43 protein-coding genes (2 of these 43 only partly in view) are annotated in these 57,671 nt (G+C 41.7%); 24 read left to right on the top strand and 19 right to left on the bottom strand.

Going from position 1 to position 57,671, the window contains the following annotated elements; translation table 11 throughout:
- From ABDW32_RS11035 to ABDW32_RS11025, 3 genes are all read left to right on the top strand, one after another.
- On the top strand, positions 1-207 hold the final stretch of the coding sequence (locus ABDW32_RS11035) for a TonB-dependent siderophore receptor (RefSeq protein WP_343562333.1). 2,205 nt of this gene lie to the left of the window's left edge; the window shows 207 of its 2,412 coding nt (coding positions 2,206-2,412); its start codon lies off the left edge, out of view; it ends in the stop codon at positions 205-207.
- A 372-nt stretch (positions 208-579) separates the two neighbouring features.
- A complete protein-coding gene (locus tag ABDW32_RS11030; protein ID WP_343562331.1) occupies positions 580-858 on the top strand; it encodes a hypothetical protein in 279 nt (92 codons plus the stop codon).
- Positions 859-864: 6 nt separating this feature from the next.
- Positions 865-2,511, top strand: a complete 1,647-nt coding sequence (locus ABDW32_RS11025) for a PepSY-associated TM helix domain-containing protein (protein ID WP_343562329.1) — start codon at positions 865-867, stop codon at positions 2,509-2,511.
- 325 nt (positions 2,512-2,836) lie between these two features.
- On the opposite strand, the gene ABDW32_RS11020 is transcribed toward ABDW32_RS11025, so the two are convergent.
- Positions 2,837-3,055 carry a hypothetical protein gene (locus ABDW32_RS11020; RefSeq protein WP_343562327.1) on the bottom strand — a complete coding sequence of 73 codons (219 nt, stop codon included), beginning with the start codon at positions 3,053-3,055 and terminating at the stop codon, positions 2,837-2,839.
- A 143-nt stretch (positions 3,056-3,198) separates the two neighbouring features.
- Between ABDW32_RS11020 and ABDW32_RS11015 the strand changes: the two genes are divergently transcribed.
- Positions 3,199-3,981 carry a hypothetical protein gene (locus ABDW32_RS11015; RefSeq protein ID WP_343562325.1) on the top strand — a complete coding sequence of 261 codons (783 nt, stop codon included), beginning with the start codon at positions 3,199-3,201 and terminating at the stop codon, positions 3,979-3,981.
- 4 nt (positions 3,982-3,985) lie between these two features.
- Here ABDW32_RS11015 and ABDW32_RS11010 read toward each other — a convergent pair whose 3' ends face one another.
- Complete coding sequence (locus tag ABDW32_RS11010) at positions 3,986-5,401, bottom strand: PLP-dependent aminotransferase family protein (protein ID WP_343562323.1); 1,416 nt, start codon at positions 5,399-5,401, stop codon at positions 3,986-3,988.
- A gap of 2 nt (positions 5,402-5,403) precedes the next feature.
- A complete protein-coding gene (locus ABDW32_RS11005; protein ID WP_343562321.1) occupies positions 5,404-5,772 on the bottom strand; it encodes a hypothetical protein in 369 nt (122 codons plus the stop codon).
- A 206-nt stretch (positions 5,773-5,978) separates the two neighbouring features.
- Between ABDW32_RS11005 and ABDW32_RS11000 the strand changes: the two genes are divergently transcribed.
- On the top strand, positions 5,979-6,620 hold the full coding sequence (locus ABDW32_RS11000; RefSeq protein WP_343562319.1) for an NAD-dependent epimerase/dehydratase family protein: 642 nt from the start codon (positions 5,979-5,981) through the stop codon (positions 6,618-6,620).
- 25 nt (positions 6,621-6,645) lie between these two features.
- Here the strand turns inward: ABDW32_RS11000 and ABDW32_RS10995 are convergent, their stop codons facing one another.
- The 3 genes from ABDW32_RS10995 to ABDW32_RS10985 all read right to left on the bottom strand — a co-directional run bounded on the left by ABDW32_RS10995 (position 6,646) and on the right by ABDW32_RS10985 (position 10,341).
- On the bottom strand, positions 6,646-7,194 hold the full coding sequence (locus tag ABDW32_RS10995) for a YcxB family protein (protein WP_343562317.1): 549 nt from the start codon (positions 7,192-7,194) through the stop codon (positions 6,646-6,648).
- 48 nt (positions 7,195-7,242) lie between these two features.
- On the bottom strand, positions 7,243-8,931 hold the full coding sequence (locus ABDW32_RS10990) for a HEPN domain-containing protein (protein WP_343562315.1): 1,689 nt from the start codon (positions 8,929-8,931) through the stop codon (positions 7,243-7,245).
- 96 nt (positions 8,932-9,027) lie between these two features.
- Complete coding sequence (locus ABDW32_RS10985; RefSeq protein WP_343562313.1) at positions 9,028-10,341, bottom strand: hypothetical protein; 1,314 nt, start codon at positions 10,339-10,341, stop codon at positions 9,028-9,030.
- A gap of 108 nt (positions 10,342-10,449) precedes the next feature.
- Here ABDW32_RS10985 and ABDW32_RS10980 point away from each other — a divergent pair, with 108 nt between their 5' ends.
- The 3 genes from ABDW32_RS10980 (at position 10,450) to ABDW32_RS10970 (ending at position 13,088) form a co-directional block, all read left to right on the top strand.
- Entirely contained in the window at positions 10,450-10,863 is a 414-nt protein-coding gene (locus ABDW32_RS10980) for a hypothetical protein (protein WP_343562311.1), read from the top strand.
- A 195-nt stretch (positions 10,864-11,058) separates the two neighbouring features.
- Positions 11,059-11,430: a hypothetical protein gene (locus tag ABDW32_RS10975; protein ID WP_343562309.1), complete on the top strand. Its 372-nt coding sequence runs from the start codon at positions 11,059-11,061 to the stop codon at positions 11,428-11,430.
- Positions 11,431-11,867: 437 nt separating this feature from the next.
- Entirely contained in the window at positions 11,868-13,088 is a 1,221-nt protein-coding gene (locus ABDW32_RS10970) for a hypothetical protein (protein ID WP_343562307.1), read from the top strand.
- A gap of 113 nt (positions 13,089-13,201) precedes the next feature.
- Here the strand turns inward: ABDW32_RS10970 and lipB are convergent, their stop codons facing one another.
- The 11 genes from lipB to ABDW32_RS10915 form a co-directional block, all read right to left on the bottom strand.
- A complete protein-coding gene (gene lipB / locus ABDW32_RS10965; RefSeq protein WP_077437191.1) occupies positions 13,202-13,897 on the bottom strand; it encodes a lipoyl(octanoyl) transferase LipB in 696 nt (231 codons plus the stop codon).
- A 58-nt stretch (positions 13,898-13,955) separates the two neighbouring features.
- On the bottom strand, positions 13,956-15,146 hold the full coding sequence (hflX, locus tag ABDW32_RS10960) for a GTPase HflX (protein WP_121120873.1): 1,191 nt from the start codon (positions 15,144-15,146) through the stop codon (positions 13,956-13,958).
- Between the two features lie 529 nt (positions 15,147-15,675).
- On the bottom strand, positions 15,676-17,781 hold the full coding sequence (gene recG / locus ABDW32_RS10955; protein ID WP_343562301.1) for an ATP-dependent DNA helicase RecG: 2,106 nt from the start codon (positions 17,779-17,781) through the stop codon (positions 15,676-15,678).
- 36 nt (positions 17,782-17,817) lie between these two features.
- Entirely contained in the window at positions 17,818-18,531 is a 714-nt protein-coding gene (locus ABDW32_RS10950; RefSeq protein WP_343562299.1) for a hypothetical protein, read from the bottom strand.
- A gap of 83 nt (positions 18,532-18,614) precedes the next feature.
- Entirely contained in the window at positions 18,615-19,031 is a 417-nt protein-coding gene (locus ABDW32_RS10945) for a hypothetical protein (RefSeq protein WP_343562297.1), read from the bottom strand.
- Positions 19,032-19,239: 208 nt separating this feature from the next.
- Positions 19,240-20,910: a RagB/SusD family nutrient uptake outer membrane protein gene (locus ABDW32_RS10940; protein WP_343562295.1), complete on the bottom strand. Its 1,671-nt coding sequence runs from the start codon at positions 20,908-20,910 to the stop codon at positions 19,240-19,242.
- 10 nt (positions 20,911-20,920) lie between these two features.
- Positions 20,921-23,980, bottom strand: coding sequence for a SusC/RagA family TonB-linked outer membrane protein (locus ABDW32_RS10935; RefSeq protein WP_077437185.1), 3,060 nt, complete (start codon positions 23,978-23,980; stop codon positions 20,921-20,923).
- A 448-nt stretch (positions 23,981-24,428) separates the two neighbouring features.
- Positions 24,429-25,145: a hypothetical protein gene (locus ABDW32_RS10930; protein WP_343562292.1), complete on the bottom strand. Its 717-nt coding sequence runs from the start codon at positions 25,143-25,145 to the stop codon at positions 24,429-24,431.
- 71 nt (positions 25,146-25,216) lie between these two features.
- Positions 25,217-26,128, bottom strand: a complete 912-nt coding sequence (locus ABDW32_RS10925) for an EamA family transporter (RefSeq protein ID WP_343562290.1) — start codon at positions 26,126-26,128, stop codon at positions 25,217-25,219.
- Positions 26,129-26,131: 3 nt separating this feature from the next.
- Positions 26,132-26,518 (bottom strand): RidA family protein, encoded by a 387-nt coding sequence (locus ABDW32_RS10920; protein WP_343562287.1) that lies wholly within the window; start codon positions 26,516-26,518, stop codon positions 26,132-26,134.
- A 9-nt stretch (positions 26,519-26,527) separates the two neighbouring features.
- Positions 26,528-26,659: a DUF6728 family protein gene (locus ABDW32_RS10915; RefSeq protein WP_317041807.1), complete on the bottom strand. Its 132-nt coding sequence runs from the start codon at positions 26,657-26,659 to the stop codon at positions 26,528-26,530.
- Between the two features lie 282 nt (positions 26,660-26,941).
- Here ABDW32_RS10915 and nagA point away from each other — a divergent pair, with 282 nt between their 5' ends.
- The 3 genes from nagA (at position 26,942) to ABDW32_RS10900 (ending at position 30,611) form a co-directional block, all read left to right on the top strand.
- Entirely contained in the window at positions 26,942-28,048 is a 1,107-nt protein-coding gene (gene nagA / locus ABDW32_RS10910; RefSeq protein ID WP_343562283.1) for an N-acetylglucosamine-6-phosphate deacetylase, read from the top strand.
- A 173-nt stretch (positions 28,049-28,221) separates the two neighbouring features.
- Positions 28,222-29,853, top strand: coding sequence for a family 10 glycosylhydrolase (locus ABDW32_RS10905; protein WP_343562281.1), 1,632 nt, complete (start codon positions 28,222-28,224; stop codon positions 29,851-29,853).
- Between the two features lie 203 nt (positions 29,854-30,056).
- On the top strand, positions 30,057-30,611 hold the full coding sequence (locus tag ABDW32_RS10900) for an acyl-CoA thioesterase (protein ID WP_343562277.1): 555 nt from the start codon (positions 30,057-30,059) through the stop codon (positions 30,609-30,611).
- 31 nt (positions 30,612-30,642) lie between these two features.
- On the opposite strand, the gene ABDW32_RS10895 is transcribed toward ABDW32_RS10900, so the two are convergent.
- Entirely contained in the window at positions 30,643-31,938 is a 1,296-nt protein-coding gene (locus tag ABDW32_RS10895) for a RagB/SusD family nutrient uptake outer membrane protein (RefSeq protein ID WP_343562275.1), read from the bottom strand.
- 95 nt (positions 31,939-32,033) lie between these two features.
- Positions 32,034-35,042 carry a SusC/RagA family TonB-linked outer membrane protein gene (locus ABDW32_RS10890; protein WP_343562273.1) on the bottom strand — a complete coding sequence of 1,003 codons (3,009 nt, stop codon included), beginning with the start codon at positions 35,040-35,042 and terminating at the stop codon, positions 32,034-32,036.
- 314 nt (positions 35,043-35,356) lie between these two features.
- Between ABDW32_RS10890 and ABDW32_RS10885 the strand changes: the two genes are divergently transcribed.
- The 13 genes from ABDW32_RS10885 to ABDW32_RS10825 form a co-directional block, all read left to right on the top strand.
- Positions 35,357-38,437, top strand: a complete 3,081-nt coding sequence (locus ABDW32_RS10885; protein ID WP_343562271.1) for a SusC/RagA family TonB-linked outer membrane protein — start codon at positions 35,357-35,359, stop codon at positions 38,435-38,437.
- Between the two features lie 4 nt (positions 38,438-38,441).
- A complete protein-coding gene (locus tag ABDW32_RS10880) occupies positions 38,442-40,079 on the top strand; it encodes a SusD/RagB family nutrient-binding outer membrane lipoprotein (RefSeq protein ID WP_343562269.1) in 1,638 nt (545 codons plus the stop codon).
- Between the two features lie 98 nt (positions 40,080-40,177).
- Positions 40,178-40,825 (top strand): peptidoglycan recognition family protein, encoded by a 648-nt coding sequence (locus ABDW32_RS10875; RefSeq protein ID WP_343562267.1) that lies wholly within the window; start codon positions 40,178-40,180, stop codon positions 40,823-40,825.
- Between the two features lie 442 nt (positions 40,826-41,267).
- A complete protein-coding gene (locus ABDW32_RS10870; RefSeq protein ID WP_343562265.1) occupies positions 41,268-42,509 on the top strand; it encodes a DUF1343 domain-containing protein in 1,242 nt (413 codons plus the stop codon).
- A 72-nt stretch (positions 42,510-42,581) separates the two neighbouring features.
- The gene (locus tag ABDW32_RS10865) at positions 42,582-46,037 is read left to right on the top strand and encodes a TonB-dependent receptor (protein ID WP_343562262.1); all 3,456 of its coding nucleotides are present in this window, start codon (positions 42,582-42,584) and stop codon (positions 46,035-46,037) included.
- Positions 46,038-46,049: 12 nt separating this feature from the next.
- Positions 46,050-47,894 (top strand): RagB/SusD family nutrient uptake outer membrane protein, encoded by a 1,845-nt coding sequence (locus ABDW32_RS10860; RefSeq protein WP_343562260.1) that lies wholly within the window; start codon positions 46,050-46,052, stop codon positions 47,892-47,894.
- 153 nt (positions 47,895-48,047) lie between these two features.
- Positions 48,048-49,904: a PQQ-binding-like beta-propeller repeat protein gene (locus ABDW32_RS10855; protein WP_343562258.1), complete on the top strand. Its 1,857-nt coding sequence runs from the start codon at positions 48,048-48,050 to the stop codon at positions 49,902-49,904.
- A 43-nt stretch (positions 49,905-49,947) separates the two neighbouring features.
- Positions 49,948-51,774 (top strand): glycoside hydrolase family 9 protein, encoded by a 1,827-nt coding sequence (locus ABDW32_RS10850; protein WP_343562256.1) that lies wholly within the window; start codon positions 49,948-49,950, stop codon positions 51,772-51,774.
- A 41-nt stretch (positions 51,775-51,815) separates the two neighbouring features.
- A complete protein-coding gene (locus ABDW32_RS10845) occupies positions 51,816-52,469 on the top strand; it encodes a polysaccharide deacetylase family protein (protein ID WP_343562254.1) in 654 nt (217 codons plus the stop codon).
- A 24-nt stretch (positions 52,470-52,493) separates the two neighbouring features.
- Positions 52,494-53,306 (top strand): N-acetylmuramic acid 6-phosphate etherase, encoded by an 813-nt coding sequence (gene murQ, locus ABDW32_RS10840; RefSeq protein WP_343562252.1) that lies wholly within the window; start codon positions 52,494-52,496, stop codon positions 53,304-53,306.
- A gap of 34 nt (positions 53,307-53,340) precedes the next feature.
- A complete protein-coding gene (locus tag ABDW32_RS10835; protein ID WP_343562250.1) occupies positions 53,341-54,831 on the top strand; it encodes a sodium:solute symporter in 1,491 nt (496 codons plus the stop codon).
- Between the two features lie 68 nt (positions 54,832-54,899).
- Positions 54,900-55,715, top strand: coding sequence for a purine-nucleoside phosphorylase (locus tag ABDW32_RS10830; RefSeq protein WP_343562249.1), 816 nt, complete (start codon positions 54,900-54,902; stop codon positions 55,713-55,715).
- 24 nt (positions 55,716-55,739) lie between these two features.
- Positions 55,740-57,671, top strand: the 5' portion of a protein-coding gene (locus ABDW32_RS10825) for a putative porin (protein WP_343562247.1). It continues 138 nt past the right edge of the window; only the first 1,932 of its 2,070 coding nucleotides appear in the window; the start codon lies at positions 55,740-55,742; the stop codon falls past the right edge of the window.

Genomic DNA, 57,671 nt, shown 5'->3' with positions numbered 1-57,671 from the left:
TACATACGTACGGATGGGGGGATTAGCTATCAACGAAACCGATATAATATTTCTTTGATGGTCAACAACCTGCTGGACAACCGTAAGCTTATGACTGCGGGGTCAACAACTGCGAAAAATGCTAAAATTGAGAACAGTGTTATGTACTATACTTATATCGTCGAGGCAAGACGCAACTTCCGTCTAGGTTTAACCTACAAGTTTTAATTTGAGCGACTTTATTAAATCATTTATACGATGTATAGCACACTTTTAATAATCATACTTATAGGCGCTTACCTTTTTTACAACAGCAGTAAAAAAGTGAAGTTCCAGCATAGGCCTGAATGGTTAAAAAAACTTTGCGCGCAGACACAGTCTGTGCGCATCTTGAGTATTGTGTTGCTGCTGCTGCCCTTTGGGATTATCCTTTATCTACAGGGGCTTGGCGCTGGATTCTTTGCTTTTTTTGCCTACGTCATGTGCATGATGAGCCTTGTCGTTTTATTGAATCCTTATCGGTATTTAACCGCGTACCGAGTTTTCGGATTATACGCCGTCAGTCTCTGTGTCGAATTTTTGATATGCTAAAGATTTCTTATGCCAGCAAATAAAAAATACCTGAGTTCGCCCTTTCAACGATTCCTGAAGATTACCGCCGGATTTATTGGTGGCTACGTGGTTATGCTTTCTTTTCATGTGTTGCTGACCAGCTTTTTTGAAAAAAAAGATGTTGTTATGACTGCCGGGATCAGCGGCTATCTACTTTGGGCCGTGCTGATGCTTCTGGCCTTTCTTTCTAAAAACGGATGGAAAATATGGGGGATTTATTTACTCCTTGCAGCAGTGTTTTCGTTGCCTTATTTGTTAAAGATGTAACCGATCATGAACAACAGAAATTACAATATCTATTTTAACACCCATACCATAAGCGGCATTATCATCTGTGCGCTGCTGTATGTGATATTTTTCGCAGGCTCTTTTGCATTCTTTAGAAATGAAATTGCAGCCTGGCAAAATAATGCTTCGTACACAACTTACAAGGAAAACCATCAGCATTTTGACAAGCTTTTGGACTCCCTAAAGGGAGGAACTAACCTACATGGACGTGATATTAACTTTTATATGCACCGGGAGGCGACTTCTGCTTATGTGGGATATTCGGCTTCAAACGACACGATACTTAATAAAGAAAATTTATCAAAGCTAACGCCTGAACAGAAAGCGGAGAAAAAGAAAGGCCGGAGACGGCGAGGTGGCGATGATGACTCGAAAAATTTTACCTATAATTTTGTCAATCAAAAAGTGGGCGACTATGCGCAGAACTATGATATGGGCGAGTTTTTATTCCGCTTACATTTTCTGGCCCAGCTCAATCAAGTACCCATTAGCGTAGGAATAGCCCCATTCGGGTATCTTGTCGCAGGAATTACCGCCTTTATCTTTTTATTTGCATTGATAACAGGTCTATTATTACACTGGGACAAAATTGTATCCAACTTTTTTGTTTTTAGACCATTCAGTAAATGGAAAACTGTCTGGACGGATATGCATACTGCCCTGGGGGTGATCGGCTTTCCCTTTCAGTTTATTTTCGCTGTTACGGGAACATTTCTGATCGTCAATTCGGTTCTGGCGCTCCCCTTCAGCAAATTGCTGTACGCGGGGGATCAGCAAAAAATGTATCAGGATATTGGTGTATCCGCCAATGAGGATTATGCGTATAGCTATAAACCCCTGAATGGCGATGTGAAAATCGCTCCCTTTCTGGATATGGCAAAGACCAAATGGCCGGAAAGCGAGTTTCAACGTGTTATTGTAAAAAACTATGCGGATTCGAATATGCATGTTATCATATTACTCGAACCGCATTATAACAGCAGCTTTGCAGGGTCTGGAGTACTGACGGTGAAGGTGGCCGATAATAAAATTATTGAGGAGAAATCACCATTGACCGGAGCGACCTACGGAGACTATGTACGAAGCATTATATATCGTCTGCATTATGGTGACTTTGGTGGATATCCACTCAAAATGGTCTATTTTATCTTAGGCGTCATGGGTTGTTTGGTTATAATTTCGGGAATTTTGATCTGGTTGGTAGCACGGGATAAAAACAATGTCATTCCAAGGAAACGCAAATTCAATTTTTGGGCTGCGAATGTCTTTACTGCGATCTGTTTGACAATGCTGCCGGTGACAGCGATTACATTTATTGCCATTAAGATCAGTCCCAAGGTTGATCAGGACTTTATTTACCGGGTCTATTTTTATGCTTGGTTGGTTCTTTCGCTTTACTATATCATTCGACGGAGTATCAGAAGGACAAACCGCGAAACCTTATTGGTCGGCAGTATTCTTGCATTTATTATTCCTATAGCCAATGGTCTGGTTACCCATAATTGGTTTTGGAAAACATTTGTGGATGGACAACGCGATCTATTTGTTGTCGATTTCTTGTGGTTAATGATCGGTATCATCGGGCTATTGGCCTTTTATAAGACAAAAAAGTTTTTTCAGAACATTCAGTAATTAGAAGGCGTCCTAAAAGGACGCCTTCATTATTTTGGCGATTTTGTTACCCCTTCGCTATTTTGTACCCTAAGATTTCGCCGCTAAAGGCCAAAAGCTCCCAGAACTAATTCGATTACAAATCATATCCTGCTTGTCGTTGGACAGGTATCCATTCCGTCGTGTAAAATATATGCTTAAGGCTGCTTTATTCAAGCAGCCTTAAGCATATATGAGCTACCGTTAAAGCATTTGTAAAGTACTTTTCGCCTTGTACGATTTTCGGGAGGATGCGGTACTGGAGGGGTAAAGGGTTTCCGTTGATCTGTTGCCCCTTGTTCGAGCGCTATGGGTACCTTTTTCGGGGATCCTTCGGGTGTCCATTGCTGCTGATTCGGGAATGCGTTGGGTCAACTTCGGGGCTTGTCTGCCTGTTCTTCGGCGCTTGTTTGCCTTGTTGCTGATGGATAGCCGAAAAAGAACCGATCGCCAGTCGAACGAATCCCGAGTCAATCCCCAAGTTGGCTCGAAGCATATGCGGAGCGTCCTCGAATGTTGTTGGCACTTGAACGGACTTGAGGGGACTTTAAGGGAGTTGAAGGGACTTTATGCTCCCTAGTTATTTCGATATGCTGTGTTGTTAAACGATGTATTGTTTAATTCATCCGATTGTTGTATTTTTAAAGTATACCAATTTAACTTAACAGGATGAGAAAATCTTCCGGGAAGAGTAAAAAAGAGCGCAAGCATGGGGAGGCTTATGATCTGAGTGAAAATAGCAAGTTAACAGGGCTTGATTTTACGTACAACTGTAAGTTAGCGGGCCGTTTGTATAAGATTCTAAAACCTATTCAGCCTCAGGCATGCGAACGCAGTACCTACATCAGGTTACAGGACGCACTTTATGCAGCGGTACGTAAGGACCGTGAGCATGATCTGGGTAGTTTGAGGCTTGGATATGGATCAGTGCTACCATTGAAAGGTTTCCGCTATTCCAAACGTGGCAGCTGGAATAATTTTTTTATGAATTATCCAAGCGTACATTTTGATGAAGCGAGACAGCAAGTTAAGATCAGGCTACAATGGATAGGTGTCCGTAAATTTAATTCAATTCATGAAAGATTAGAGAAATTAGACTTAAAAATACACTGTATTGTGATTCAACTGGATGATCGGAATACCTTATTCCATCAGGCAAGTAAGACATTGGAGCTAAAAAAAGAAGATCACAATGTGGACCGTGGGGTTACTTTCACATTGGAGGACTGCAGAGATGCTGTCATTCTATGTATGGCCTCCGTTAGGTGCTGGTTGACGACCCTGGATGGGCGCGAAGAATTCATGTCCAATAGCAGTACCTTGATGACCGGTGAAATTTTCGATGCGCTCCTGATCCGTGGGGGTAAGCTTACTATATTCCCGGAAGAGAAATCCGATAAACTGCCGCCGCCTATTTTACCGGGGCAGGATGACGAGGTCGACTGGGATTAACCGATTAGGTGACGGCTTTAAAAAAGCGGCCCAATCGCATTAGATCGTTTGCTGTCTTTTCGTTCCAATCGACGGCATAATTCAGCCGGATACAGTTTTTAAACTGATCATGTTGTGTAAACATTCGGCCGGGCGCAAAGCTCAATTTCTGTTTCAGTGCGTAATCATATAGTACAGTAGAATCAATTTTTGGATCCATTTCCAGCCAGAGCATAAATCCTCCTTCGGGCTGTGACATTTTTGTGTTCTCCGGGAAATGAGTCTCGATACTTTTTCTAAAATTGATATAATTGCTATACAACTTCTTTCTAAAGGTATTCAGGTGATGGTCATAACGACCGATTTTTAGAAATTTGGCCACGGCCTCCTGATAGATTGCCGGTTGCGAAATGGTCTGGATCAATCGTTGTTTGAGGATCTTGTCTTTGTATCGCCCGGGTTCGACCCATCCGATCCGGAAACTGGGTGCCAATACCTTGGTGACAGATCCGCACCACATGACCAGGCCTTCCTCGTCATAATATTTACAGGGTTTTGGACGCGAAGACCCGAAATAAATATTTCCATAGAGGTCATCTTCAATCAAGGGGATATGATGGAAGGCGAGCAGTTTGACAAGTTCTTTTTTATGTTCATCCGGCATCAGTGCACCCAAGGGGTTGCTGAAATTGGAAACAAAACAGCACACATCGATTTGATGGATCACTTTTTTCAGCGCGTCCAGTTCAATGCCCGTAATGGGATGGGTCGGTATCTCAATGGTTTTTAATCCCAATAACTTGAATGCCTGGATGAAGCCAAAATATAGGGGACTTTCCACGGCAATGGTGTCTCCGGGTTTGGTCACCGCGCGCAGGCAGCTATAAATGGCATTCATGGCTCCGGAGGTGATAATCAGATCTTCATCACTGATCTTTCCTTCCAATACTAGCGACCATTTGGCGATCTCTTTACGCAAATTCGGACTCCCTTGTACCTGACCATATTGATCGCCGTAATCGTGCAGCTCGTGCACCGTCTCCAGAATACATTTATTGAGTTTCTGAATCGGAAGCAACGAAGAACTGGGCAATCCGAGGGAGAACCGCGTGATCTCCTTATCCTCCAAGGAGTGGAAAACTTTATCGATCAATGTTGCGGGATCCTGTTTCTTTTCGTCAGTCTTAAAAGTGGAAATAGAGGGGATAGACATTCGGCGCTGCCCTGCCAGACTGACGAAAAAGCCCGATTTAGGTCGGGACTCGATCAGGGATCTACTTTCAAGTTCCATGTAGGCATTTTTTGCCGTATTTAAGCTTACATTATACAACTTCTGTGCGCTTCGGACAGATGGTAAGCGATCTCCGTAGGTCAAAGAGCCATTTTTGATCTGGTTCTCTACGATGTTCGCAATTTTCTTATATAATTGTTGCTGTTCCATGTTTATACTAATTTACTGTTTCCGCTTGGATTTACCCAATCGTGAAAATAACGGATCCCCCTTTTTAGCGATTCTTCGTCGCCAAACATATTTAAAAGCTGCTGTTCGAAATAAGCCTGCGCTTTGCGCTTAAATACCGTTGATAAGTCTTCGGAAACTTCGGCTCGATAAGAAACTTCGACAGTAAGGTTGTTGTTTTCGGAGACCGTGGCAGAAGAGACGGCTGCTATTTCTTTGTTTTGTGCTAACACCAAAAAAGGCATGTGCAACAGACTTTTGTTTTTCACTGTATGCTGTACCTTTTTTAGTAAGGATAGATCAGAGAGATCGACCTGTCTGATGGTATACGGTTGATGTGTTGTAGTCGACATGGCAATAAATCTTTTTGCTAATTTAAGAAGGGTACAGGCCAGATTTGAGGTACAGAATCATATAGAAATGAGGGTACAGATGAAAAAGTAAAAAAATATGACGGGGAGTGGATGGTTTTTAAGTTCCATTTAAGATATTTATAATATGGTCTGGGTAAATAATAATAGTTGTAGCCCTTTGGGCTTGTTACTTAAGCTGAATCACGATGAAAGTTATAATAACAGGGGCCACAGGGATGGTCGGAGAAGGTGTTTTATTGGAATGCCTTCAAAATGATAAGGTCGAGGCGGTATTGAGCATATCACGTCGTACTGCTGACGTACAGCATCCAAAGTTAAAAGAGCTTTTGGTTAAGGATTTCACCGATCTTTCCGAAGTTGAGGCGGAGATCAGCGGCTATGATGCCTGCTTTTATTGCGCAGGTGTCAGTTCGGTTGGCATGAAAGAAGATAAATACCGATATATCACCTATGATACGACCTTGGCGTTTGCAAAATCGCTGTTGAAGATCAATCCTGAAATCAGCTTTATCTACGTGTCGGGCGGGAGTACAGACAGTACGGAGCAAGGGCGGGTGATGTGGGCGAGAGTAAAGGGTAAGACAGAGAATGATCTGGCAAAATTGCCGTTTAAGAAGGAATACAATTTCCGGCCGGGCGCAATGACCACCGTTGCGGGGCAGAAGCATGCCAATCCATTTTCATTTGTTGCCAAGATTATAAAATTTTTCGCCCCTTCGGCAGTGTTGTCGCTACATGAAGTGGGGCGGGCAATGATTCATGCCGTGGAGCGGGATAATGTGAAAAACATATTGGAAATCAAAGATATCAGAGCTTTGGCTCAATAGCGAGGTCGCTGCAGCATCTTCGAACCTATTTCCATTTCCAGTCCAGCTCCTCCTGATAGGCAATATGAAGGCGTTGGCTGAGCGTTGTCAGGAAAGCTTTAAATTCGGCGGTATCTTCGATCTGCTGTTTTGGGAAAAACAGTTGATACGCCATTTTCAGTTTGATAAAAAAAGCGAAAGCCGTTTCGGTCAAATATTCAAACTGATCGTATTGATATTTGGACTCCATTTGTTTGCTTTTGATCTGGAGATAATTATCTTCAAAGCTGATTGTGTGTAGAATACCGATTCGATTCTGGAATTCGGGGCTTTTGACATATTTGGTGAAATAGCGCTTGTAGTATATCCCGAGATATTTCGGAAAGAAAAGAAAGGCGATTACGCTGACTATGATAATCAAAATTGCCAGTGGACGCTCATAGTAGAAAAATGGAATGGATAGTATCAGCATGAGCAGCATAAACATGAATCTTGATTTTTTGCGTGCTTTGACGATTTGGGGTGATTTGGACATGCTGAACAATAATGCATCCAGTTGATCTTGCTCGGAAAGGGTTAGTAGAAGTTCTTTCATAATTTAAATGTATTAAATTGGTGAGATAACTGGAAACGGTTTTATTTCTTACTCTATTTTCTCGACCTGAATAGCGCTTGAGATTTTTCCAAAGTAATCTTCCATTTCTTCGTTACATCTTTCGACAAACAGCTTTGTAAGTTGTTGTAATCTAATAATAGCGAATGGATCTCCTTTATAATTGGCATTATACCTAAATTCCTGTTGGGCTTTGATAATTTCTTTAAACAGTTTAACATGGTCGCTGTTGTTCAGGCAAAAGGTTGCATGTGCTTCGGGAACAATTAATCGGCAGAGGTTCATTAAAAAGGGCAGCCCAACATTTTGAGGTTTGTATTGTAGAACAGTACTGATAACACCGAGACAGATTTGTTCTAAAACTTGTGATAGCGAATGATATACGGCTTCAACTCCAAAAGACCAATCCTCTTCAAAAGCATAGTAAAGGCAGCGGGCGTTATTGTAGCGGTTTCGCCATTGTTTACGTGCATAATCCAGGTCAAGTTGAGGGGCGACGATAGAGTCAGGGTTGATATTTTCGATTATTGTATTTTGGAACCAGATATCACCGACTTTCATAAGGGATAGAAAGAAGGGATGGCCTTTGGAAAGTTTTTTGATAAAGTGCGCTGTTTCTTCGGTGATTAAGGTCAGTGACACATTTTTCGGTAGCAGATCCATGGTCTTTTGTTGTAGGTTGACGAGATCAGTATTTAGGCTATCATACGCGATAAAGAGGTAGTAAGCATGCGTTATCTGGTCTTCTTTATTGTTTTGTAGCGGACTATTGTACTTATGTTGATCAGAATGATAACCGAAGCAGGCAACTAAAGAGGGGGAACAATATAACTCCAGGGTATTTAATATTAGATCGCGGTAGGTACTGTTACATTTATTTGAGTTGTAAATAACAATGTTATTTTTGAATTTTTCAGTCTCCTTGTGCTGAATTTCTTTCTTGCTAAGTTTTTCTCTGATTTCTTCGAATAAAAGGTTGGAATAATCGTAGATCCAGTTTAAAGCGTTTATGGCAATTTGGTAAGCTGTTTCTAATAGACTTTTGTCGATCGTATAATCTTGATTGTAACGATAACCAACATAGGCCTCATCAATCTTTTCAAGTGCTTTTTTTTCCTCTTCGCTGTCTATCCATTTGGCCAATTTAGCGTCAAAAGTTTTGAGATGGGCTATGGTACCTCTAAGTGAATGTGATTTCCTTTCATCGTTTAAGAGAAGTTTTTCTGCGGTTCTTAGAGAGAGTTCGATGGCCTGATGGAGCATAAAGGCTGCGTGTGCATGGTTGTTACTATCCAGATAGAAAAAGTGTCCATCTATAAACGATCTGATTTTACTTTTCTCTTGATCGATGTATGATCTGGTTCTTTCGATAACCTCAGCTGGAGCATATTTGGGTAATACAAGAGGTATTTCTTGAGCAGGATTTTGATAAATGCGATTTTCTGATTGATAAATAAGATAGGTACGGCCCAATCCTTGGTCGAGTTTCTTTTGAATCTCATGGGTGAAGTGTATTTTGACGTATAGGTCTGGGTGATTCTTGATGATCTTGTTAATCGCGCCGAGAGGATCTATACATCGAATTGCTGTATTTGACAAGCGATTAATCTGAAGTATTTGATATTTCTTGCCATCGTTGGTATAAGTCCATTGGTAGATTTCATCAACGGCAATAGCGCGAAGGATAGCTTCAATGATTGGAGTAAGTTCGGTGTCCATAATCGATTGGTTTGGTGTTGTGGTTATTTTTGAAGTCAAATAGGTTTGTTGTCTCGCCACGATGTCGGACAAAATAATTGGTTGAATAGGATATCCCTATATTGCTGTTTCTATAGGGGGTGTTTGATTTTGATTTAGAAGATCTATTTCGTTCGAGAAGGCCACTAAATAAGCGAGCTCTATTATTTTGATGAGGGTTTGATAGATTTGTGTGCTGTAATCTGAATAGTCTCCGGTATATCGATTTTTATCGAGTCCGTAATTGATCCAATCATATAAGATCTCATCCCATTGTTGTTGACTATAGGTGTTAACAGTCGCTAATAACGATGATAATGGGTGTTCCAATTCTTCATCTGATATATAATAGAGTATTATCTCCTTGTTTTCATGTCTAATCAAAATTGATTGACATTCTGGCAATATGGAGATGGAGGGTACTATATCTATTGAGCTAATAGGAGACTCCTTAAGTTTATTTGACAGCATTTCCAATAAAGAGTATATGCAAGAATAGGTATAAAGGAGATTTGCTCCAGAGAATTTATGGTTTTCATTGTTAGCGGACCAGAATTCATTTTCGGTAATGACTGTCTGGTACCAATATCGAATATCTTCTTTCCAGCCATTTAAGTCATCTCTATCGAAAAAGTTTTTCAGTGCTGAGACGGAGTAGGGTTGGGGAGCGAGCCATTCAGGCAATATGATCCGTTCCTTTGGGTTCAAGATTTCGTTTTCCAATGTGTCATCGAAGGGTTCCTCTTTTGTCTTTATGTTGTCGGTCTGTTCCAAAGATATTTGGTCTTGGTTTTTCTCACTTTCAATCTCTTCTTGATTGTTTGTACTATTGTCCGGAAGCGATTTGTTCTCATATATTTTATGCAGCGATATAGCCGTTCTTTGTAATAATTCTCTGGTCGCAAGGATTTCCTTACCTACATTTCCCAGAAATTCACCATTTCTATCGCTAATATTTATCCAAATTTCATCTAGGGTTTCGTACCATTGTCCTAACGATTGATATGAGAAAAATCGGCTGATCTCATCTTCTGGCGATTCAATGTCATTTACACTGAGACATTCCCCTGATATGTAATTCCAATAGTCGGAATCACATTTAAAAAAGTCCAATGGATTTTTTAGCTTTTTCAAACTGCATTTCTTAAAAATAACATAAGCTATTTCAACAAACGTAATCAGTTTTCTTGTATTGTAACCTAGATTTGAATAAGGGCTATTCATTTTTGCATTTGAAGCAGCATTGACGAGCAGATTTATATCCTTGACAAAATAGTGAACGTATGTTTCTTGTTCAAAGAATTCCTTGAGATATTTCAGCGGATCTTCAATATACTCCTTGCTTAAATAGCGAAAATGTTTCGCTTTTAGTTTCTTTTGCGTATTTTTCATGCTAGGAAATGTTTTTGGTTAAATAGTAAGTTTATAATTATCTTCAGTAAAGCTAATTTAGGAACTATATTTCATCAAAACAAATTTAATGTATTAAAATTTTCGGAAATGAGTTCTATTTTGAAGAGAATTAAGATTGTTTCAGAAAAAGAGGGGATAAGTGTGTCCGCTTTGGAAGCATCAATTGGGGCTAGTAAGGGTGTTTTTACACGTGCATTGGCGAATAATACTGATGTTCAAGCTAAATGGCTGGTTAATCTTGCTGAAAAATATCCCAAATACTCATCAGAATGGTTATTGAGAGGCGAGGGGGAAATGCTTAAACCTGTTTTGGCCAAGGATAATGAAGAAACGTATTTAACACCTGAATTGGAGGGAATCACGAATGGGGAAATTAATACGTTAAAACAATTGATCGCTTCTCAAAATATCACTATTAAATCTCAGGAGAAGACAATTATGTCTTTGGAGCGATTATTGTCATCGATGGAGAATGAGATTGAATCGCTGCGGAATAAATAGATTCTAACAGGAAATTTGAGTTTTCTTATTGGAGGCGGAGCTCATTGGCTATGTTTTTCATGGGAATAAGTAGTTCAATCGCTTGGAATCAATAAACATCTGTGAATCTCGTCTTTTGCGGAGATAAGCTCCTTCACAAATTGGAAGTTTGGTTTGCGGTTTGGTTTAATATAGCGTCTTAAAAATAGAATAACTGTGAAAGTAAAAGAACGTGTATTGCTGATCGCTGAAAAAAAGGGCATCAGTAAAACTGAATTTTTTAAAGATGTGGGGCTTTCCTATGCCAATTTCAAAGGAGGGCAGAAAAATACAGCGCTGAGTTCAGATGCTATGATTGCAATATTGACCCGCCATCCGGATATTAGTCCTGCCTGGCTATTGCTGGGGGAGGGTAAAATGATGCGCACTACGGAAACCATTAGCTCCGAACCCCAGATTGCTGCTACAAGTTTCGAAGGCCCGTCAGTCTCCAAACAATTGGTTACTGCATTGGAGCAGACCATCAAGGCGCAGGAAAAGACCATTTCCGCCTTGGAGGGACAGGTGGAACTGCTGAATCGCAAGTAAGAGCCTGGAGAGATACTGCTCCGATGAGCATTCTTTTTCTCCAACGGAGATATTCTTTACCCCAAGAGCCTTTAAAACAACAATTATCTTTTCTTTCCGAAGAATTAACAGCGTGATCAAATGAAAATACTGCTGTTATCATCATGTTTACCTGTTAAAATTGGGATTGCGAAACTTATGCGTCGATGCAAACATACGAAAGCTATTTTTAGTTAGTAAAACCACTTCGTTATGGAAATCGGAGCGGATAGATTCTTCGTTCGCGAAATAGCTGATTATAGTGATTTCCTTGGCCTTCTTTTTGCCTATTTTTGTTAAATATCAGAAATGCTATTATTCAGCTAAAATATTGAGCTGTACTGCTCGCTGCGATAGTTTTCAATAGGTTTAGCCGACTTTGATGGATGTCTGATCACTATTTAAAGAAATGAAGCTATATGTTTAGAAAAGTATTATTCCTGTGCTGTATCCTATACAGTTGTTTTGTGAACCGAAGTATGGCGCAGCCAGCGGGTGAACGGCCTGTGTATACATCCAAGTGGGGCTATCTCTATCGGGAGGCTGGGGAGAACAATGATCCTTTGGGGATATTTGCCACCGAAGCGCCGATTTACCTGCTCGACTCGACCAATAGGCAGTATAAGGTGCAGGTCAGCAATGGCGATATCGGCTTTATCGACCGGCAGCCGCTAAAGACATTTATGGACGGGGAAAAATCTGCGGACGAACCTGCACAGTATTTTTATCGCGGTGTTGAAGGTCATCAATGCCCGCATTATTACGTACAGGTGTCTGAACTGCGTGTCCGTAAGGCGCCGACAACGACAAGTACCGCTGTGCGCCGCGCACCACTTAATGAATTACTGTGCATTGATTATGTCCCTTTATATACCGACGGCTGGGTGTATATCGGTGATCATTTTCATGAGAACCCTGAATATGTGCAATTGAAATTTTTAGGTTCCGCCCTCACTTACGATAAAGTACTGAAAGATTATTTGGCGGTAAAAGGTAAGGATCAAGAAAAAGAACTGGTTCAGGTGGGAAGATTGCGGGAGCTGGCCTGGCGGGAAGAGAAAAACTTAAAACAGGCCTTTTCCTATTGGAAGGAATCTTATGCCGCCTATGGGGTGGATAATCCGAAAGTCGACATTGATTTTGAATTGCTGCTGGCCAGCAAGCTGGATAAAAAGCCGGATTTTGACGCGTATGAAAAAAAGATGAGGGCGTTGAACCTGCATTTTATCTGGAAAGGGGTATCGCTCATGGACGGAGAAATCAAGGATGCGCAGATGAATCAGTTAAAGATGCAACGTGTTGCCGAGATACCGGATATGCCCGAATGTGGCTGGGAACCGCGATACTATTATAAAACCCCGAATATGATCGTGGCATTTGAAGAGAATTACAAAAAGAAGGTTGTTGGAACGGTCTATAAGTTATATTTTACGGATGGTGAGATCTTGGTGATAGGCAATGAACGTATGGATGCCAATTACACTGAAAGAGATTTTATCAATCATTTTGGTGATATGGTCTCCGCAAATATGATCGAGGAGCCGCATGTGTACCGTCTTCAGAATGGCGATGCAGGGCAACTGATCATCACCTTCAAAGATGGTAAACTATATAGTTACGATTGTATGTACTATTGTTAATCGCAGCATAGGGGACCAAAGAAATAAATGGATTCCAAAAGGATTTCCTGTTTTTAAGGATAGCATAAACAAACAAGGACCTGTATTGAGCAGGTCCTTGTTTGTTTCTATTGCTAGATGACTTCCATTTCAAAAAGTCTGGCGATGTGTCCGCGAAGTTTTTCCTTCACGTCATCCATATCGACTTCCTGACCAAGTTCCCGTTTCAATGAGGTCACGTCCTTGTCGTCGATACCACAGGGGATAATATTGTTGAAATAGTCCAGATCTGTATTGACGTTAAAGGCAAAGCCATGCATGGTGACCCAGCGTGAGGCGCGTACGCCCATTGCGCAGATCTTGCGGGCCGTGGGCTTGTCCGGTTCGATCCAGACGCCCGTAAATCCAGGATATCGCCCTGCTGAAACACCGTAATCGGCGCAGGTCAGGATAATGGCTTCTTCCAATGTCCTTAAATAAAGGTGAATATCGGTAAAGAAGTTGTCGAGATCCAGAATCGGATAACCTACAATCTGACCCGGTCCATGGTAGGTAATATCACCACCGCGGTTGATCTTATAGAACTTTGCTTCTTTTTCTTCCAGGCCTTTTTCGTCCAGGAGCAGGTATTCTTCGTGCCCGCTTTTTCCTAAAGTATAGACATGGGGGTGTGCTGTGAAAATCAGGTAGTTTGGCGTGTCTGTCGTTGTCGCATTGACCCGATTGTCGTGTTTGATATCCAATACGCCCTTGAAGATGGACTCTTGTCTATCCCAGGCTTCCTGATAGTCTACAAGTCCCCAGTCTTGGAACTGCACCACTTTATTCATTGCTTATCTTTTTAAGAAGACGGATCGTTATAAACGATCCGTCCTCATGTTAGTCAAATTAATACAACAAATTGTTGTACGGGTAACGTTCATTGTGCATCTTCACGATAATATCGTAAAGCGTTTGTTTGAATTCTTCGATATTTGTCTTGTTTGTTGCAGACAGGAAGATCGCCGGATCGGAATTTTTCGCCATCCATGAATTGCGGAAATCGTCCAAGGTAATCTCCACCTCTTCACCATCGTGACCTTCTTCAACAGCAGGTTTATACAGGTCAATCTTGTTGAACACCGTAATAACGGGCTTATCCAAAGCTTTCAGGTCTTTCAATGTCTCATTTACGGCCTGGATGTGATCTTCAAAGTTAGGGTGTGAGATATCCACCACGTGGATCAGCACATCTGCCTCCCTGACCTCATCCAAGGTAGATTTGAAACATTCCACCAGGTGATGCGGTAATTTGCGGATAAATCCTACCGTGTCGGACAACAGGAACGGAAGATTGTCGATAACAACCTTGCGTACCGTTGTATCCAATGTTGCAAAGAGTTTGTTCTCGATCAATACATCGGATTTGGAGATCATGTTCATGATCGTTGATTTACCGACGTTTGTATAGCCCACCAGGGCTACGCGGATCATCTCGCCACGGTTTTTGCGCTGGGTTTCATTCTGCTTGTCGATCGCGCGCAGTCTTTCCTTGAACAATGAAATTTTGTCCAGGATAATCCGTCTATCGGTTTCGATCTGCGATTCACCGGGACCACGCATACCGATCCCCCCACGTTGACGCTCCAAGTGGGTCCACAGGCGGGTCAATCGTGGTAATAGGTATTGCAGCTGCGCCAGTTCGACCTGGGTTTTTGCCTGTGCAGTTTTTGCATGTCGGGCAAAGATATCCAGGATCAGATTGGAACGATCCAAGATCTTGCGTTTGAGTTCTTTCTCGATGTTGCGCAATTGGGACGGGGACAACTCGTCGTCAAAGACAACAATGTCGATCTCTTCAGCTTCGACATAGGCTTTGATCTCTTCAAGTTTTCCGCTGCCGACAAATGTCGCTCTATCCGGAAAAGCTAATTTCTGTGTAAACATGCCTTTGGTCTCGCCACCAGCGGTCTGTACGAGAAATTCAAGTTCTTCCAGGTATTCCTTTGCTTTTGCCTCAGTCACGCCCTGCGTGATCACACTGACCAAGACGGCTGTTTCGGGTTTTATTGCTGTATCGTGTATTTTAATTCTGGCCATTTTGTCCTATTAAGTATATTAAGTGAAGTAGGTGGTCACTAAGCCGCACATTGCGATCTATTGCCTATATCTTGTTATACGTTCACTTTTAATTATTGTTTTGAAAAGGTAAATTTAAGAATTTATGCGTTTGTACACCAAACAAGATGGGCACCTAAATAGGACATAATTCTTCATTAACCAATAAGTCTCTTGTGATTTGCTTACCAGGGCAACTCAAAATAAGTAAGCGGTCAGTCGCCATCTTTTGCCTAGTAAAAGAAGGGGATATTTTCTATATCATGTTCATAATGATGCAAAAATAAATAATTTTGATTTTATATACAAGCGAATTGATGATAGGTAGTCTATTAGCTGGCGGCGGCGATCTTTTTCTTGATTTTGATAAACAGGTTTCACTGGTAAGGGCATATCTTCGAACTGAGTTATCCTAGTTTGTTGAAGCGTTTTCGAACAGCATTGAATGGACTCCTGAATAAAACAAGTGATGGATGGGGTTTAAGCTTGTCAAAGGCCGGCTGGCCGACGATCAGGAGATTTTGTCCCAGGCAATACCATCTGATTTCCGGGCCAAAAAGCTCCGGAGCAAGTAGTTTTTTTCACTTTGCAGCATAGGGTCTTCTTTGAATATGGCAATGACGGTGTTTCTGCATTCGGTCAATAAGGCCTGGTCTGTCGCCAGATTGGCCATCTTAAGGTCGAGCACGCCGGATTGCTGTGTGCCGGAGATATCACCTGGGCCACGTAGCTGTAGGTCAACTTCGGCGATCTCAAAACCGTCATTGGTCCGCACCATGGTGTCCAGCCGGAGGCGGCCTTCTTTGCTGAGCTTATTTCCTGACATCAAGATACAAAAGGACTGTTCGGCGCCACGGCCCACACGTCCCCGCAATTGATGGAGCTGGGAGAGACCGAACCGTTCGGAGTTTTCAATGACCATAACCGAGGCATTGGGCACATTGACCCCAACTTCAATTACCGTTGTTGCCACCATGATCTGCGTCTCGTGTTTCACAAAACGTTGCATCTCAAAATCCTTATCTTTCACAGGCATTTTGCCGTGTACAATACTGATCTTATACTGCGGAAGAGGGAATTCGCGCTGCAGATTCTCCAGGCCGGCCTCCAAATAGATCAGATCGAGTTTTTCACTTTCTTTGATCAAAGGATAGACCACATAGACCTGTCTGCCTTTGGCGATTTCTTCACGCATGAAGCCAAACATCCGCAGGCGGGAGCTCTCAAAGAAATGGACGGTTTTAATAGGCTTACGTCCGGCCGGAAGCTCGTCGATCACCGAAATATCGAGGTCACCATACATGGTCATCGCCAAGGTGCGGGGAATGGGCGTAGCTGTCATCACCAGCATATGTGGTGGAATAACATTCTTGCGCCAGAGCTTGGCCCGTTGTTCTACACCAAAACGGTGTTGTTCATCGATCACGACGAAGCCGAGATTTTTAAATTGCACTTTATCCTCAATGAGTGCATGGGTGCCGATCAGGATATCAAGTGTACCATCTTCGAGGGCCTGATGGATCAACCGGCGTTCTTTTGTGCTGGTTGAGCCGGTAAGCAGCTTGATGCTGACGAGATCATCGCCGACGAGCTGTTTGAGCCCCTGGTAGTGCTGTGTAGCCAAGATCTCTGTTGGCGCCATCATACAGGCCTGAAAACCATTGTCAACAGCGAGGAGCATACTCATCAGGGCAACCACCGTTTTGCCGGAGCCTACATCGCCCTGCACCAGACGGTTCATCTGTGCGCCGGTATTGGTATCGATACGGATTTCTTTAATAACGCGTTTCTGCGCTCCGGTCAATGGGAATGGAAGACGTTCGTTAAAAAAAGTGTTGAACTTTACACCTACTTTGTTGAAGCGTTGCCCCTTGAATTTCTGTGTGTTCAGCTGCTTATTGTTGAGCAGTTTGAGCTGGATGAAAAATAGTTCTTCAAATTTGATCCGCTTGATCGCCTGGTTCAATTCCTTTTGATTGCTCGGGAAATGAATGGCGGCCAAAGCCTGCTGGTGAGAAACCAGTTGATGTTTGGCGATTATTTCCTGGGGGATCGTCTCACCTATACTCCGAAACACGGTTTCCAATGCCGTCTGTTGCAGGCGTTGGATGCCTTTGGTGTCCAGATTGAATTTTTTGAGTTTCTCCGTAGATGAATAGACCGGCTGTAGGCTCATATTGCCCGCTTGCTTGGCCTGTGGGTTGTAGAGGTCCATTTCCGGGTGGGTAATGGACAGCTGCCCATTAAATTCACTGGGTTTGCCGTAAATGATATAGGCCGAGCCTACTTTCAAAGACTTTTGGAGCCAGGGAATGGATTGGAACCAGACGAGCTCCATGGAACCTGTTTCGTCCTTGAATGAGCCGACGAGGCGTTTGGTTCTTTTTTCACCCACGAGTTGCAGTGAAACCAGGCGTCCCAGTACCTGCGCCGCCATCATATCGGGATGCAGCTTCCGGATCTTGTGGAATTCTGTACGGTCGATATAACGGAAAGGGTATTGGGTCAACAGATCTCCAATGGTAAATACCTGTAACTCTTTTTTGAGTACATCTGCCTTTTGGGGACCTACACCTTTGAGGTATTCTATCGGGGTAATTAAACTTAATTCAGCCATTCTTCTCGAATGGCTAAAATACGAAAAATTTAATTTTTACGATTTATATACTTCTATATATGGCTTGCCATCCCTGCATTGAACTGGTCTTGCGCTATTTGGACAGTCGCCTTGACAGCTTGTTTTTTCCAAACTGAGTTTTCTTTCGGTGAGATGATTGTATAGTTGAATTTTTTCTATCATCTCTGCTGATCGGATGGTTTTGTGTACTGCGATTGCTTCCATACAACATCCTGTTCGCAAAAAATGACTTTGCCAATCGTTTGGATTATCGCAGGTAATGTCTTTATAGAATTCTTGAAGCTCTTTGTATCTTTTGGGCAATTCCACGTTGACTTCTTCGAGGGAAAGGTCATGTGCAAAGCGGAGTTTGGGTTTTCCGTTGTCACAGATTTTTCCTACGGGAGGATTGGGGATCGGCATGATAAAGTCCAGTGCTTCATAGCGGATCTTACCCTCACGTTCAGCGGCTTTATAACGCTCGTCCTGAAGATGATCCAGTTCCTGTTTTAATTTTTCGAATTGGCTTTTCAGTGAGGAATGTACCAGGTAATAGGTATAGTAGGGCTGTTGTATAATTTCAAACTCCTCAATATTTGTACAGGGAACAGACTGGAGCAGCGTAGTGAGTTCCTCAGTTTTTTCAATCACTTGTTCGTCCCAGTATTCAAACGAATTAAAATTGTCTTTTGAACAGGCTAGGAATAATAAAAATCCTATAATAGGAAGCGTAAATATTATTTTTTTCATTTGTCTATAATTTGGTGCGGTTCAATTTTTGTGGCTTTCTGGAGGAAGCATGGATCAGTTTTGAAGCCATGATATTTGCGATTTTAGGGGTTTTGGTATAGAATAGAGGCTTTCCCTTCCTTACAGATAACTTCAAGAGGTTTCTGATAGGGCATACAATTGATCCTTGGCGCTATCATGGGCTGGTATATTTTCATCAGTTTATTATAATCATGGACCATATTCTGCAAGCTGGTCTTATCTACTGAACGGTGGTAAGGAATGTAACTAGTGCCACATACGGTTTGGATATCCATCATTTCCCAAGCAGAGACGTCGGAACAGGTTTTTGGGCTTGCGAATGCAACGATTTTGCTGAACTTTTCGGTTGAAAGTGCTTCCAGTTCCTTCTCGGTTTTTCCTTTATAGGGATTGTCAAGATGGGATTCGGATTTACAGACAACGAATAGCATAATGCATGCGAGCATGGTTGTTAAGCCCAGTGTTGACAAACTTTTCATAATTGCACATTTGGTTTGTTTTATTGAACGGCCAATCCGGACTGTTCGCTACAGTGAGGGTTGAAAATTTCTCAGGGCTGCGATATTTTTAAAAATAAGATTTATTGGCAGGTAGTGAGGGAGGCGAAGGGCGAAAATATGAACAGCAAGCAAATAAAAGCGGCTTAACCTTTTGATTAAGCCGCTGTGGTATAGCTGGGAATTCTACTTAGAAATTTCCTTTGGCAACATCCCACCATAGACGGGTTCCGCCATTGTCGGGGCCGCCTAAAAGTGATATCGCGTTTTGTACTTCAGCTTGGTTTGTATTGTATTCGTTTTGTGGGAACGGCAATCGACGTATCTGTATTTTGGTGTCGATGAGCCCGCCGCTGTTATTGACAACTACCGGGAATAAACGTGGGTATCCGGTACGGCGGAATTCGCTCCATGCTTCCTGTCCTTCAGGGAAGATCGCCAGCCATTTTTGTGTAATGATGCGTTCTAGTTTTTCCTCGTTGGTTGCACCTTCGTTCCACTTGATCGTTAATGAACTTGGTGATTTTGCATTGTTGTCTGCATTGAATGGATCGACATAGTCGGCCGCTTTGCTTGTATTGTCGTTTAAGTATGTATTTGCGGCCGAGGAAACACCCCACTGTGCGAATGAAGTCTCCACTCCCTTCTCATACAATGCCTGCGCTGTTCCTCCGGCATTGTTCCAGCCTCTTAAGGCTGCTTCGGCGCGTAAAAAGTAAACTTCTGCAGCTGTCATCAGGACCGGTGCTGTACTCGCGGTGAAGGTTGGTGTGGTACCTTCTGTATTCAGTGTTGAAAGTTTTTGGTATTTGTCCTTTTCAATACCCTCTGCACCGGTACGAATACCGATGTATTGACCTGCCACTGCTTTCAACGTCGGATCATTTGAAACGGGAGACATATATTTCGAGATCCGAGGATCTTTCAGTCCGACCATGTAAGATGAAAGTGTTGCATTGATACGTGTATCGGCCCAGTTTTTGGCAATAAACCAAAGTGGATTGCTGTAGGTTCCATCGGTAGGTATGGTAACTTTAAAATTTTCGGAATTGCTTTCCAGAACACCACCATTGGCTGGATCCAATGCCTTTTCGGCTTGTGTTTTAGCAAGCTGAGGGGCAACTTTAACCAGGCGCATTGCCAGGCGTAAACGCAGGGAGTTGGCAATTTTCAACCAATTTTTAAACCTTACCTGATTATCCGTATTTGGGAAAACCAAATCAATCTGGTCGATTTTTGCGGCCATTGGGCTATCTGCTTTATAAGCCTTCAGTACGGTTACCGCTTCATCAAGTTCTTTGAAGAAGCTGTTGTACACATCCGACTGTTTGTCGTAAGGAATTGTATTGGATGTGCCCACCTGGCTGTAAGGGATAGGACCATAGATATCAGTAACCCGGCTTGCAGCTTCCACTTTAATGACCAGTGCTGATCCCCATAATGCCGGATAAGTTTCTGCAAGGCCATTTTTTTTCAATTTGTCGATCGCCTTGATAACATTGAGGTATAGTACTTGAAAAGGTTCGCCATTCCAACCATTTACCATGGCATAATTGAGGTTGTTCTGTCCGCTATTGAACGGTGTTGGCGACATAAAGAAGCCTGAATAAACATCGGCATTCAGATTCTGTTGCACCTGGTACGAGTTTGGATCGCCAGCACCCGAAAAATTATAAATGGACATTTGAGCGTTGCGAAGGAAAATGACAAGATCTTGTCCGTCTCCTTTTAGGTCCTCATCTGTAACACCAATATTGTTTTTGTTGTACTCTTCAAAGTTTTTGGTACAGCTTGTCATAGAGCCTCCTAAAATTAAAAGAGCAAGAGAGAACTTGGATATATTTTTTATTGTAAATTTCATTGTATTTCTGTTAGAACGTTGCGTTTAATGTTAGACCATAGTTACGTGTTGCTGGCATCATAAAGATATCAACACCACTAAGTGCATTGCCCGTAGACATGGTCACTTCAGGATCGAAAGGTGCTTTTTTCGAGATATAGAATAGGTTTCTTCCCACAGCATTGACACGCAGTTTTTTGAAGAAGCTATCTTTAATGTTAAAATCATAACCAAAGGTAAGTTCACGCAATCTTACCACCGTTCCGTCATAGATATATTGACTGCTTACAGGTCCCATACCAGCAGTTGATGTGTACCATTGCTCCGCATCCACTTTAGTGACGGCTTTGCCATCGGGCGTGACGCCATTGACAATCACACCACCATTGGCCCGGGCATCGCCAGTTACTTTCGATACGCCATAACCGTCGAGTAAAGATTGTGTCACTGACATCACTTCATAGTTGAACTTGCCGTCGATGAGGAAACTTAGATTGAAGTTTTTGTAGTTAAAACTGTTGTTCCAGCCCATTTGCCAAATTGGATTGGAATTTCCAAGCTTGGTATAGACGTTGGTTTTTTGTGGAATTCCGTCCTCAGAAATTAGGATACGGCCCTGATCATCGCGGACAAAATCCTGTCCGTAGATGTCACCAAAAGATCCTCCAACTTCCAGTTTGGAAGCAAAGTTATTTCTACCTTCTCCGGTCAGGTTAAATTCAGGTACAGCATCTGCAAGTTCGATAATCTTGTTTTTGTTGTAGGTGAAGTTGACACTTGTGGTCCAGGTAAAATTATCATTCTTGATGGCATCCAATGAAACCAAGGCTTCGACCCCCTGGTTTTGTATATTTCCGGCGTTAATCGCATATTGTTTGTTCAATGAAGCGTGGCTAGCGGCTACCTTAAAGAACTGATTTGTTGTATTGGTTTTGTAGTAGGTCAGGTCGACATTCAAACGACTATCCCACATACGCCATTCCGTACCGATTTCCAATGATTTGGTCTTTTCCGGTTTTAAAGTTTTCAGGAAAGCAATATCATTAACCGTTAACACTGCATAAGGATTCACTGTATTTGTCAATAGACTCGTATAAGGTGGAAGGTCGTTACCGACTACAGCGTAAGAACCGCGAATCTTGGCCATATTGACAAATTCAGGTAGGTTGAGCTTGTCATTCAGTACAATTCCCAGACCCGCAGAAGGATAGAAGAAGGATTTTGTACCTGTAAATGCAAGTGTACTCGACCAGTCGTTACGAGCCGTCAGGTCCAAATAGATCCAATTATCATATGCTAAATTGGCCGAGGCAAATACCGATTGTAATTGTCTACGGTTGGCAGATAAAGTGGAAGTGACAGGAGTGGTTGTATTTTGGATAAAGAATTGATTTGGAACCTTTAGACCATCTTTTCCGGTGGTGAAATCAGTACCTTCTGTTTTCCAGTCTGTGATGCTCGTACCGACCAATCCTGTAATCTGCAGCTTGTCTCCTGCGTTAAAGTTCATGTTGGCAACCACATCACCATATTGTTGTGTAATGGTGGTATTCGTGTAGCTGTATGCTCCATTTTCGCGGGCAAGGATTTTCTGCGTACCTGCATAAGCTTTTCGGTCCCAAACCTCGCTCGTCCGGTCTACGCTACCGCGTGCCTGTACGCTGATCCATGGTGCGATTTTGTATTTTGCACTTCCGTTCAACAATAAGCGGTTTCTGGTTGATCGTGTCGAATTCCGGTTTGCAATCCACCATGGATTTTGTTGTGTGGTTTCATCATCCGAAAGTGTAAACCAATTCTGCTCGTTGAGACTACGATTTGGATTAAATTTTTCGTAGTTTTTATAATCGGCTATGTTCAGACTTCGGGGTAAAAGATAAAGACCTACTAAAGGACTATAATAGAATCCTGATGTAGGCGCATTGTCCAATTTTTGTGTAATGTAGTTTGCACTTCCTTCGACTGTTAATTTATCATCAAAGAATGTTGCACTTTCTTTGAGATTGAAGTTATGTCGCATAAGGTCATTTTCGGGTAGTATTCCTTTTGCAAGGGTATTCGCATAAGAAAAGTAGGTTTGATTTTTCTCATTACCACCGGAGAGTGTCAGTGAATTTGTGAAATTACTTCCGGTGCGGAAAAATTCGCCAACATTGTCGTAGTTGGCACCATTCGTTTTATCACCCCAGCTAAACACGCTTGTATTACTGTTTTTGCCTTTTGAGCCTTGGCCATATTGGTTCTGGAACTTCGGTGTCGATACTGCTTGTTCGATTTGGGCACTGGATGAAAAGTTGATGGTCGTACGTCCTTGCTTCCCGGATTTGGTGGTGATCAAAATCACGCCGTTGGCGGCCTGACTGCCATACAATGCTGCTGCGGAAGCTCCTTTTAGTACGGAGATATTTTCTACGTCCTCAGGATTTATCAGTGATATCGGGTCACCACCATCGCGCTGACCACCGAAAACGTTATCTGGTTGACCGGCTAAGGTTTGGTTATTGATCGGGACACCGTCGACCACATATAATACCTGGTTGTTACCGGAAGCGGACTTATTACCACGTAAAACGACTTTTGCGGAACCACCAGGGCCGGAGGAGCTGGAAGCAATATTGACCCCGGCTACTTTACCGTTCAGGTTATTGGCCAAATTGGTACTTTTTACCTTGTTCAGTTCATCTCCATTGACCTGTTGTGTCGAATAGGTAAGCGATTTCTGTGCGCGGCTGATACCGAGTGCCGTGACAACAACACTCTCAAGTTGTTGTGTCTGTTCATCCAAACTTATGGTCACTGTGGTTTCGCCGGGCCCAAGTGTAACGGTTTTATTTTCGTAACCAATCGTACTGATATTCAGGACACGGTTTTTGTCGTCTACATTGATCTGAAATGTTCCCTTACTGTCTGTGGAGCTTGCGGTCGAGGTACCCAATACTTTAATGGTGGCGCCGACGAGTGGAGTTTTTGTTTTTGCGTCAACAACAGTTCCTTTCACCTGGTTGCTTTGCGCATGGAGTAAAGATGCTGAAAAAAGCATTGTTGGAACAATACTCAACATCCTTAATGTAGTGTATAATTTGTTATTCATCTAGTATAAGAGTTATATTCAGTTTTTTATATACCTCTTTTCACAATAGCAGTCTTTTGTCTTGGTAATGGGCTAATTCCATTTAGCATGTGGTTAGTGAAAATGGGATTGAACTTGCCAGGAGAGCAAAATAAATGATTATCAGATGTTATTCAATACCCTATATATGATGGGAGGAGAGGGACATGTGAATTCCCTTAATTAATACTAATTTACTACTGTTGATTAAAAATCAAAAATTTTAGGAAACAAAATTGATACAAATGCTGGATTTATGCCGTTAACTGCTTGATTGTTAGCTTTGTGTTGTTTTGTAATTTTTTGTGTTTTGTCAAAAATGTATCTTGTGGGGTATATTAAATACCAAAAGGCCTCAATATTTTATTGTTGAGGCTTTCCGGTATTAAATGAAGTATGAGGAGCTTTTAAATTATTACTATTTAGCTGCTTACTTTTTTAGATGAATCGTTGGTTTGCCGTTCTCGCAGGTAATGGATTGGATTGCAGGAGAAGGGGTGAATTTGCAATCTGGTTTTTCAATGCTGCTTAAAGCGATCTTTAACACATTGTAACGTCCAACAGTTTTCTTGATTTCGGTATAGTCTTTATCTCTTTGATAAAGTAATAGGGATTCATCACAGCCTTCGAAAATTCGGGTTGCTGACCATTGCTCATTACCGGTACAAGACAGTTTACGCTTGTAAGCGTCGATTTTATCTTTTAGGGCAGGTAGCATTTCTTTATACGCTGTCGGACTAATATCTTGTAGGTAAATCAATTTGGGGTGTTGGTTTTCAAGAACCATACGAATGGGAGAGTCATTATACCAATAATTGTCATCGCAAGGTTCATAAATAACACCTTCCTTAATCCCAGCATCTATTTCATTTTTGGAGAGGTCTCTGTATTCTTGCCATAGCCTGTTAAAATCTTGTTCCATCGACTTGTGCATAGGAAAATAGCTCATTCCACACAAGTAGTGGTTCGCTTCTTTTACGTACCAGTCATCAATATTTGTTGCTGTTTTAGAATTGATTAGGCGCTGGATTTCCTCCATTTTTTTAGCCCTTAATTCCCCCCAATGATCCGATGAGAGACTTTCTTTTTTACAGGAAACAAAAATCAGGCATAAAAAAAATAGGCCGTATATTATGTGATGTTTCATAATTTGTATTTAATTTATTGGTTATTTACACAATAAATACGCATGTCCTATCTGCTTCGCTACATCCTAATCTAATTTTTCTTAATCTGCCGGAAATTGCTGCTGTTGAATAGAACAATCGCCAATAGTATGACGCCATAAGCTACGTACTTGACAAAAGGGACTGGTTCCTGAAAATAGGTCGCCGCCAGCGTGAAAGCAATGATTGGATTGATATATAACAATACGCCTGCTGTTGTTGAGGAAATTCCGGTTAACGCATACATGCTCAAGAAAAGCGGAATAATCGTGAATACAACAGCGATCAGTAAAATAGTGCCCCAGAAGATGGGCGCTGTAGGAATATCATGTTGGTTATAGATCAGTTTGGGAATGACAAATAGGGCGCAGATGCTCAGTTGGACAACTAATTGGTTGAGTTTGTTAAAACCGGTCGAGATGCGCTGTAGGATAAGGTAGAAGGCATAAAAGGTTGCAATGGTTGCGGCCCATAAAACATCATTCAATGAACCCTTGGCCAATAGACAAACACTGCCGAATGCGATGAGTAGGGCCACCTTTTGAATGGGACGCAATGCTTCTTTTAAGATAAAATAGGCTGCTGCTGCAGTAATCAATGGACAGGTCAGGTAGGCCAGTGCCGCAGATTGGATACTGATATGATTGACGGCATAGATATACGTAAACCAATTCCCGAAAATCAGCAGGGAAGCGAGTATAGTAAGGCCGCTCTGCCGAATCTTAAGGTTTCGGGGAAGGTTTCTGAATTTTTGGAGGTCTGAACGCAGGGTCTTTCTTTGGAATATCAAGAGGTAGAGCCAGAGGACAGCTAAAGCCGTTATTATCCTGAAATATAGAATATCCTCGGCAGGATATTCACGTATCCAACGAACCGAAATGGACATGAATCCCCAGATAAAAGGTGCCAAAAAAGCCGCGAAAAGATATTTTCCGCGGCTTACAGTTTCGTTATTATTTTCCACGGATTAATCTTTCCAGGCAATGACCGAAATTTCGACATTGACGTTCTTTGGTAATGTTTTCACCGCCACACACTCACGTGCCGGTTGTGCCTCCTTGAAATATTCGGCATACACATCATTAACAAGGCTAAAGTTGGCCATGTCACTTAAAAAAATTGAGGCTTTGACAACATCCTGAAATGTATAACCTGCATGTGTTAAGATAGCCTCCACATTTTTCAATACCTGGTGTGCTTCATCTTTTACGCCTGAAGATATCAGTTCCATGGTCTCTGGAACAAGTGGAATCTGTCCTGATACATAAAGGGTATTTCCCGCTTTGATAGCTTGATTATAAGGTCCGATCGCTGCAGGAGCTTTGTCTGTATTTAAGATCTCTTTTTTTGACATGATGTTTGTTTAGGATGAAAAAAATATTTTGTAGATCAGCCCCAATAAAAAGACAATAATAGCCGTTGCATTAATGATATGCATGGCTCTGATACTGCCATTGCTGGGCCGGTCAGCGTTGCGCTTTCTGAAAAAGTACATGGAACTAAGTTACGACAGTAAATTAAAAAGTTAAAATTTAAACGCAAAAACTTTGGGATAGGGCGAATACAAACCTTAACTTTAGTATCAGAAGCCTGCGGATGTAAATTTTTACGGCTCAAAATACAGGGAAGCCGGAAGACGATATCGTAGTGGGTAAGCAAGAATTGTTGCTGCGTATCTGCTGTCCTCAGCTCTTCCAGCGGATAATAAGTGGATATTCTGACCCCAATATGTGTGCAAATTGAAGCGTCCTAAAGGAAAAATGTAAAAATTATTTTAATGAAGAAAACAGCATTGATTGGCGGTAAGATCTATACCGGCACAGAAGTTTTAGAAAAAAAGGCATTGCTTTTAGAGGGAGCGAAGATTGTTGGTACGGTCAATGATAAAGATATCCCCGCAGGTTATCATCTTCATGATGTCAAAGGAGCCAATATCTGCGCCGGATTGGTTGATCTGCAGTTATATGGTGACGGTTCGGATCTCTATTCTGCCGAGCTCAGTCAGGCGTCATTGGAGCGGATCTCTGACGGATTGATTGATAAGGGGACGACTTCCTATATGATGACTTTGGCAACGAATACTATTCCGGTGTTCAAAGAAGCTATCCGTGTCGCTGAGAGCTACCATCATGATGCTTTTCTGGGGCTGCACCTAGAAGGTCCATTTCTGAATGCAAAAAAACGGGGAGCTCATCCGGAAGAACTGATTATAAAACCGACGAAGGAAAGGATCGACGATCTGCTCCAAGGAACTCCGGTTGTCAAGATGATGACAATTGCTCCTGAATGTTTTTCGGATGAAGTGCTGCGGTATCTGCAAACCTATAATTTGCTGCTCAGTGCAGGGCACAGTGACGCTACTTTTGCCGAAGGGACACATGGCTACGATGCGGGAATCCCGACAAGTACACATCTGTTTAATGCCATGTCACCATTGCATCATCGCGAGGTGGGTTTGGTCGGAGCTATTTTTAACCATCACAAAGCCTGTGCGAGTATTATTGTCGATGGACATCATGTTAGCTTTGAAGCCGTGAAAATTGCTAAAAAGCAAATGGGCGACCGTTTATTTATGATTACCGATGCTGTAGCAGCATGCAATAAGGGAATTTATCAGCATGTGTTGAATGACGGTTATTACGCTTTGCCGGATGGTACGATTTCAGGAGCCGCCATTTCCCTGTTTGAAGGACTCAGAAATTGTGTAGAGCGGGTGGGAATCCCATTGGATGAAGCGATCCGGATGGCTACAAGCTATCCGGCAAATCTATTGCAAAGAAACGATATTGGGAATCTCAATGCAGGTAGCATGGCTAATGTCATCGTGTTTACGGATGATTTCAGTTTGGAGCAGGTTTTCTTTAAAGGAGAGCTCCGCTATTGACGAGCCCGTTGGAAGATTATGTTATCATCAGAAATTGACTTATATGATGAGTATTATTCATCTGATGTAAACATATTGTAAGAAGGGTGAACGAAAGCTGAATTTCTTTTCTATTGAAATTTAGCTTAGTTTTGGGAGTTATTTTGAAAAAAAACACTAGACTTTATCGCTTAATGAAACGTTCCTTATTATTTTTAGCTACGGCAGTCTTTCTTTTGTCTTCTTGTTCATCCAAGAAAAATAAAAAGGAAAAACCTGTAAATACGAATACCAATGTTGAAATTGTAAAAAAAGATCCGCCTTCGGTTCCAAAAAGAGAGCGGATGAAAAATACAATCGAGACTAAAGAGACCAAAGAACAGCCTGCTGTTGAAAAGAAGAAGGATATCGTTGTTGAACTTCCGGCTGTGCCACGCGAATTCCGTGCTGCCTGGGTTGCTTCTGTTGCGAATATCAACTGGCCAAGTAAAAATTATCTAAGTACTGCCGAGCAGCAGCAGGAAGCGATCGGTATTTTGGATTTTTTAAAGAACAATAATTTTAACGCCGTTGTCTTCCAGGTGCGTCCTTCAGCGGATGCTTTTTATAAAAGTGATCTTGAACCTTGGTCTTATTTTTTGACAGGAACTGAAGGTCAGGCGCCATCACCTTATTATGATCCACTTGAATTTTGGGTGGAGCAGGCGCACAAAAGGGGAATCGAGCTCCATGTTTGGTTAAATCCTTATCGTGCGCACCACACCGCCGGTGGTGCGGTGACTTCGGCTTCAATGGCACGCAAGATGCCTGAATCTGTTGTTAAATTAAAGCAGGGCTACTACTGGTTTGACCCATCGAAACAGTCGACACAGGATCATGCCGCCCGTGTGGTTATGGATATTGTGAAGCGTTATGATATCGATGGGGTGCATTTTGATGACTACTTCTATCCTTATGCGGAATACAATGGTGGGCAGGATTTCCCAGATTCAGATAGCTATAATGAGTTTAAACGTAATGGTGGTACCCTTTCGCGCGGTGATTTTAGGAGAAACAGTGTGAATACCTTTATTGAACGTATTTACAAGGATATTAAAAAGGAAAAGAACTTTGTGAAATTTGGGATCAGTCCTTTTGGAATCTGGAAGCCTGGATATCCTGCTGGAATACAGGGGTCAAGTCAATACGATATGTTATATGCTGATGCTAAACTGTGGTTGAACAAAGGTTGGGTTGATTATTTTGCACCACAGCTTTATTGGCCTATCCAACCGGCCAAACAAAGTTATACGGCTTTATTGAAATGGTGGGAAACTGAAAATACCATGGGTCGTCACCTTTGGCCGGGGATCAATACTGTTGGGAGACGTGGGCCGGAATATGTGCAGGAGATTGTCAATCAGGTTGCCGCAGCAAGGGATCTTTTACCAGATAATCGGGAGGGTGTTATTCACTGGAGTTTGGCAGGTCTAACAAAAAATCCAGCGATGACCCAAGCCCTTGTGGATGGACCTTATCAAGCTAAGGCTTTGGTTCCAACAACGCCATGGCTGAATGCGAATCCGTTATTGAAACCCTCTTTGTTGCTGACACCACAAGGAAATAATATTTTCTTGAAATGGCAGCATCAGCAAGTCGACCAGGTTGCAAAATGGGTGCTGTATCTGAATTACGGCGGGCAATGGACGTATGAGATCCTGGAACCGGGGGTGACAACGAAAGATGTGCCAACAACGTTGAATAATAAAAAATTGCAATATGTGGTGGTTAAGGCTGTTGACCGTTTGAGCAACGAAAGTCCTTATATCGCTGAAAAAATCAAATAAAGAGCTTTTGTACTATTTGAAAAAGGGGTATCTGATTATTTCGGATATCCCTTTTGCTTTTTTGCCTGTTATTAAGTTACCCTTTTTAGGGGCGGCACCTGTGCGCCGGCTGTCGGAATTTATTTGTCTCTCTTGACCAAAACAGTGGGGAGACACTGTGATTTTGTTTTGAATTTTGATCTGTCTGAGGTAAATTTAGGGATATGGAAGAGATCTATAAAACCGTTAGTGATTCGGTAATCCGAATTTCACAGTTGATGTTACCATCCAATGCCAATTTTGGCGGGAAGATCCATGGGGGCTATATTTTGTCCCTGATGGATCAGATAGCCTTTGCAGTGGCCTCTAAGTTTTCGGCACATTATTGTGTGACGGCTTCCGTTGGTAAGGTTGATTTTTTGAAACCCATAGAGGTCGGGGAGTTGGTGACACTGATTGCTTCGGTTAATTATGTGGGCAATTCATCGATGGAGGTGGGAATCCGGGTGGAAGCGATGAACATCCAGACTGGTGAAACAAAGCATTGCAACTCCTCTTATTTTACCATGGTTGCTAAGGATGAAACAGGTAAACCGGTGCGTGTGCCACGCTTAATTCTGGAGACGGAGAAGGACTTGTTCCGATTTTACCGTTGTGTGGTAAAAATGGAGGTCGACAAAGAACGTGACCGTGCGATTCATGACCTGGAGCGGGACTCCCTGGAGCAGCAGGCATATATCAGGGCGCATTATGATGTTAAGATTGCATTGAAAAAATAGGGGCTATCTTGTTGTGATAGCCCCTATTTTCTTAAATAGCGGGATCCGCAGGTGTATTCGGATTACCGATTCTTTCCTGATCTGGGTAAGGATAGAAATTCCGGTTGCGTTCTGTTGTGTTTTGTGGCGGGGCAGGGCGGCCGAACCGTCTGCTGTCTTCGAGTCGTAAGCCAGACATAAATAATTCTGCGCAACGCTGTTTATAGACTTCGAGCAACAGGTCATTTTTGTTGACGGCTCCGGCGTATGCCGGAAGACCAGCATTGACGTTGAATAGATCACCGTTGGCTTGGGTACGGACTTCATTGATCAGATCGCGTGCCTCGGTCAACGAACCGTTGTTGCGTAATAAGGCTTCGGCTTTGATCAGTTTCATTTCATCGGGTAAGTAAACCGGAATTTCCCCGGTCTGCGTCTCGGAGAAACCTTTAAGCTGGAGCGTTGTACCGCTAAGTTTGGTATAGAAGTCAAGACGTTTATCGCCAGTTTCAAATAGCCCTGTCGGGAGGCCCAGGTTTTCTCTAACGACGTAGTATTTCAAGATATTGGTCTGATTCCAAAGGGGATTAACACTTATTGCTGTATAGGTGAATGTACTTTTTTTGCTTAAATCAACAAGGTTAGCTTCACTGTAGGCCTGTTGGTAATTGCCGGCCATAAGGTTGAAGCGTGCATTGAAGGCGTGTAGGCAATTCAGTAGGTTAATGGTCGATCCGGTTACACTCGATGTAAATTCGGCTGATATGGGTGTTTGTTGTACCAGGGCAATTGCCGTGTTTAAAGATTTGATAGCCTCTGCAAGGACCGCTTGTCTATCCACGAAAGTCACTTTACCATCTTTTTGCGTCTGTGTATTCGCTTTCTCAAAACTTGTTGCCAGTGCGCCAAGCGCTATTGCTCTGTATAAGTGGGCATTCGCCAAAGTGCCGGATAGTGTGCCGCCGCTTAGGGAACTGATGGAGGAGGCATTGTTGAGCACACTTTCACTCATACCGAGAAGTTTTTGCATACTTGACCATAGGGTTAGGATGTTTCCGTTGGCTGTAGGTAATTCGGTACCCCCTGCCTCAAGTTCTAACGTGTTGGTAAAGGTCGCAACGCCCTTAAGTTCGCGTGCTGTTACGGCAGGGTAAAAATAAGCCGCGGCTACGCCATTGGTGGAATAGTACATCTGTAAACCAGCGCTAATGGCGATAATGCCTTCCCGAGTTGTTGGGACTGCACTTCCACTTGGTTGGTTTATGTTGGGCACATCCATTTTACAGCTATTGAGACTCAAAGCCATTGCTGAAAGCAGGAAGAATTTATAATTGAAAATCTTTTTCATTGGAATATTTTTTTTGGATGATAAGACAGCGGAGAATGGTTTTACCCATGTAACGATGTGCTGTCCAAGCATCATGGTTATGCTATATTGTTAAGTTAAAATGTCAGATTAACGCCTGCAATGACCTGCCTTGGGAGTGGGACTTCGACGAAATCGAATCCACGGACGGCATTGCTCTGGCCTGCAGCATTGACTTCAGGGTCCCAACCGCTATAATTGTCGAAAGAGAATAAGTTGCGGCCAGCTAGGGAAAAACGGATATTTTTAATCTTAGCGTTTGGACGTGCCCAATTGTAAGATGCTGAGACTTCTCTCACTTTGACGAAGGATCCCTTTTCAATCCAGTTTTCCATAATGGAGAACAATGCTGCTGAAGTACCTTTGGGAACCTCACTTCTCAGTTCTGGCTCATATCCTGCAAGGCCGCCATATAAGTCGCGATCACCGACACGCCTCGTGAAATTAAAGACATCCTGACCGACGACGGCATCTAATTGAGCCCGGAAGGTCCATTTTGATCCGACATTGATTTCGTTAATCAAAGACCCTGTCCAATCCGGGTTGGGGTCGCCAATAACTTTTTTAAGTGTGGCTCCGGTAGGTACACCATTGCTGTCTTTTCCAACTTTGGCTGTAGTCGGAAGGCCAGCCGCATTGTGATAAATGGATCCGTCTTCGTTTCGTGCAAAATAAGTTGCGTAGAAGGCTCCTAAGGGGGATCCGTTGACTGCAGCCACTTGGCCGAATCCAGCGGAATACATTAATATTCCTCCTGGAACGTTATTGACGACGTTTTTGTTGTGGGAGTAAACAGCCGTAATATTCCATTTGAAGTTTTCTTTTAATACTGGAATCCCACGTAATAGAAATTCCATTCCTCGGTTGGTCATTGTTCCAATGTTGGCGTATTGGGACATATAACCTGTGGAAGGCGTCAAATTGATGTTCATAAGGAGGTCTTTGACATTTTTTCGATAATAGGAAAATTCCAGTCCCAAACGGTCTCTGAACATACTCAGATCTGTACCTATTTCAAATTCTTCTTGTCGCTCAGGTTTTATACCCTCGTTCCCCATACGATCGGTGGGAATAATTCCATTAATACCACCTGTGTTAAATGGGGAATAGTTGGTGTATCTGTCGAAAGGGCTAAGAGCTGTTAAATTGCCAGATTGTCCATAGGAAGCACGGATCTTAAAACTTGAGAGAACATTATTGATCGCTGAATTCTGCCAGAACTGTTCATTGGATAGGACATAGCTACCACTTACCTTTGGATAGAATTGGCTACGATTCTCGCTTCCAAAAACAGAGGACATATCATAGCGAATAGCACCCGTTAGATACAGTTTCTCTTTGATCCCGAATGTCTGTTGGAAAAAGGCACCGAAAATATTCATATCGGAGCGGAGTTCCGTTGGTATAACAACGCCATTGTTGATTGTTTCGCCGCCATATCCCATTTGTGTCGCTTTCATGTTGGTGGACATGTTTTTTTCGGTCTGGAAGGTTAAGCCTGCTCCGGAAGTCGATTCCAGCCAATCTCCAATCTTTGTCTGATAAGAGGCATTGAAATCATTATTAAGCATAAAGGTGCTGATATCCGCACGTTGGGCGTAACCCGTTCCATAAGAAGGAGTGGTATTACCGGGTGGGATATAGGCCGTGCCAAGGGAGTTGGTATTATCAAATCCCAAGATATAATTCAGTGTTAAACCTTCGAGCGGTTTTGCCTGTAGGGACAGATTTCCGATAAAGCGGCTTGTGCGTTGAGCGAATTTAAAGTTATTGATCGCTTCAAGTGGGTTTGTCCGTTTGACCACATTCACTGGTGTCGTGGAAGGATATTTCCCATTTTGGTCTTTTTCGGGATCAATAAAATTATTGCTGAAAATAAATCCGGTCAACGCACCATAGGCTTCATTCATGCCACCATTGGGCATTTCATTGGAATGACTATATACATAGTTCATTCCGGCACCGAGTTTTAGCCAGGAATTTAGATCCTGGTCGAGGCGTGCGCGGAGTCCCGCACGGGTAAAATCGGTACTTTTGATAATACCTTGGTTGTTTAGGTAATTGCCGCTGACATAGTATTTTGTGCCTGCCGTACCTCCCGACATAGAAATGTTATTGTCTGTGCCAATGCCGGTCTGGAAGATTTTGTCCTGGTAATCGTATCTTGTGACATCTGTTTGCGTGAGATCGGTGGCCGTTGTATTGACAAATGTTTTGTTGTAGGTATTATACGGAAGTTTTTTTCGTAGAGAAGAGGTTTTCAAGCTTGTGCTAAAGGTAAAAGTAGGCTTTCCCTCTTTTCCTTTTTTTGTGGTAATCTGGACCACGCCATTGCTCGCTCTCGATCCATAGATTGCTGCCGCTGCAGCACCTTTGATAATCTCGATGTTCTCAATGTCTGCGGGATTGATATCGACCAACCTATTCTGACTATATCCACCTAGATCCAGTAGTTCAGTTGAGGAATTGTTGACAATAACACCATCCACGATATAGAGTGGACTGCCGCCTCCAACGATGGAACTAGGGCCGCGTAATTGTACGCTGATACCGCCGGCAGGGTTTCCGGAGTTTTGGGAGATTTGTGCTCCGGCTACTTTACCTGTTAATGCCTGGTCAATGGAGGTTGCATTACTGTTGGCGATATCTTTGGCATTGACGGTCGATACCGCATTGCCTAAGACTTTGCGACTTGTTCCCACCGCGTTACCGATAACAATTACCTCATTCATCCGCACTAAATCTTCCTGAATACTGGGAGCGAGTGTAAGGGTTGTCTGGTTTCCGAGTTCGATAGGGGTGGTGGTGGGCGCATAACCTACATTGGATAAAACAAGGTCATACTTTCCGGGATTGATGGATGTGGTTAAAGTAAACTCACCATTCGCATTGGTGCTGACAGATTGGTTTGTTCCTTTGAGTTTAATGGTGGTGCCGGGGACAGATTGTCCGGTGCGGGAATCTGTCACTTTACCTTTGATCGTGTAATTTTTTTGCTGCGCAAACACTATGGAACTTGTGCCTAAGAGCGCTAAAAGTGCATAACAACGATAAGGTAACTTGCTGTTTAGTAGATGTTTTGTCATGAATTTAGATTTAAATACAATAGGGTGACTATTGTGATCTTTGTTTAATATAAATATAGGGGTTTTAGCAGTTTGTTAATACTGTTTTGTATTTTTTTTGCTACATTTTGCGTTTTTATGTGTTTTTGCTGCTTATTTAAGGGGTGTTTTTTTGTCGGTAGATGCGGTAGTTCCATTATTTTTAATTCTTTTTCAAATACTTATGCATAAACTTGCATAACTAAACTCCTTTTTATAGTATTGTATTATAATTGATGTAAACCTCGGGCTGGAACCTCCCGTTATGATCAGTTATTAACAACTAACTAAATACCATGAATAAAAAATTACTCTTATTCTGTTCAGGAGTGATGCTATCTACCAGTTTATGGGCACAGACCAAAACGATTACAGGTAAGGTGACGAATGCCTCGGATGGTGGGTCTATGGCTAATGTTACAGTAAGCATCAAAGGTAAGCCTGTCAGCACGCAAACTAACCCGGATGGAAGTTTTACGATTAAAGCCGAGCCAGGAGATATTTTAATTTTCCGGGCAGTTGGGTCTAAAGAAAAACAGCAGCTTGTGGGGTCAGATGCGACCGTTAATATTTCACTTTCTGGAAGTGAGGAAGCGCTGGAAGAGGTGGTTGTGACAGCGATGGGGATTAAGAAAGAGAAGAAAGCGTTAGGTTATGCAGTTCAAGATATCAAGGCCGATGAATTGATGAAGAATAAGAATCCCAATGTTATTAATTCATTGAATGGAAAGATTGCTGGGGTAAACGTGACCAATTCTGGTGGAGCGCCAGGAGCATCAGCTAATATCGTAATTCGGGGAGGGACATCACTAGAGCGCGATAACCAGCCTCTTTTTGTGATCGATGGAATTCCAATGGATAATTCTACTGGGCAAGGGGATAATTCTGCTTTTGATGGTAACCAAAGTATTTCCACAACTAATGGGAATAGAGCATTAGATATCAATCCTGAGGACATTGAGTCGATGTCCGTTTTGAAGGGGCCAGCGGCGGCGGCGTTGTATGGCTTACGAGCAGCGGCGGGAGCTATTGTAATTACAACTAAAAAAGGTCAAGAAGGAACAACAACGGTTGGTATCAATTCAAGATTCGGATTAAATTGGGTTAACAAGTTGCCTGAGCAACAGTCAAAATTTAAAAAGGGGTCTTATTATAATGGGTCTTTTATAGATGAAACGATCGAATCTTGGGGTGATCCTTTTGCTTCGGGCGAAAATGTATATAACAATATGAAGGATTTTTATCAAACAGCGCATATGTTTGATAATTCTTTCAATGTTTCAGGAGGAAATGCTAAAGGGAATTTTTATTTATCTGGCTCAAACCTATATCAATCAGGAGTCGTGCCGACAACCGATTTTAAAAGATCGACGATTCGATTTAATGGAGAACAGAAGCTAGGGATTTTTACTTTTGGAGCAAATGCTTCATATTCAAATAGTAATACCAGAAAAACATTGACTGGTTCTGGTCTTTGGGGGGCAGGTGGTGCAGGTTATATGGAAGGTGTTTTAATATGGCCTCGAAACTACGATATGCATGACTATCTGAATGCGGATGGGACAAACAAATATCTTTTACCCAATTTGGAGCCGGAAAATAATACGGATAATCCCTATTGGACTATTAATAAAAATCCCCAATCTGATAAAACTGACCGTTTGTTAGGTAGCGTTTATACCAATGTTAAGGTAACTGATTGGTTCGATATTACGTATAGGCTTGGTATAGATAATTATACCAGTCAATTTAATTCCATGTTATATCCTGGTTCGAGTGTTAAAATTGCTTGGCAAAACGGTATGATGTCTAATACGGATAAGAAATACCAATATCTAAATAGCAATTTGATGTTGAACTTTAAAAAACAGATCAATGACTGGGATTTTAATTTATTGTTAGGGCAAACCGCTGAAGATTGGAAGACGAAATCGACCTCATTACGCGCTGAAAACTTTGTTTTGAAAGGATTTGAAAGTTTGAACAATGCAGATCATGCGGATCAGTATTTTAACCAAAATTTTACGAACAGAAGGCTAATGGGAATTTATGGTGATTTGAGAGTTGGCTATAAAGGTATAGCTTATATAAGTGCGACGGGTCGTAACGACTGGGCATCAACATTGCCAAAAAATAATCGTTCATTTTTCTATCCTTCAGTTTCAGGAAGCTTAATTTTTACAGAATTATTTGAGAAAAACGATATCTTAAGTTATGGTAAAATTCGCTCTTCATGGGCTTCGGTAGGTAAAGATACCAATCCTTATGTGACGAATACGTATCTATTTGGGCCTGAACTTACCATTGGGGGTGGATTCAGAAATAATTGGACAAGAGGTAATGATCAATTGATTCCAGAAAAAACAAACTCATTTGAGGTTGGTACCGATTTGAAGTTCATGAAAAACCGTTTAGGCTTGGAATTTACATATTATAATACGTTGTCCAAAAATCAGATCCTTCAGCCGCGTGTTTCCAACGCTACTGGCTATATTCTTAGCTATTATAATATAGGTGAATTGGAGAATAAGGGTTTTGAATTGTCTTTGTCTGGTTCTCCAATAAAAAATGAGAATTTTGAATGGTCTACGATGCTAAACCTGTCTCATAATAATGGAAGGGTAAAAGATTTATTACAGGGATTGGATATTTTATATGTAACCGATGTACAGGTAGGTACGGGTAAAGCGGCTTCATATAATAACGGAGATTTTATGGCAATAAGTGGCTCCAAGTGGCAGACAGATGAGCAGGGGAACTTGTTGCTCGACTACAATACAGGGATGCCTTTGACTTCTACCTCGACAACAACTTATATCGGGAACAGAGAGCCTGACTTTATTGGAGGTTTTAATAATAGCTTTAAGTATAAAAATTGGGATCTGAACTTCCTTTTTGATTTTAGGAAAGGTGGGGACGTTTACAATGCGAGTGAGTATTTAATGACTGTGAATGGTATGAGTAAGGTAACAGAAAATAGAGGTGAAACGATTCATTTCTCTGGTGTGTCATTAAATCCGAATACAAAACAATACGAGCATATTGAAAGGGATGTAATTGCATCGGAAGCGTATTATAAAGATGTATATGCAAAGCATACCCCAAATTTTGTGCAAAATGTGAATTGGTTTCGCTTACGTTCGGCTTCGTTAACTTATACGCTTCCAAAGGATGTTTTGACGAGATCTAAATATATTAGAGGGGCATCGTTTACGTTGACTGGATCTAATCTATGGCTGTTGACAAATTATAAGGGGGTTGATCCTGAAACGAGTGCTGCTGGGGCGGGAGTAACTGGCTCGGGATCGGTTGGAATCGACTATGCGGGTGTCCCCTCTACAGCAGGATTTACATTTGGTGTTAATCTAAAATTCTAGTGAAATGAAAAAAATTGTATATATAATTTCCGCTGGCGCATTGATGTTATCGTCATGTAGCAAATGGTTGGATGTTAATGATAATCCTAATACAGCCAATTCAACAGTTCCGGCTGCTGACCAGCGTTTACCATCTATTTTAGCTCAATTTGCAGATGCCTATGAAAGTGGTGGGACAAGAGCTGCACATATTACACAGCAACTGGCCAATGTCTATAGTGGCTCGGCTAGAAATTATAATTTGTCACGTTGGTTTTCTGATGCTTCTGCTGCGAACTGGCCTTGGCAGGCTTGGTACGTTAATACGGCTGTTAACTTGAAGCCAATGGAGGTTGCTGCGGAAAAAGTTGGGGCTTACCATTATATTGGGGTAGGTAAAATTATGAAAGCCTGGGGTTTTGGATTTATAGCGGACTTTTATGGTTTGGCTCCTTATAAAGATTTTGATAAAGCGGATAACATTACGCCGAGTTTTGATGATGCAGAATACATTTATAGTCAAATTATACCCTTGTTGGATGAGGCTATCATTGATTTAAATAAAACACAGGGACCGGCTGCACCCGCTCTGTCAAAAGGAGATACCTACAACGGTGGAGATGTAAGTAAATGGATCAAGTTAGCCTATGGCCTAAAAGCCAGGTTTTTGTCACACTTAAATAAAAAATCTACTTATAACCCTGAGGCGGTTTTGGAGGCTTTAGGAAAAGCGGCAAAAACAGCAGCAGAATCAACAGTTTATCAATATGTTGATGATCCGGATGTTTCTTCAGATAATACAGATAAGGCAGCTCTACAATATGTGAATACTTCTGCGTCTACAAGAGTAACACAGCTTTACATTAACTATATTACCAATAATTATACAGGAGCTCCAAGTGGGAATAACAATATGTTGGATCCCCGCTATGCTTTGCTGATCCCCCAATCTCAGGAAAAAGATGGAAGCTTTAGATTCACTAAAGGAGTAGATATGAGTTCGAATATAGTATTATCTGGACCAGCTTCATATACGTATACTGAAAAGACTAATTCTTTCACAAATAAAGATTCTATTTATATTGCTCTACGAGAGAGTAAAGCGACCAACGGACGTGTTTTGTCAACAGGTACTTGGTACAATCATAAAGGCTCGAAGGGGTTATTTGTGACTGCTGCAGAAATGAAATTTATTGAAGCGGAAATTCGGTTGAGAAAAGGACAGAAGGACTTGGCGTTGCAGGCTTATAAAGACGGTATTAAGATACACATGGAGTTGATGGGGGTTGGAAATCAAGAAATTTCAAGGTTTTTAAATAGCTCGTCCGTTGTGCAGGATGTTGGTAAATTAACAATGAGTCATGTTATGATTCAGAAGTATATAGCATTATCTTATTCTCCAGAGCAATGGGTGGATATGCGCAGGATGGATTACTGTACCGATGCAAATGGAAATTATAACGAGCAGTCGGGGATTTATAAAGGATTTAAACGAGTGCCTCATGTATATACTCAATCTTATCCAAATGTAACGGATTGGCCACGCCGTTTTGCTATGGCCAGTTACGAACTGAATTTTAATAAGGCCCAGTTGATAAAAGCTGCGCCTACTGCTGAACTTCCTACTTATTTGAATGAACCCGTTTGGTGGGATAAAAAGTAAAAAGAGATAAATGTTTTTAAGGCTTGAAGGTTTCTTCAAGCCTTTTTACTGGCTCTATATTCATTGGCTTAAATTTTTAAAATTGTTAGATTTGTACGATGAGATGTTTTTTATTGTTTATTCACTGTCTGTTTACAACAGTCTTGCTTGCTCAATCACCCAAGATTGTTCAAAAACCGATCACCTGGAATCAGGAGCGTATCCAACTATCGCTGGATTATCTGAAAAATAGGCACGGCTTAAATCAATCTACGCCGACAATACGACCGAGGATGATTGTCGTGCATTGGACAGCAAATAATAGTGTAAAAGCAACATTCAATACGTTCAATCCTGTGAAATTGCCAGGGAGGCCAGAATTAACGAAAGCCAGTGCACTCAATGTCTCTTCCCAGTTTGTGATCGACCGTGATGGAACGATCTATCAATTTCTGCCCGATACTATATTTGCCCGACATACCATTGGTCTTAATTATTGTGCAATCGGTATTGAAAATATAGGTAGTCGGCAGAACCCTTTAACGGATGCCCAATTGAAAGCAAATGAAGAACTGATCCGTTATCTTAGCAAAAAATACGCTATTGAATATGTGATCGGCCACCATGAATATCAACGCTTCAAAAAAACTTCGTGGTGGAAGGAAACTGATCCAAAATATATCACAGGGAAAGATGATCCGGGGGATAAATTTATGAACTCCTTAAGAGGTCATTTGGTTGAACTAAAACTCAAACCCCTACCTTAATCCGGTATATTTTGATATACTAACCGGTGGCATTATCTGGCTGCCCAGCTTTTTTTGTTGTCCCCAATTTTCAAAACTCTGTTCTCTTGTCAATATTGGGTCTTCACAAGGCATAATTTTTTTGCATGTTTGCTTTGTTTTGCTGTATTGTTAATGAGATGTTAAAACGTAGCATTACTATTTTCTGTTTTTTGCTGGCTTTACTGTTCTCTATCAAATTCAATCCTATTTCGATAATTATTAGGCTTTAAAGCGGGTTTTTGTTCATTTTGCCTATATTGTAGGGCGTGTTTTTGTTTCTATTTGTAAGTGAATACTTACTTTCTTTTGCGTTTTTATAAGTTATTTTGTTTTAAAAACGAAAACTTCTACTTACTTTTATTCTGATTTTCAATTATTCGTGCATAAAAATGCAATTTATGCACGAGCAAATAGTCTATTTATGATGAAATATGCCTTACTAAAATTAGCCTTTGTACTATCTGTTGTTACCACTATCTCTTGCGGAAATTCACTGAAAGCAAGACGGCTAAATACAAAAAATAGCGATACGCTATCAATAAGCAAGAAAAGCATGATCGCCCCGGGGGCTGACCAGCTGTCTTTGTATCTGCCACAGTTAAAAGGTAAGAAAGTTGGGGTTATGGGCAATCAGACTTCAATTGTGGGGAGTGACAAACGGCATCTGGTAGATGTTTTGCTTGAAAATAAAGTTGATCTGAAGTTTGCTTTTGCACCGGAGCACGGTTTTCGCGGTAACGTAGAACGCGGGGAGAAATTTGGTAACGATGTTGATCAAAAAACAGGCCTGCCTTTATTTACCCTGTACGGGGGAAATAAAAAACAGGATTCGATTGTCAATTCTATTGATGTTATGATTTTTGATTTGCAGGACGTCGGAGCACGTTTCTACACCTATATTACTTCTTTGCACCGGGTGATGGAATTATGTGCAAAGCATAATAAAAAATTGATTGTCTTGGATCGCCCCAACCCTAACGGTGATCAGGTGGATGGACCTGTGCGGCATGACGATAAATTTAAGTCTGATGTTTCATGGCATAAAATCGCGATGATTCACGGTTTGACCATAGGTGAACTCGCGCAGATGATCAATGGTGAAAAATGGCTTGAAAATGGGCGTCAGGCTGAACTACAAATCGTAAAAGTTCAAAATTGGGATCATAAAAAGATGTACAATCTGCCGGTCATTCCCTCGCCGAGTTTGCCAAACCAGCTATCTGTGCGTTTGTATCTCTCCTTATGTTTGTTTGAAGGAACAGATATTTCGGTGGGACGCGGTACAGATTGGCCTTTCCAAGTGTTGGGTTATACAAATCCTGTGTATGGCTCTTTTGTGTTTACGCCGGGTGAACGTCATGGTATGTCAAAACATGTGGAGGGGAAAGGTGCTAAAAATTACGGTATTGATCTGAGGGAGCTGAATCCTGATAGTCAAAAATTTACTTTAAAATATTTACTCGACTTTTATAACAAGACGCCGGATAAGGCGACATTTTTCGCTAGGCCTGAATTTTTTGACAAGCTTGCCGGAACAGATCAATTGCGTAAGCAGATCATAGCCGGAATGTCTGAGGCGCAAATCAGGGCTTCCTGGGCGGATGATTTAAATGCTTATAAAAGTATGCGTAAAAAATATCTGCTGTATGCTGATTTTGAATAATTTATAATAAGTCATGCGAACGAATAACTAACAATATTAACTAGATCATTTATTTTTAAAACTCTATAATCAATGAGAAAATTTGTACTATTTTCTGTTGCTCTTGGATTGAGTTTTCCTTCGGAATCCTATTCTTTTACAAAGAAAGAAGGTTCTTTGAATAGCACTAAATTGACGGGTGCACTTCTGAACTCTTCCGCTAAAAGTATGGTGCAAAATACAGTACAAGGTACTGTGACAGATGGAAAAGGTCCAGTCTCAGAAGTGAGCGTTTCTGTAATAGGCGGAAGTGCATCTACCAAAACCGATGCGCAGGGGCATTTCAAGATTACAGCTGCTGTGGGAAGCAAACTGCGTTTTTCTTCCATTGGATATGTTGCGCAAGATGTCACTGTTACCTCGAATACCCTTAATGTGACATTGGTTGAGGATAATCAATCGTTGGAAGAGGTTGTGGTGGTAGGTTATGGTACCCAAAAGAAGGGAAATTTAACTGGTGCCGTTGCTTCTATTAATATTAAAGAAACAATGCAGGGGCGGCCAATTGCTGATGCTGGTCGGGCAATGCAGGGGAGTACACCTGGTTTGAGTATTACAATACCTAATGGCGAGGTTGGTTCTGATCCTACTATTAAAATCAGGGGACAAATAGGATCAATTAATGGATCTAGTAATCCATTGATCTTATTGGATAACGTTGAGATACCAAGTATCAATGTTGTTAATCCAGATGATATCGAATCAATTACTGTTTTAAAAGATGCTGCCGCTTCTTCCATCTATGGTGCTAAGGCGGCGTTTGGTGTTGTTCTGATAACGACAAAACAAGGCGCAAAATCTGAAAGCAATACGATCAGCTATTCTAATAATTTTTCTTTTCAGAACCCATTCAAGAAATATGAAATGGGGACTGTAGATGCTTTGAGATATTCCTTGGATGCTGGAAAACGAGAAGGAAACAATTTTGTTGGTGCATTTTATAAAATCAACGAAGAGAGCTATAAAAGGGCTGTTGAATGGCAAGAAAAATATGGTGCAACCATTGGTAAGGAGGATCCGACGTTATATGGCCGTGATTGGTACTTTGATCCTGCAACAGGATATAAATATGGCGTTAGGACTTATGATCCATTTGATTATATGATTCGTGAATGGGCACCGACACAGCAGCATAATTTATCGCTATCCGGAAAATCTGGTAAAACAGGGTATAATGTAGGGTTGGGGATGCTTAATCAGTCTGGTATGTTAAAAACAAATACCGATCAATTTTCTCGTTATAATGCGTCGGTAAGAGTTACAAGCGAGTTGAACAAGTATATTACAGCGCGTGCGGGTGCCATTTATTCACGTACGAATAAGCAGTATCCATATGCAACAAATTCAACTACGGCTGACCCATGGCTTTATATGTACCGATGGAGTTCATTGTACCCATACGGAAATGATGGCGACGGCGATCCAATCCGTAGCCCGGCCTATGAGACAGGCGCGGCAAATGTAGCGAGTCAAGTAAAGAACTACATGAATTTCAACGCGGGTGCCACAGTAAACTTTATGGATAACTGGAAGCTCGATTTTGATTATACACTCTCAAATCAAGAAATGCTCTGGAACCAGCCAGGAACCCGTTTTACAGCCGGTAATTCATGGGGTGCTCCAGTGAAAAAGTTAGATGCTGCCGGAAATCAAAGGTATGTGGATGGCTCAGGTAACTACGTGGATGCTTCTGCTGAAGGTGCTGTGCCTGCATATGACTTAGATTATTTTACATATACAGCGTCAGGGGCTAATCCAGACCATTACCGTAGGGACAATTCTAATATCCTTCGTCATACGATCAACGCTTTTACGACCTATAATTTAAATCTTGAAGATGATCATGATTTTAAATTTATGTTGGGTCTCAACCGCATTGCGGAGAAAACAGAAAATTCTTGGACTCAAGTTACTAAGTTGCTTGATATTAAGAATCCGCAATTAACCTTTGGTTCAGGGACTGTGACTGGATCGGGTGCGAAATTTTGGGAATCACAAATAGGATTTTTTGGTCGTGTGAATTACGCTTATAAAGACAAGTATCTTTTTGAGGCTAATTTACGCAGAGATGGATCTTCTAAATTCCCGACAAATCTAAGATGGAAGTGGTATCCGTCGGTTTCTGCGGGGTGGGTCGTATCGCAAGAGTCTTTTATGGACTGGTCTAGCGATTTCATGAACCAATTGAAAATCCGGGGATCTTGGGGTAGCATTGGTGATCAATCTGTTTCCAATGCGCTATATACTAGCTTTATGGAGAATTCCCAGTCAACATGGATAGGTAATGCAGGGGATAGGAATTGGTTTGTCGGCTCTCCGGCCGCAGTTTTATCCGCTATCGGTTGGCAAGACATCGCGACATTAGATGTAGGATTTGATGCGCGTTTGTTTAAAAATAAGCTCGGCTTTGTGTTCGATTGGTATCAGCGGGATACAAAGAATATGATTGTGCCAATGGAAGGTGTTGCGCCTACATTTGGTTCTAAAGCCCCGATGGGTAATTTTGGAGCGTTGCGTACACGCGGATGGGAGTTTGCTGTCGATTTTAATCATCGATTTGAAAATGGCTTAGGTATCAACTTGCGTGCTAATATTTCTGATGCGAAGTCTGTAATCACGGAGTACGGAACAACAACGATTGTTACTGAAAACTATAGTGGTAAGACCTATGGTGAGATTTGGGGATATGAAACAGATCGTCTGTATCAAAATAGCGATTTCGTCTATAATGGAAATGAATTAGTTACCACGGTTATAGATGGTAAGACAATGAATAAGTTGTCGGATCCGAATGGAGCTTATCAAAGCTGGGTGCAAAATTCCGCTACATTCCGCTTTGGCCCAGGCGATGTTAAATTCAAGGATCTGAACGGAGATGGTAAGATTGATAATGGTAAGAAAACGTTGGCGGATCATGGTGATTTGAAAGTTATTGGTAATTCAACACCGCGATATGAGTATGGTTTTAGATTGGGCGCCGATTTTAAAGGATTTGATGTTTCGGCATTCTTTCAGGGGGTAGGTAGTAGACAGGTTTGGGGAACAGGTTTCTTAGCTCAGGCAGGATTCAATTCTTCAGATGGAGCTATGCCAGCGGTAATGTCTTCAAACTATTGGACCAAAGATCGTACAGATGCTTTTTATCCTGCTCCTTTTAATAACGGTGGAACAAATGATATCAATAATATGCAGATTCAGAGTCGTTATTTGCTGGATATGTCTTATCTACGGGTGAAGAATCTGACACTTGGTTACACGGTTCCGGCAGGCACATTAAAACGAATCGGTATCAGTAATCTGAGAGTTTACACTGCGTTGGAAAATTTCTTTACTTGGGATAAGTTGAAGGGGTTACCAATTGATCCGGAGGCCGTGGACGGCGTGAATATGTTTGTTGATGTGCTAAAAAATAATTACAACGGTGGCCGTACGGGGGTTGGGACGCCTACCTTTAAGTCGGCGTCTGTAGGTGTTCAATTGACATTCTAATTGAAAATTATCATGAAAATAAAAGCAAAATTTATATATATATTATTAGGGGCTTCAATGGGATTGGCGAGCTGTAATAGTTTGTTGGATCGTCCTGCTCTCGATAAAATTACGGATGGGCAGGGGCTTTACTGGCGAGATGAAAATGATCTCAGGCTGTTTGCAAATGGATTTTATACGCAATATTTTAATGGTTATAATAGTTCGTATACGACGGATTACACGCCCGTTAGAGGATATACACTCTCAGATGATTTAACTTTTAGTGGTCAGCAGACTAGTTTTGAAAACGCTATTCCAGATTCAAGATATTCTGTTGCAGAAGCAGGAGATTGGCTGAGTGGTTATGCAGGGCCAAACTGGAATTTTTCCTGGGTGCGTAAGTCTAATATTTTTTTGGATCGGCTGGAGAATATGGCTAAGCCTAATTTAACGCCAGAACAATACAATCACTGGACGGCTGTGGCTCGTTTTTTCAAGGGTTTTGAATATGCGCGTTTAGTTTCTGTTTTTGGGGATGTGCCTTATTTTGAGAAAGAAATACCTGCGGCTGATTTTGATACACAGTATAAAGATCGTACGAATCGCGGGGAGGTGATGGATCACGTTTATGATGATTTTGTGTTTGTGCTGCAAAATATGCGAAATGACGATGGTGTGAACGTGTTGAATAAATATGTAGCAGCCTCTTTTATTTCCCGTCTTATGCTGTTTGAAGGATCTTGGCAAAAATACCATGGTTTGGATCAGGCGAAGGCAAAAAAATATTTAGAATTAGCTCAAAGTGCCGCTGATATTGTAATGAATTCGGGTAAATTTTCATTTGCTTCAGACTTTAAAAGCTTATTTTCTTCACAGGATTTGAATAGCAATAAAGAAGTGATTCTTTATCGTAAATATGATGCTTCTGTCAATGTATTTCACGCAATAGGATCTTATCAAAATGGTATTGAAGCACAAGCAACAGCTCCAAACTTGAATTTGGTTAAGGAATTTATTTGTGTTGATAGTAAGCCATTTGGTTCGTCAGCTGTAGAGAATGCTTCAGATTTCTCCCTGGCAAATCTGGCCAAGACACGTGATCCTAGGTTTGAGGCTTCATTTGATACTGACCTAAATTCAAAGGCTTCTACTTTTGTATACGGAACGAAGTATGTTGCGCGGAATGGGTATAAAATTCCGAGCGCAAATCCAGATTATTCTAAATGGAACTCCAATACAAATACTTCTGATGCTCCTGTTATACGATATGCGGAGGTCGTGTTGAACTGGTTGGAAGCGAAACAGATTTTAGCAGAATTTTTTGGGGGATCCCCAGTAAGCCAGTCGGACATTGATAAGTCAATTAATGCAATCCGTAATAGGCCTTTGGATGAAACAGCTTTAGCAAAAGGAGTGAAAAAGACTGCGGCCCTGCAGTTGGGAGCTATCGCAAATGACCCTCTGCGTGATGGAGATGTGTCGCCATTGATGTGGGAGATCCGTCGTGAACGCCGGATGGAGTTTGTTTTCGAGTATTCGCGTTTAATGGATCTTAGAAGATGGAAGAAATTGAACTATATGGATTTTTCAAAAAATACGGATTACTTCACGGGTATTTGGGTTGATGTTGCAAAACAAGCACCAGATTTTTTGAAACCAAATTATATCAATGTTACTAAGGTTAGGAAGGCCGATGGTACTGTTGTAACGTACAATGGTTCGAATGCTGCTGAAATGGTTGGTTTTATCGTAGTTCAAAACGCTTCAAACAGAAATGCGATTTTGGATAAGAATTATTTAGCTCCTGTAGGCCAGGCGCAGATGGTTGAATATGAGCAACGTGGTTATAAATTAACCCAAACGAAGGGTTGGTAATTTAATTTTTAGCAATAAAAAGCCTTGTCTAACTTTTAGACAAGGCTTTTTATTGACGTCAGTGTTTTTATAGTGCCAAAATTAACATGCATAAAAATGCGTTTAAATTTTATATTTATGCACAAAAACGCTATTTTTAAGAAAACTATATCGATGAAACCGAAGTTAATTGCTTTTATAGGTGCGTTATTATGCATTTTCAATCTATCCGTTGCGCAGTCTTTTAAATTTGCCCATGTTACCGATACGCATGTCGGTGGTGCAACAGGAGCAGACGATCTGCGACATACTGTAAAAGATTTAAATGCTTTGAAAGATATTGATTTTGTTATCCTTTCGGGAGATATTACCGAATTTGGAGCTGATCAGGAACTGAAATTGGCAAAGCAGATTTTAGATAGTTTGCAGCTGCCTTGGTATGTAATCCCGGGCAATCACGATGGAAACTGGTCCGAAAATGGGGCGAATACTTTTCGTACCGTCTTTGGCGGCGAAACGTTTTTCTTTAGACATAAAGGTTATCAATTTATAGGGACAAACTCCGGCCCAAATATGCGCATGAGCCCGGGGCAGATACCGCGTGAAAATCTAGTTTGGATGGATTCTATCTTTGCTGCGAACCCAGACCGGCAAACACCCTTAATTTATATTAACCATTATCCACAGGACTCCTCACTGAACAATTGGTTTGATGCATTGAAGCGGGTCAAAACGCGCAATGTGCAATTGGCTCTCTGTGGCCATGGACATGCAAATAAGGCTTACGACTGGGAAGGGATTCCGGGTGTGATGGGAAGATCCAATCTAAGGGCAAATAAACCTGTCGGTGGCTATAATATTGTTACCATCGGTGATGGTAAGGCTATTTATCAGGAGCGCAATCCGGGAATTGGTACACAAGAAAAACCTTGGTTAGAAGTACCTTTGATCGACCATCACTTTAGCCAGGAAACGGCAACTTATCCGCGGCCGAGTTATGCAGTCAATGAGAAGTATGCGAATGTTGTCCGCGTGAACTGGACTTTTGAAGATGCAAGTGACATTGGCGCTGGGCTGACAATCTATAAAGACAAGGTTGTGACCTCCAATACGGCAGGTGATATTTTTGCACTAGACCTTAAATCGGGAAAAAAGTTATGGTCTTATCGTACCGGAGGAAAGGTATATTCCACACCGGCGGTCTGGAAGGGAATCGTTGTTGCGGGATCTTCGGATCACTTTATTTATGCCGTTAACGCGGAAAATGGCAAACTCCTCTGGAAGCTGCAGACAGACAAGGCTGTATTGGGTTCGCCCCTGCTGCATGATGGTGTCGCTTTTATCGGCGGTTCGGATGGCAAATTCAGAGCCTTGGATATTAAAACTGGAACATTGAAATGGAGTTTTGATCAGGTCAAGGGATTTGTGTCGACTTTGCCGACCTATTATTTAGGAAATGTGATCTTCGGTTCCTGGGGAAATGGATTTTATGCATTGGATGCAAAAACTGGAAAACTATCCTGGGAATGGAATAATGGACATGCCAATCGCATGTTTTCGGCGGCCGCCTGTAATCCTGTTGGGGTAAATAACCGCGTATTTATTGTTGCTCCGGATCGGTTTATGACTGCATTGAATGCAAATAATGGTACTGTAATCTGGCGGGAAAAGAAGGATACGATACGTGTGCGGGAATCTATAGGATTGGCAGTAAATAAGAAACAGGTCTATGTGAAAACAATGGACGGCGATTTGCTGGGGATCTCTTCATCGGGGGACAAAATGGAAGTGATTTGGAAAGCTAAACTAAAATTGCCCTATGAACTGACACCGTCGGCGATAAAAACAAATCGTAAACTGGTGTTTGTGCCGAGTCATTCGGGTTTGCTTTCTGCTGTGGATGCAAAAACAGGCGCAGTTATGTGGCAATATAAAATTTCCAATGGCATGGTTAATCCTGTTGCAGTATGCGGTAATAATGAGGTAGTTGCCAGTACGATGGATGGAAAAATAGTTTCTTTACGATTTTAAACAACCGATTGAGTAGATTTTATTAAAAATAAAATGCCTTATTATGATAAAAGAATGTCTAAACTTCTTAAATTTACGTCAAGCTTTTTTGCTTGTTTTTGCATGTTTTGTTTGTAACTTTGCGGAAGCACAGCAAAATGCTTGGATTCGAATCAACCAATTAGGCTATACTCCGACAGGTAAAAAGGTCGCTGTATGGGGCGGGAAATCAATCAGGCAGCTTCGTTCTTTTGAGGTTAAAGATGCAAAAACAGGTAAAACAGTATTAGTTCAACCTGTTGGGAAAGATTATGGTAGCTATGGTCCTTTTGTGCAGAGTTTTCGATTTGATTTTTCGGCATTAAGGGATACGGGCCGTTTTTTTATCCAATTAGGGGAGGTCAGGTCACCTTATTTTAGGGTAGCTCCGGACGTCTATGCGGGGGCAGCGGACTTTGTGTTGCGGTATATGCGCCAGCAACGGACATTATTCAATCCTTTTTTAAAAGACAGTTGTCATACACACGACGGCTTTACATTGTATGCCAGTAAAGTCGGTATAGCAGATAGTTCGCATATTGATGCGGGGGGTGGCTGGCATGATGCTTCTGATTATTTGCAATATGCGACAACCTCGGCAAATGCGACATTTCATCTGCTAGCTGCTTATCGTGACTTTCCAAAGGTATTTGCTGATCAAAAGCTAGCAAATGGCTTAGATGGAAAGAATGGACGTGCCGATGTATTGGATGAAGCTAAATGGGGACTCGACTGGTTGTTGAAGATGCATCCAAAGGCAGATCAGATGTATAATCAGATTGCGGATGATCGTGATCATGCCAGTATGCGCATGCCCAAGGAGGATCCTTACTATGGCCGTGGGTTTGAACGCCCAGTGTATTTTATAGATGGGGAGCCACAACAAAGGGGCAAGTTTATGAATAACACTACAGGGACAAGCTCTACAGCGGGGAAATTTAGCAGTGCTTTCCGTTTGGGATCTGTACTTTTTGGGAAAGAGGATAAAAAATATGCAAAATTGCTGTCGCAGAAAGCTGAGACCGCATATGCATATGCACATATAAAACCTGGGGTGACACAGACGGTCTCGGTCAAATCACCGTATATCTATGCCGAAGACAATTGGGTGGATGATATGCAACTGGCGGCGGCAATGGGATTTTCGGTAACAAAGAAACACAAGTTTGCCGAGGAGGCCATGCAGTATGCCAGACAGGAAAAAATAACACCATGGATGATAACCGATACGGCTGCGCATTATCAGTGGTATCCCTTTATCAATTTGGGACATTATGAATTGGCTAAAAGATTAAAAGGGCAAGATCGCGAGGAGATTGTCTCATATTATAAACAGGGTATTGAAGAGGTAAATAAGCGAGCTGTCGAAAATGCATTTTTAAGAGGGGTTCCTTTTATCTGGTGCAGTAATAATCTAACCGCTTCGTTCGCCATACAATGCCTTTGGTATAAGGAGTTGACAGGGGATAATCAGTTTGATGAACTGGAACAGGCTAATTTTGACTGGCTCTTTGGTGCCAACCCCTGGGGGACAAGTATGGTGTATGGGCTTCCATCTTGGGGCGATACGCCGAAGGATCCGCATTCTGCTTTTACCTATCTGGGTAAGCATCCGATTGACGGTGGACTGGTGGATGGTCCGATCATGGCATCTACCTATCGGAACCTGATCGGTATTAAGCTGAATAACCCCGATAGCTATGCTGATTTTCAGAGTGACCTTGCCGTTTATCATGATGATTATGGTGACTATAGCACCAATGAGCCTACCATGGATGGAACGGCTTCATTGATCTACTTGCTGGCCGCTAAAGAAGGGAAGGCTTTGGAGGAGCCTGCGGGAAAAAAGTAACCCGAGATGTCTTTGGGGCTATTGTCCGCGGCGATTCTACAGTGAAAAAGGTGGCTCTGGTTTTTACGGGGCACGATTTATCGGAGGGAACGCCTACGGTTTTGAATAGCTTGAAGCAACATCATGTGAAGGGGAATTTTTTCTTAACAGGAGATTATCTGCGGAAGGCAGCTTTCAAACCTTATATCCGGCAGATGTTGAAAGACGGACATGTGGTGTCTGGGCATTCCAATAAGCATCTTCTGGTCAGTGATTGGGGGAGCAGGGATGAGCTGTTGGTCAGCCGGGATTCGTTCCTGCTGGATTTAAAGACTAATTTGAAAGAGTTGGCATTTTCGGGGATCGATATCGGTCAACTGCGTTATTATATTCCTTCTTATGAATGGTATAATCATCAGACGGTAGCATGGGCAGAAGAAATAGGGCTGTTTTCAATCAATTATACTCCAGGAATACGGACGGCTGCAGATTATACCTACCCAGAAATGGGGAAACGTTATTTATCTTCAGCTGAGATTTTAGAGGGGCTTTGGGCTTATGAAAGAAAGTCTGGTTTAAATGGCTTTATCATACTGATCCATATGGGAACAGACGATAGACGGAAAGATAAGCTTTATCATCATTTGAATGATATAATTAACATATTAAAGAAGAAAGGATATCAAATCGTTGATATACCTAGTTTATTGAATTAAGGAATACAATATATATTATTAAGAATGGTTAATACAACGGAGAAAGATTCGAATTATCAGGATTTGGACAAGATGTCTGTTCATGAATTATTGACTAATATCAATAACGAGGATAAATCTGTGCCACTAGCTGTTGAAAGGTCTATTCCTCAGATCGAAGCATTGGTTAAGATTACTGTGGAAAGAATGAAAGCGGGTGGTCGGACTTTCTATATCGGAGCCGGTACAAGTGGCCGGCTTGGAGTCTTAGATGCATCTGAATTGCCTCCGACTTATGGTGTGCCATTTGAGTGGATCATCGGTCTGATTGCCGGCGGAGATACAGCAATCCGTAAGGCAGTTGAATTTGCAGAGGACGATCTAGAGCAGGCATGGAAAGATATGGAAGCTTATGATATTGATGAGAATGATGTTGTGATCGGTATCGCTGCTTCAGGAACAACGCCTTATGTCATTGGTGGTCTGAAGACTGCAAACGAAAAAGGATTGGTGACCGGGTGTATTGTGTGTAATGGCGGTTCTCCGATTGCTGAAATTGCACAATATCCTGTAGAAGTTATTGTTGGACCTGAATTTGTGACCGGCTCTACACGTATGAAATCCGGTACAGCACAGAAGCTGGTATTAAATATGTTCAGTACTGCGGTAATGATTCAGCTGGGGCGTGTGAAGGGGAATAAAATGGTCGATATGCAATTGTCAAACCACAAGTTGGTAGGTCGTGGCGTACGCATTATTATGGACCAGACCGGAGCGACAGAGGAGGATGCAGCTGCTTTGCTGGAACAATTTGGTAATGTAAGGCAGGCAATCGAAGCTTACCAGGCTACTCATTAACAATCGCATCACAATCACCTATTAAAAACAAACTATGTCACCAGTTATATTATTATCCTTTATTGTGATCTATTTTGCGGTCTTGCTTGCAGTGGCGCACTTTACCTCAAAAGGATCTTCCGACAATTCTACTTTCTTTGTCGCCAACCGAAATTCAAAATGGTATATGGTCGCCTTTGGTATGATCGGTACTGCTCTTTCCGGTGTGACCTTTATCTCTGTTCCAGGCGCTGTGGGTGCATCCGAATTCAGTTATTTTCAGTTTGTGCTCGGAAATGCAGTCGGATTCGTCATTATTGCTTATGTATTGCTTCCGCTTTACTACCGAATGAACCTGACTTCCATTTACACTTATCTGGAAGAACGTTTTGGGCATACAACGTATAAAACCGGTGCTGCCATCTTTTTGATTTCCCGTACCATCGGTTCGGCTTTTCGTTTGTACTTGGTCGCCATTGTCCTGCAGCACTTTATTTTTGATGCCTGGAATGTGCCTTTCGCGATCACAGTTGTGATCTGTTTAGTACTTATCTGGATGTATACCAATAAGGGGGGGCTAAAGACAATCATTGTAACAGATACCCTACAGACGACCTTTTTAGTAACAGCTGTTATCCTTTCGATCTATTTTATGGCTAAGGGATTGGATTTCGGGATTGTGGATACATTCGAAGCAGTCAAGGAAAGTAGCTATTCCAAAATCTTTTTTTGGGATGATTTTGTGGGGAGCAAAGCAAACTTTTGGAAACAGTTCCTGGGCGGAATTTTTGTGACGATTGCCATGACAGGACTTGATCAGGATCTGATGCAAAAGAATCTGTCCATGGGGACAATCAAAGAAGCACAAAAGAATATGATTACATTCACAAGTGTATTTGTGGTGATCAATATTTTCTTTTTAGCAGTGGGAGCGCTGTTATATATCTATGCAGCAAAAAATGGTATTGATGTGTCGAAGTTGGCAACCCGCGATTACCTCTATCCAGAAATCGCACTGAACCACCTAGCCATCGTTCCGGCGATTATCTTTATGATGGGACTGACTGCAGCGACATTTGCGACCACGGATAGTGCCTTGACAGCATTGACCACTTCGTTCTGTGTGGATTTTCTAAACTTCAATAAAAAGGAAAATCCCAATGACCCCGTTCTTGTCAAAAAGCGTAATTATGTACACTTTGGGTTTTCGATTGTTATGCTGCTGGTGATACTCGTGTTTAAGCTGATCAATGATGATTCGGTGGTGAATGCGATATTTACAGCGGCGAGCTATACATACGGTCCGTTGTTGGGATTGTTTGTTTTTGGAATTTTTACAAAATCTGCAGTCCGGGACAAAGCCGTACCTTATATCTGTGTGCTTTCACCAACCTTATTGTATTTACTGAAGACCTATGTGATCGAGGTGTATACGCCTTATGTGATCGGGCTGGACCTGATTATCATTAATGGTTTTATTACTTTTGTGATGCTTTTGATCAGCTCTCCAGGTAAAGCAACTGAAAAGGCGCTTTCGCATAATTAGCTGCTATATTTGATTTGTACGTACAAAAAAATTAAGTTAAGTTTGAGATACTTAGTTTTTTTGTACGTATGTATCATAGCATAAATGAGACTACGGAATTTATCCGTAGAAAAATTGGAGATTTTACGCCAGAATTCGGTATCATCCTGGGTACTGGACTGGGTAAGCTGGTTGATGAAATGGAGGTTCAATACCAGTTGATGTATTCCAATATTCCTAATTTCCCTATCTCTACAGTAGAATTTCATTCCGGTAAATTGATTTTTGGGAAACTGAATGGTAAGAATGTGGTTGCCATGCAGGGAAGACTCCACTATTATGAGGGATACGATATGCAGCAGATTACTTTTCCTATCCGGATCATGAAAGTGCTGGGTGTCAAGAAACTGTTTGTGTCTAATGCGGCAGGTTCCCTTAATCCGGAGGTTCGAAACGGTGATCTTGGCATTATCGAGGATCATATCAATCTCTTGCCTGATAATCCCCTACGTGGGCAGAACCTTGCCGAATTTGGCCCTCGTTTTCCGGATATGAGCGAGCCGTATAATCGCACAATGATTGAACAGGCGCTGGAAATAGCATCAAAGCATGGTATTACAGCGCGAAAGGTGGTATATGTTTCCTCGCCGGGTCCTAATCTGGAAACAAAAGCTGAGTACCGATTCATGCGAATTATTGGCGGGGATGTCGTGGGCATGAGTACAGTTCCGGAGGTGATTGTTGCCAATCATATGGCTCTTCCGGTGTTCGCGATCTCTGTTGTTACGGATGAGGGATTTCACGATAAGCTAAAACCCGTGTCTTTGCAGGAAATCGTCGCTGTCGCTGAGAAAGCGGAGCCTAAGATGACATTAATTTTGAAAGAATTGATAGCTTTGCAGTAAATTTAGACTATATACAATTTTTAGATGAAGTTGATCGTACGCGTATTAGCCGCAATTTGTGTCTTACTTGTTTGTTCCAGGAGCGTTGTTGCACAAAGCAAAGAGGAGTGGAGCAGTGCATTGGATTCGGCGAGAGCCAAAGAAGATGGGAAAAAAGATTCGGTAATCCTGTCTGCAAAATATATCCGTTATGCTACGTTGGATATGCTTAAAAAGGGGACTTATACGAGGCAGATAGATACTTCACATCGTAATTATCAATATTACAATCCTCAAAATTTACCCTGGAACCCCAGTGTGAACTTAGGGTCATATGGTCTGGCTACACGGGATTTATTATTTCAGCCCAAAAAGACAATTGGATTTCAGTCCGGGTTCACTGCATTGGAACGTTATTTATTGAATCCTGACTCTGTCCAATATTTTAGAGCCCGAGCGCGTTATTCCGAACTATCAGCTGTGGGATTCTTTTTTGATGATCAGGTTTTTAGGGCGCGCGTATCGCAGAACATCAATTCGCAATGGAATATGAATGTTGACTTCCATTCAACGAAAACAGATGGATATTATCTTAACCAGAATTATTCTGATCTGAAGGCATCGATTGCGTCTTGGTATGAATCTAAAAATAACCGTTACAACTTATTGATCAATGCGGTTTTTAACCGCTTGGATGCAATGGAGAATGGATCTATCGTGGAGGATAGACCTTTTGCCCCCGAAAATATACAGTCTCCGGATCGGTTTCCTGTGAAATTTCAGGATGCTAGTAATACGACTGTGCCCAGATCAAAATGGTGGGACAATTCGCTATTCCTGCGTCAGTCACTCTATGTCGGCCGGATTGATACTGTAGATAAGGGAAAGCCGACCATGCAGATCTATCCAACGAACAGCATGGCGCATAACACCCGCATAAGAAGGCAGACCTATAGCTTTTTCAAGAACATGAACGACCGGGCTGCTGCGTTACCAATCACGAATAATACATTTGCGCTTAATAATGATAAGACAGGTATTACGAATGTTTCGAATGAGTTTGAGTATAACTTTTTTCTGCGTGGCAAGTCAATCTTTAAAAACGAGGCCAAATTAAATCTGGCCTTTCAACATGATATGAACTGGGTGGAGCAGAGCCAGGTAGATTCATTGCGTTACTATAGCAATCAGGGAGCTTATCCTGAGCCACTTAAGAAATTGCCGGATAGTACAACATTTGACCGTTTCTATCAAAATGGAATTGTCAAGGGAGAGCTGGGCTACAAATTTTCAGATCGGTTGGATTTCAGTTTAAAAGCGAACCAGATTGTTTTTGGACATAATATAGGCGATTTTCTCTATGAAGCAAAAGCGGATATTTCGATGGGCGATAAAATCGGGAAAGTGACTCTTTCTGCCTATTCGCAGAATAAATCTCCTGAAATGGTTTTTGAGAACCTGAATTATACCTATGGTAATTGGAACGATCTGGGTTTAAAAAAGACAAAAATTCAAAATTTAGCTTTCCAATATCGTAACCCTACATTGGGCTTTAACGGAAAAGTTGAGTATTTTTTGCTGAACAACTATACCTATTTTGAAGAACTGCCAAATCCGCAAAACGACCGTAGGAAGGACAAATGGATTAATCCGGCGCAATTGGATAACGCCAATATGTTAAAAGTGAGTGTGGGACAGAAATTCAAACTCAACCATTTTACACTTGACAACCTGGTGGTCTATCAAAAGACGGACCAGCAGAATATATTGGCAATTCCTGAGGTTTATACCTGGCACAGTCTCTATTATAGCAATCTCTTTTATAAAGTTATCGATTATAGTATAGGTATTGACGCTAAATTTAATACACCTTATGCCAATCCAAATTATTCAATAGGAACAGGACAGTTTTATAATGCCTATCAACAGATCGAGTTTTCTACTTATCCGATTATGGATTTATGGATCACTGCAAAT

Source organism: Sphingobacterium sp., from assembly GCF_039596235.1.
Lineage (GTDB): Bacteria > Bacteroidota > Bacteroidia > Sphingobacteriales > Sphingobacteriaceae > Sphingobacterium.
The sequence above is the reverse complement of the archived record's forward strand: the minus strand, read 5'-3'. Positions and strand labels throughout refer to the sequence as shown.

What these genes read in the sequence shown, in the direction of transcription:
- ABDW32_RS11005 (WP_343562321.1), bottom strand. Translation starts at nt 5,772, where the DNA reads ATGTCGACTACAACACATCAACCGTATACCATCAGACAGGTCGATCTC.
- ABDW32_RS11025 (WP_343562329.1), top strand. Translation starts at nt 865, where the DNA reads ATGAACAACAGAAATTACAATATCTATTTTAACACCCATACCATAAGC.
- ABDW32_RS10870 (WP_343562265.1), top strand. Translation starts at nt 41,268, where the DNA reads ATGATGAAATATGCCTTACTAAAATTAGCCTTTGTACTATCTGTTGTT.
- ABDW32_RS10880 (WP_343562269.1), top strand. Translation starts at nt 38,442, where the DNA reads ATGAAAAAAATTGTATATATAATTTCCGCTGGCGCATTGATGTTATCG.
- ABDW32_RS10990 (WP_343562315.1), bottom strand. Translation starts at nt 8,931, where the DNA reads ATGGACACCGAACTTACTCCAATCATTGAAGCTATCCTTCGCGCTATT.
- ABDW32_RS10865 (WP_343562262.1), top strand. Translation starts at nt 42,582, where the DNA reads ATGAGAAAATTTGTACTATTTTCTGTTGCTCTTGGATTGAGTTTTCCT.
- ABDW32_RS11010 (WP_343562323.1), bottom strand. Translation starts at nt 5,401, where the DNA reads ATGGAACAGCAACAATTATATAAGAAAATTGCGAACATCGTAGAGAAC.
- nagA (WP_343562283.1), top strand. Translation starts at nt 26,942, where the DNA reads ATGAAGAAAACAGCATTGATTGGCGGTAAGATCTATACCGGCACAGAA.
- ABDW32_RS10940 (WP_343562295.1), bottom strand. Translation starts at nt 20,910, where the DNA reads ATGAAATTTACAATAAAAAATATATCCAAGTTCTCTCTTGCTCTTTTA.
- ABDW32_RS10875 (WP_343562267.1), top strand. Translation starts at nt 40,178, where the DNA reads ATGAGATGTTTTTTATTGTTTATTCACTGTCTGTTTACAACAGTCTTG.
- ABDW32_RS10920 (WP_343562287.1), bottom strand. Translation starts at nt 26,518, where the DNA reads ATGTCAAAAAAAGAGATCTTAAATACAGACAAAGCTCCTGCAGCGATC.
- ABDW32_RS10885 (WP_343562271.1), top strand. Translation starts at nt 35,357, where the DNA reads ATGAATAAAAAATTACTCTTATTCTGTTCAGGAGTGATGCTATCTACC.
- ABDW32_RS10915 (WP_317041807.1), bottom strand. Translation starts at nt 26,659, where the DNA reads ATGTACTTTTTCAGAAAGCGCAACGCTGACCGGCCCAGCAATGGCAGT.
- ABDW32_RS10970 (WP_343562307.1), top strand. Translation starts at nt 11,868, where the DNA reads ATGTTTAGAAAAGTATTATTCCTGTGCTGTATCCTATACAGTTGTTTT.
- ABDW32_RS10895 (WP_343562275.1), bottom strand. Translation starts at nt 31,938, where the DNA reads ATGAAAAAGATTTTCAATTATAAATTCTTCCTGCTTTCAGCAATGGCT.
- ABDW32_RS10985 (WP_343562313.1), bottom strand. Translation starts at nt 10,341, where the DNA reads ATGAAAAATACGCAAAAGAAACTAAAAGCGAAACATTTTCGCTATTTA.
- lipB (WP_077437191.1), bottom strand. Translation starts at nt 13,897, where the DNA reads ATGAATAAAGTGGTGCAGTTCCAAGACTGGGGACTTGTAGACTATCAG.
- ABDW32_RS10950 (WP_343562299.1), bottom strand. Translation starts at nt 18,531, where the DNA reads ATGAAAAAAATAATATTTACGCTTCCTATTATAGGATTTTTATTATTC.
- ABDW32_RS11000 (WP_343562319.1), top strand. Translation starts at nt 5,979, where the DNA reads ATGAAAGTTATAATAACAGGGGCCACAGGGATGGTCGGAGAAGGTGTT.
- ABDW32_RS10905 (WP_343562281.1), top strand. Translation starts at nt 28,222, where the DNA reads ATGAAACGTTCCTTATTATTTTTAGCTACGGCAGTCTTTCTTTTGTCT.
- ABDW32_RS10945 (WP_343562297.1), bottom strand. Translation starts at nt 19,031, where the DNA reads ATGAAAAGTTTGTCAACACTGGGCTTAACAACCATGCTCGCATGCATT.
- ABDW32_RS10850 (WP_343562256.1), top strand. Translation starts at nt 49,948, where the DNA reads ATGATAAAAGAATGTCTAAACTTCTTAAATTTACGTCAAGCTTTTTTG.
- ABDW32_RS10860 (WP_343562260.1), top strand. Translation starts at nt 46,050, where the DNA reads ATGAAAATAAAAGCAAAATTTATATATATATTATTAGGGGCTTCAATG.
- ABDW32_RS10935 (WP_077437185.1), bottom strand. Translation starts at nt 23,980, where the DNA reads ATGAATAACAAATTATACACTACATTAAGGATGTTGAGTATTGTTCCA.
- ABDW32_RS10930 (WP_343562292.1), bottom strand. Translation starts at nt 25,145, where the DNA reads ATGAAACATCACATAATATACGGCCTATTTTTTTTATGCCTGATTTTT.
- ABDW32_RS10995 (WP_343562317.1), bottom strand. Translation starts at nt 7,194, where the DNA reads ATGAAAGAACTTCTACTAACCCTTTCCGAGCAAGATCAACTGGATGCA.
- ABDW32_RS10980 (WP_343562311.1), top strand. Translation starts at nt 10,450, where the DNA reads ATGAGTTCTATTTTGAAGAGAATTAAGATTGTTTCAGAAAAAGAGGGG.
- recG (WP_343562301.1), bottom strand. Translation starts at nt 17,781, where the DNA reads ATGGCTGAATTAAGTTTAATTACCCCGATAGAATACCTCAAAGGTGTA.
- ABDW32_RS11030 (WP_343562331.1), top strand. Translation starts at nt 580, where the DNA reads ATGCCAGCAAATAAAAAATACCTGAGTTCGCCCTTTCAACGATTCCTG.
- ABDW32_RS10830 (WP_343562249.1), top strand. Translation starts at nt 54,900, where the DNA reads ATGTATCATAGCATAAATGAGACTACGGAATTTATCCGTAGAAAAATT.
- ABDW32_RS11015 (WP_343562325.1), top strand. Translation starts at nt 3,199, where the DNA reads ATGAGAAAATCTTCCGGGAAGAGTAAAAAAGAGCGCAAGCATGGGGAG.
- ABDW32_RS10855 (WP_343562258.1), top strand. Translation starts at nt 48,048, where the DNA reads ATGAAACCGAAGTTAATTGCTTTTATAGGTGCGTTATTATGCATTTTC.
- ABDW32_RS10900 (WP_343562277.1), top strand. Translation starts at nt 30,057, where the DNA reads ATGGAAGAGATCTATAAAACCGTTAGTGATTCGGTAATCCGAATTTCA.
- ABDW32_RS10890 (WP_343562273.1), bottom strand. Translation starts at nt 35,042, where the DNA reads ATGACAAAACATCTACTAAACAGCAAGTTACCTTATCGTTGTTATGCA.
- hflX (WP_121120873.1), bottom strand. Translation starts at nt 15,146, where the DNA reads ATGGCCAGAATTAAAATACACGATACAGCAATAAAACCCGAAACAGCC.
- murQ (WP_343562252.1), top strand. Translation starts at nt 52,494, where the DNA reads ATGGTTAATACAACGGAGAAAGATTCGAATTATCAGGATTTGGACAAG.
- ABDW32_RS10835 (WP_343562250.1), top strand. Translation starts at nt 53,341, where the DNA reads ATGTCACCAGTTATATTATTATCCTTTATTGTGATCTATTTTGCGGTC.